This is a genomic window from Arthrobacter sp. B2I5, from assembly GCF_030816735.1.
GTDB lineage: Bacteria > Actinomycetota > Actinomycetes > Actinomycetales > Micrococcaceae > Arthrobacter.
In genome coordinates this window covers 1298140-1355810 of sequence record NZ_JAUSYF010000001.1, presented here as the reverse complement: position 1 = coordinate 1355810, position 57671 = coordinate 1298140, and the positions used below count along the sequence as shown (strand labels likewise).

Sequence of the window (57671 nt, the reverse complement as noted above, 5' to 3'; positions counted from 1 at the left end):
AGCCCCTTGCCAAGCAGGTACCGCTCGTCCTCGTGATCGTCGGCTGGGGCTCCTGGGTTTCGGCTTTCCGGTCGGGACCGCTTACGTGGGCGGAGGATCTGGTTCATGACCTCGTCAGGGACGGCACCAGGGCAGGTATCACCGTCCTGGTGCATGGGGAGCGCGAGCTTGTCACGGCCAGATTCTTTGGCGCCATTCCCAACCGATTCTTCTTTCCCGCCGGCACCAGTGAGGAAAGCCGCGCCATGTGGCCTCGGATGCCTGCGATGCCGGCCGTCACCGGCAGGGCGGCAGCCTTCGGCCCTGTCTCCGGCGGCGGTCCGGTTCTTTGCCAGTTCTATCGCAACCCGGCCCCGGACCCAGCGGAAGGTGGGAGCGGTGCCCAATATCCGGCCGCCGCATCGCCGCCCTTCCGTGTAGAACCACTCCCCGCGAAAATCACCGTGGGGCAGGTGGCAGCGTCCATGGAAGAGGCCGGGCTGCAGCACTGCGGGGTGCCATACGTTCCCGGCAAGGACCGAGCCGGCTGGGAGCGGAGTTCCGAACTCCCGAAATCGCACCGCCGGCAGAGCGACGTCTTCCTGGGGGTTGCCGGCGACGAGCCCGTTCCAGCGTCCCTGCGGTTGCCCAGCCCCGGCGTCACCGCAATTCTTGGCAACCCGGGAAGCGGCAAAACCAACACCCTGCTCGCAGTGGCGGCACTCAACCCGGCGCAACAATGGTGCACCTCTCCCATGCCGGCAGAGGCCGCGGGAGATTTCTGGAAGGACCTGCTGGTGCAGGCGGAGGGCGGCGGACTGCCGCGGAAGACCGTGCTGCTGGTGGACGACGTCGACCAGCTTGCCCCGCCGGCACTGAGGGCTCTGGAGCAGTTGAATGCCTTAGGCCACTCCCTGATGGTCACTGCTGCATACAGCCCGATGCTGTTCCAACACGTTCCGCTGGTCATGAACGCACGGGCTGCCGGCGTCGGACTTCTGCTGGGCCCACGTTCCCCAGGCGACGGCGACCTGTTCGGGGTCAGGTTTGACGTTGAGGCCAATCCCCCGCCAGGACGTGGTGTGCTCATCTCAGGCGGGCGGTCCCGCCCCCTTCAGGTCGCTTGGTCGGGGGCCCCAGCGTGAGTAAGCCCGGGACGGCGTCAAACGCAGACCGGGCTGCGCAGCACGGCACCGGCCAGCAGGTCAAAGAGCAGGGGGTGCACTTCCTGTCCGCGAGGCATGGCTGATCACCTTGTTGGAGAACAGGAGAACGATGGCGATGACGGCGGGGACCACCATGGCCAGCCCGGCAAGAACCAGTCCGCTGGTTATGGCAGGTACTCCGACGGTCAGGACGAATAACTGGGCCACCAGCGCCGCCGCCCGGGTCCACCGGTAGCCCCGGTAGAGAAAGACGGACACCGCAAACAGCCAGGCGGAAAAAGCCAGCAGGAGGCCCAAGGTGAAGACGGCGCCCCAGAACGACAGCACGGGGCTCCCGCTGAGCAGTTCATAGGCGTACCACCCGGCCGCAACCAGGAGGGCAGTGGCTTCTGCAGCCGCCACAAGCGCCACCACCTTGGCCGCCGCGGGAACGATCTCCGAGCGTCCGTCTACGGAGCGTCCAGCACCTTCGCGGGGCTCGTCAGGGGAAGCTGGGACACCTGCTGGGTTTACCGGGGGTCTTGACACACTGGCACCATACCGGACATAGTCGGACACTGGTGAGGGCGGGAGCCGCCACTGTGATGCATCGCTCAGGTTTCGACGGATATCAAGTGTTATTACCCCTTGTTTACACCGCGTTAACATGACAGGCTTGATGAAGATGACCAAGGGGGCCCAGAGGGCCCTTTTCCTTTGTAGCCACTAGTGAATAATTTCACAAAGGGCTTTTCCCAGAAATGGAGCAACTGATCAGCATGGATTGGCGTAACCGCGCAGCGTGCCTCGACAAGGACCCGGAACTGTTCTTCCCCGTCGGGAATACAGGACCGGCCCTCCTGCAGATCGAGGAAGCCAAGAGCGTCTGCCGCCGGTGCCCCGTCGTAGACACCTGCCTGCAGTGGGCCCTTGAGTCCGGCCAGGACGCCGGCGTCTGGGGCGGCATGAGCGAAGACGAGCGCCGCGCACTCAAGCGGCGCGCCGCCCGTGCACGGCGCGCCTCCTAGGTAACCCGGCAGCAACCACAGGTCTTAGCAAACGCAAGACAGAGGCCCCTTGGACAATTCCCATTGGATTGTCCAGGGGCCGCTGTCTCTTAAACTCTGCTTTGCGGCCGGGCGCGTCCCCAACCAGCCTGGTGCCGCTACTTCCCTGCCAGGCTGAGCCGGATCTTAACCTCGGTCCCACCGCCCTCGCGGCGCTCCCAGGTGATGGTCCCGCCCAGCTCGCTGGTGACGAGTGTCCGCACAATCTGAAGTCCTAGGCCCTCAACGTGCGGAGTCTGTGGAAGCCCCACTCCGTCGTCGGCAATCGTCACTGTCAGCTCTTCGCCGTCATCCCCCTCGGACCGGTCGGCAACCAGCCAGACTGTTCCCGCCCGCCCCTCAAGTCCATGCTCCACCGCGTTGGTCACCAGCTCGTTAATGACGAGGGCCAGCGGGGTGGCGAGATCGCTGGGGAGCTCACCGAATGTACCCGAGCGTTCCGTCCTGACCTGCTGCGAAGGCGAAGCCACCTCGGCCGAAAGCCGGAACTGGCGCCCTATCAGTTCGTCGAAATCAACACTTTGCGTCAGGCCCTGCGACAAGGTTTCGTGGACCAGCGCAATCGTGGCCACACGCCGCATCGCCTGCTCCAGGCCCTGCTTCGCCTCGTCGCTGACCATGCGCCGGGACTGCATCCGCAGGAGCGCAGCCACGGTCTGGAGATTGTTCTTGACGCGGTGGTGGATCTCCCGGATGGTGGCGTCCTTGGTGACCAGCTCCATCTCGCGCCGGCGCAGTTCGGAGACGTCACGGCAGAGGACCAGGGCCCCGAACCGCTGCTGTTCATCCCGCAGCGGGATGGCCCGCAGGGACAGGCTGACCCCGCGGGACTCGATCTCGCTCCGCCATGGCATGCGTCCGGTAACCACCAGCGGCAGGGTCTCATCAACCATGCGCCGGTCCTTGAGCAGGCCGGCGGTCACCTCGGCCAGAGAGCGGCCTTCAAGGGATTCGCCATCACCCAGCCGCCGGAAGGCCGAAACCCCGTTGGGGCTGGCGTACTGGACCACGCCATCGGCATCCAGCCTGATGAGGCCGTCCCCCACCCGGGGCGCGCCGCGGCGGGAACCGGTAGGCGAGGCGAAGTCCGGCCACAACCCCAGCGTGCCCATCCGCAGGAGGTCGTAGGCGCACTGGCGGTAGGTCAGCTCCAGCCGTGACGGCATCCGGGAACTGGAAAGGTCCATGTGGGTGGTGACCACCGCAAGGGTCCGGCCGTTGCGGACCATGGGAACCGCCTCCACCCGCAGCGCCATCTCGCTGTTCCAGTTCGTTTCACTGGACCGCTCAATGGACCGGGAGTTCCATGCCTTGTCCACGAGCGGCTGCAGGTCGGAGCGGATTCCCTCTCCCACAAAGTCGCTGTGGAACGCTGTGTGCGTAGTGGATGGCCGCACGTGAGCCAGGGCGATGTAGCCAAGCTCCGGGTGGGGGAACCAGAGCGCCAGGTCCGCGAAAGCCAGGTCCGCGACCATCTGCCAGTCCCCCACCAGGAGGTGCAGCCATTCGGCATCGCCCGGCCCGAAATCAGCATGTTCCCTGATGGGGTCCGTAAAGATTGCCACTGCACCTCCATTTGCGACGCCGGATTGCTAACGTCGGACGATTGACCTCAAGAGCCTCAATGCTACCGACAGTGAGGCCATGTCGTCGGCTTCCAGTGCGTTCACCTCGTCGAACATGCTCTTCGCCCTGCCCAACTGCTCGGCATTCTGCGCTTCCCAGTCCTTGAGCCGCGCGTCGGGTGAGTCGGCGGCGGACGTGGCTTCCAGCACCGCCGTCGTCATGTCCGACACTGTCGAGTACAGATCATCACGCAGGGCGGCCCGGGCCAGTGCCTGCCACCGGTCCTGGCGCGGCAGGCTGCTGATCCGCTCCAGCAGCGAGTCGGCATGGAAACGGTTGAACACCGTGTAGTAGACGGCGGCAATCTGCTCCACCGGATCCTTCCGGGTCCGGGCGATCTTGGCGATATCCAGGAGCACAAAGCTTTCGAACAGCTCGGCCCAACGCAGGGCAAGGCCTTCGGGGAGTTGCCACTCGCGGCCCTTCGCCAGCCACTCCGCCACGCGTTCCCGGTCGTCGCCGCGCAGGTAGTCCAACAGCCGGGCCCGCATCGGATCCATGAGGGGCTTGAACTCGGCCACCACGTCGGCAATGGGACGTGAAACACTCTCCTGGCTCAGCAGCCAGCGGACCGCCCGGTCCAAAAGCCGGCGGATGTCCAGGTGGACCGTGCTCCAGTGCTCCGTGGGGAACGAGGCAGGCAGGCTGTTCAGTTCGCCCACCATGGCATCCAGTTCGTATACCTCGCGCAGGGCCACGAAAGCCTTAGCGACGGCTACTTCGCTGGCCGATGTCTCCTCCATGACGCGGAAGGCGAAGGTGATTCCGCCGAGGTTGATCATGTCGTTCGCCACTACCGTGGCGATGATCTCGCGGCGCAGCGGGTGGGTGTCCAGCTCCGCGTCAAAGCGTTCGCGCAGCTGGTGGGGGAAGTATGAACGCAGCGTCTGCCGGAACCATGGGTCATCGGCAAGGTCGCTGTCGCGCAGCGCCGTTGCCAGCTCGATCTTGGCATAGGCGGCCAGCACCGAAAGCTCCGGTGACGTCAGGCCCTGCCCCTGCTGCAGCCGGTCCCGCAGCATCGCCGTGGTTGGCAACGCCTCCAGGTCCCGGTTCAAATCGGCGCTCTTCTCCAGCCAGTCCATGAGCCGCTCATAGCTCGGGCTCCACTCCGCCACCCGGGTGCGGTCATTGAGCAGCAGGATGTTCTGGTCGATGTTGTCTTCAAGGACCAGCCGGCCAACCTCATCCGTCATGGAGGCGAGGAAGTCGGCGCGCTCGGCGGCAGGCAGCTTGCCCGCAGCCACCATCCGGTCAACGAAGATCTTGATGTTCACTTCGTGGTCGGAGCAGTCCACGCCGGCGGAGTTGTCGATGGCGTCGGTGTTGAGAATGACGCCCTGCAGGGCTGCCTCGATGCGGCCGCGCTGGGTCATGCCGAGGTTTCCGCCTTCGCCCACCACCTTGACGCGCAGGTCCCGGCCGTTGACGCGGATCGCGTCGTTGGCCTTGTCACCCACGGACGCGTTGGACTCGGAGCTCGCCTTGACGTAAGTCCCGATTCCGCCGTTGTAGAGCAGGTCCGCAGGTGCCAGCAGGATGGCACGCAGCAGCTCCGGAGGGCTGAGTTCGGTGGTGTCCGCCGGGAGCCCCAGCGCGGCCTGCACCTGGGGGGACACGGGGATGGATTTGGCCTGCCGGACGAAGACTCCGCCGCCTTCGCTGATCAGGGACTTGTCGTAATCGTCCCAGGAGGACCTGGGCAGCTCGAACAGCCTCTGGCGCTCTGCAAACGAGGATTCCTCGTCGGGGTTGGGGTCCAGGAAGATGTGCCGGTGGTCGAATGCCGCGAGCAGCCGGATATGCCGGGACAGGAGCATCCCGTTGCCGAATACGTCGCCGGACATGTCCCCCACGCCCACCACGGTGAACGGCTCAGTCTGGGTATCCAGGTCCAGTTCGCTGAAGTGGCGTTTGACGGATTCCCAGGCGCCGCGCGCGGTGATGCCCATGGCCTTGTGGTCGTAACCAACCGAACCGCCGGAGGCGAATGCGTCGCCAAGCCAGAAGCCATACTCCGCGGAGAGGCTGTTGGCAATGTCGGAAAAAGTAGCCGTTCCCTTGTCCGCCGCGACCACAAGGTAAGAGTCGTCGTCGTCATGCCTGACAACGCTCGACGGCGGCACGAGGCGTTCGCCGTCGCCTTCAGTGAGGAGGTTGTCAGTAAGGTCCAGCAGTCCGCGGATGAACGTCTTGTAGCTTTCGACGCCTTCAGCCATCCAGGCCGCGCGGTCCGTGGAAGGATCGGGAAGCTGCTTGGCGAAGAACCCGCCTTTCGCGCCGGTGGGCACGATGACGGCGTTCTTGACCGTTTGCGCCTTTACCAGGCCCAGGACTTCTGTCCGGAAATCCTCCCGCCGGTCGGACCAGCGCAGCCCGCCACGGGCCACCTTGCCGAACCGGAGGTGCACACCCTCAACACGCGGGGAGTAGACCCAGATTTCGAACATGGGCCGCGGGAACGGCAGGCCTTCGATCTGCGCGGGGTTCAGCTTGAAGCTCAGGTGCGGTTTGTGCTGGTAGAAGTTGGTGCGAAGGGTGGCCTCAATGAGGTTGACGAAAGTGCGCAGCACGCGGTCGGCGTCCAGCGTTGCCACCTTCTCGATGGACGCTGCGAGCTCCTGGCGCACGGTCTCCTGGGCCTCGGACCGGTCTTCATCGCTCAGGGCGGGATCAAAGCGGGCCGCAAAGAGCGCCGTGAGGCCTCTCGTCACGTCGGCGTTTGCAAGGAGCGTGTCAGCCATGAAGCCGAAGGAGCTGCTGTTGCCCATCTGGCGCATGTAGCGGGCGTAGGCGCGAAGGACGGTGATCTGCCGCCAATGCAGGCCCTCCCTCAGCACCAGCCGGTCAAAGCTGTCCGATTCAGCAGCGCCCGTGACAGCCGCACCAAAGGATTCGGCAAGGAGCTCCCCCGTGGAGACCGGGTCCACGCCGGCCGGGTACTTCAGCCCGAGGTCGTAAAGGAAGAAGTCGCGGCGGTCTGCTGTTTCGATTTCAAAGGGCCGTTCATCCAGGACCTCGAGTCCGAGGTTATGGAAATACGGCAGGATCTGGCTCAGGCTCTTGGGCTCCAGCATGTAAAGCTTGACCCGGGCATCCTCTTCGAGGGTGGCGCCGGCGCCTTCGGGAAGGTACACGTGCACGCCGGGACGGTCCTGCCGCTCCCCCGACTTCCGCTCGGCGGCGGCCCCGTACTTCTCGAAACGCGCAATGTCCTCAAGCGCGTCCTCTACTTCGTAGTCCACGCGGTAGCTGGCAGGGAACGCTTCGGCCCAGATAGCGGCCAGTTCCTTTGCTTCGGCCGGATCCCGCCCCTCGCGCAGGACTTCGGCAATTCCCTCACTCCACGACCGTGCGGCCCGGACCAGCCGCTTTTCCAGCTCGTCGGCGTTGACATGGCTGACGTCGGCGTCCTTGGGCAGCCGGATGCGGAAGAACAGCCGGGCGAGTGCCGATTCCGTCATGCGGGCTTCGTAATCGATCGAGACCGCCTGGAACGTTTCCCGCAGTTCCTGTTCGATCCGCAGCCTGACGTTGGTGGTGTAGCGGTCGCGGGGCAGGTAGACGACGGCGGACATGAACCGGCCGTAGATGTCCGGCCTCAGGAACAGGCGGGTACGCCGCCGTTCCTGCAGCTTCTGGATTCCCAGCGCGGTGGCGGCAAGGTCGGGAATTTCGATCTGGAAGAGCTCATCACGCGGGTAGGTTTCGAGGATTCCAAGGAGATCCTTGCCCGAGTGCGAGTCCGGCGGGAACCCCGCGTTCTGCAGCACGGCGTCCACCTTCTCCCGGACGATCGGGATATCCCGGACAGAGCCGGCGTAGGCGCTGGTGGCGAAGAGTCCAATGAAGCGGCGCTCGCCGTTGACATTGCCCGCGGCGTCGAAGCTTTTGACGCCGATGTAGTCCAGGTACGCCGAGCGGTGCACAGTGGACCGTGAGTTGGCCTTGGTGATGACAAGGGCACGCTTTTCCCGCGCCTTTTTCCGGCCGGTGTCGGTGAGGTGCTGGATGTGGGGGGAGTCGGCAGCGGCGCGCAAAAGCCCGAGGCCACTGTCTTCGCGCAGTTCGAGGACGTCTTCGCCGTCCACGTTGAGCAGGTCGTATTCACGGTAGCCCAGGAAGGTGAAGTTCCCGTCGTCGAGCCACCGCAGCAGGTCCTTGGCCTGCCGCAGTTCGGCAATCTGCGCCGGATGGGCCACCTGGTCCAGGCTTTCCGCGATTTCCCGGGCCTTTTGACGCATCTTGGGCCAGTCCTCGACAGCGGCCCGCACGTCTTTCAGGACGCGGGTCAGTCCCTCAAGCAGCGACGCTTTCACGTCGTCCGGGACGCGTTGGATTTCGACGGCGATCCACGACTCCATGTGCGAGGCATTCCCGCCCTGGGCAATGAGATGGGACAGGTTTGGCATTGCAGCAGTGTCGCCGCTTGAGATGCCCAAGTGCGCGGGGACCCTGTTGACCTTGACCAGTTCGCCGGTTTCCCGGTTCCTGGTGGCCACGAAAAGAGGGTGCACCACAAGCTTGATGGCGGCGTGCTGCCGGACAAGTTCTGCATTCACCGAATCGACAAGAAACGGCATATCGTCGGTGACGACAAAGATGACGCTGCTGTCCTCTTCGTCCATGATCGAGATTTTTGCCTGCCCTGGCTGCCGTTCGGACGCTGTCCGCCTGTGCTCCCCGGCCCGGGACTCCAATACGTCCCGCGAGTAGCTTCGGGCATCCTCCTCAGCCAGGTGCTGGTAGTAGTCCCCCATGAAACCTTCAAGGCCTTCAATGGAAAGGGGCTGGTCCTCCACACTGGATCCAGACGACATCAACAACGCCTCCATCAGAGATATTCGCCGCACCTTTGCAGCTCTTATGGCGAGCCTAGTCCTTTGCTCTTCGCCTCGGTGTGGAAGAAAATACAGATGATTTCGATTTTCGCTGGTCGGGTGCACAAACCAACTCTCTGATCGAATGCCGAAGGGCCGAGTCGGGGGACGCTTCGAGCAGCAACGACCCTGCCAGGAGGGCTGCGTCTGCGGCTGCGGGGTCGTAAGGCAGGAACGCCTTGAGTCCGGACGCGGGTCCATACCTATCCCAGGCATCCCGCAGTTGGCGCTCCGGGGCCCTTCCGACGGAGGACGAACGCACCTTGTTCATGATGACGGTGGGCGATGCCTGCGGAACTGCGCCTTCCAGTTCGGCAAGTGCACGGACCAACCGGGGTACGCCCACGGGATCAGCAGCTCCCACGGCATAGACGGTGTCAGCAAGTTCCAGCGGGCGCAGCGTAGCCGCGTTCCGCCGCGGCGCCATGGTGTCAAAGCTCAGCTCCTCATCCGCCTCAAGACAAAAGCCGGTATCCACCACCACAACGTCGGCAATCTGCCGGGCCCGCTCAAGCACCAGGGCCAGGGCAGGCGCACGCAGCTCGGTCCACCGGTCGGCGCGGGTTATGCCGGTCAACACCCGGAACGTCCCGGCTGTGGTGGCGATCGTGGCGGCCACCTTACGCAGCGCGTCCGCGTCCAGCAGCCCCTGGTCGGCAAGCCTGCACGCCTGGGCCAGCCCTGCTGACTCATCCAGCAGGCCCAACACCGCCGCCACACTGGCGCCGTAGCTGTCGGCGTCGACCAGCAGGACCCCCCGCCCGTCAGCTGCCATCTCACCGGCAATGTTCACCGCAACAGTGGTCCGGCCCGGGGATCCGGCCGGACCCCAGACGACGATCAGCTCCCCGGCACCGGACCCCTCCGCGTCCAGTTCAGGCACAACGGGTTCTGTTGCCAGCGCAGCCCCGGTATCGGCCAGTGAACTGAGGCTGGCCGGACGAAGCCCGCCCGTCAACTGGGCGACGGCGTCGGCGATCCTGTCTGAAAGCTCAGCGGACTCAATCCCTGTAAGCGCCGAGGCGACACCGATCCTGCGGAGCCGGTCTGCCTCCTCCGCAATATCGGTCAGGGCGATGATAGCCACGCCAACAGCTCCCAGACGGTCCACCAGGGAAGCGCTTAGCCCCTCGGAACCCTCCGCCACCACGGCCGCCCTTGCCAGTCCGCTCTGGCAGGCGGCAAGCAGTTCGGGAAGTTCCGCGCACCGTCGAACCACTGTGACCGGGCCGTGGAGTCTTTCGAGGCCGCCTACCAGGTCCTCACGGCTCTGGCCTACGGTGACAACGGGGATGCTCACCGGGCGCCGCCCGGGTTCCACACCACGGAAATTTTCGCCTCGTTTGCCTGAGCGCCAAGCAAAGCAGGCATCTGCCTGTCCTCCACCAGCACCATCAGCACGGTGGTCTTTGACGATCCAAGGGCTGTGGAACCGGTGGTGACCTCCGCAATTTCCGCTCCGGGAAGGATCAACTTGGGCTCACTGAACCCATTCTTGGCATCCGGCTGCGCCACCCAGACATCCACCCGGGCACCGGCAACTGCCTGTGACGGCAAGGTCTGCTCGACGCTGAGGGCGACAGGCTTCCGGTCCAGCCGATCCACTTCCCCGAGGCTTGCCCTGGGGACCAGTTGGTCCTTCGCAATCCTTTGCATGGCGACAACGTCCTGGGGCAGGCCTGCCTCGACGCTGATGTAGTGCTTTTCAGTGTCGCCCAGCCGCACCTTGGCGGGGACCACGTTCTCCGGCGTCAGGCGCTCACCCACGGCTATGCCTTCCCGCGCAGCGTAGACCTCGGTGGTCCGGTCGGCACTGCCGACAAGGAAGATGACTCCGGCAACTGATACCAGGACCAGGAGGACTCCCACCAGCAGCCGGGGGTCCTTCCACGATGGACGCTTTAGCCGTGCTGCAGTGGCACTTGAATCAGGAACCATACCGTTCTCCCCCTGGATACACCGGACCTGCCCGTGCTGGCCGGACTTCCTCATTGTTACTGCAAGCCCCGGGGAACAAAAGTCAATTGTCCAAATGCGGCCAATCTGTGGATAAGAGCCACAAACTGGACCACTTGGTGGCAAAATGGATGCATGCCCAGGTTCCTCACACTCGCGGACGTCGCGGAACAGCTCCAGATCAACTCCCCTGCGGCCTATGCTCTGGTCCGCAGCGGTGAACTGAAGGCCATCCAGGTGGGCGGCCGTGGGCAATGGCGGGTTGAAGAGAAGATGCTGGAGCAGTACATCCAGGAGCGCTACGCCGAGGCCAGCCGCATGATCCAGGAGTCGCGCTCCAAAACTGTCTGACCCGTTTAGGCCGCGTCGGCTTTGTGGGACCTGATCATCGCCAGCGCCGCGAAGGGTATGGCTGAAACCTGGCCCACGCTGCGGCTCCTCCGCGGCTCGCCGGGAACCACCGTGGCCAGGTCGATGTAATCCCTGCCCACCCGGTCGATGACGCCGGCCAGCCGCACGGCCCCTGCCGCCCCGCCAATCGTTACCGAGACTTCTGCCCGGTCCCGCGCCAGGCCCCGCAGGGCGTGCGCAAGGCCTATTGACCGGCGCACTGGCGACTTCTCCGGCCGCGTCTGCCTGCCCAGACCCACGTAGCGCATTGCGGCCCCGTAAGGAATGAGCACCTGGGTCTGGACTTCATCCAGTACCAGTGCATCCGCTCCCGCATGTGTCAGTTCACCATGCACCATCTCGCCGCAGCTGAGTTGGACGCCGATCCTGTAACCCACCGCCGCACGCAGCCTGTCCTCAAGGGGCAGGCCCACCATCTCGACCCGCGTCCGCTCGTTGACCTCGGTGTCCAGCGCCAGCCGGTCTGCCTCCGCAAGCTGGCTTTCCATGTCATTGAAGAGTGCATCCCAGCGCATTCCGTCAGAGTAGGGTTCCCAGTCCCGCCCGTCAACGGCGGGATTTTTTTCTGTCCAGCGTATGGACAAATGCCTTGACGGCGGTTCAGACTGATGCAATCAGCATCAAAGTGCATCAAACGACATTAAAGGGGCACTAATGGCTCGTTCGGGGAGGATCCGGTGGTGGGATACAGGTATGGCGCTGGCCCTGCTGATGCTTGGCATCCTGCTCTGCGTCCTCGCAGTGGGCCTGTTGTCCCAGTGGCAGCAATCCACCGCGCGGCATCAAGGCGAATCGGTGGATATCCTGCTCGGCGGGGCCACGGCAGTTGCCGGCATTGGCCTTCTGCTCTGGTGGGCGGTCTCACTCCTGAGTGCCTGTGCGTCCGTTCTGCTGGATCGCCTGGGACGGCGCCGGGCCGCGGCGGCCGCGCGAAGGCTTTCGCCTGCTTTCATGCAGCGGGCAGTGGTTGCCGCACTCTCACTGCAACTCGTGACAGGTGTCGCCGCAAACGCGGGGGTGTTGAGTACGGCAGGGCCCGAGTGGACACCAACACAGGAACAGGCGGCGCCGGCCACTGCATCAGACGCGGTCTCCCGCCAACACGTGCCGCAGCCTGCCGCCAGCAACACCCCCCGTGGCGATCGGCTCCAAAACCAGCCACTTCCGAATGAAGTACCGTCAGCCGGCAGGGAAGGCCCTTCACCGGCATGGGAATCCAGCATCCCGCCAGCCGTCACCGGGCTCCGCCCGGGGATGGCAGCCGGCTCCCCCTGTGGTGGAACCGGGACTGCTGGCCGCACCGGAGGCCAGGACCACTGCCGGACCCGGGCTGGGTCGCAGTGACACCGCAGCCACTGACACGGGCGGCCAGACGATGGCGGTGACCGTACTCGCCGGCGACACGCTGTGGGACATCGTTGCTGCCTACCTGGGACCGGAGGCATCAGACGTGGACGTCGCCCTTGAATGGCCACGGTGGTATGAAGCGAACCGTGCGCTGATAGGCGGGAGCCCGGATGTACTGCTGCCGGGCCAGATACTCCGTGCGCCGGCAGTTTCGTAGCCGCTGCCACTCCCCTGCCGGCCGGGCAGGCCGCAGCACCTGCCAAACCCATCGAATCAATTTCAGGCAACAGTCAATCAAAGCAAGAGCCAGCCGAAGCTGTGGCCGGCAGAGTTACGCCGAATCCATCCAAGGGGAACACCATGACAGCATTGACACCCATCCGGGCCGCTGAAGGGCTGGCCGCAGAGGCCAGGCAGGCAGGGACTGACCCCGTCAAGCCCCGGCCAGTGCCAGCGGCAATCCCTGGCGTCCCGTCTTCCGGCGTAAACCCTCCGTCCCTGCAGCCGGTCAGTGAGGCTGCAGAAGTCAGGGCCATTACCCGGGGGACGGTTCAGGCATCCATGGAAGTCCTGGCCGGAATCCGTCCCATCCACCAGTTGGCGCGGCGCCTGGATCCGCGCTGCCTGGCATCGCTGCAGCACCGCGCGGCCCTGATCAGGCGCGAACTCACCAGGACGGGCAATCCCGCCCTGGCCAGGCTGCACAGGAATTCAACCGTCCGCTCCGTACGCGTCTGTGAGGTAGCTGATGGAATCTATGAGGCCAGTGCCGTGGTGGTGGATGACGTGCGGGCCCGCGCCGTCGCTGTCCGGCTTGAGCGCAGCAAGCAGGTGTGGCGCATAGTCGAACTTGTCATCGGCTGACTGTCCCCTTGAAAAAGACCGGGCGAATTGAAAGTTTGAACGGGCAGTGATTCGGAGCGGACAACATGCCAACAGCCGGCGACATGCAAAAGGGCAGGGACGCATCCGCCCCTGCCCTGTTTGCCGCCGCCGGCGGGTACCTGCGGCTGTTCTGCTAGCGCTTCTTCTTTTTCGCGGGGCGTTTGGCCGCATCCTGGGCAGCTGCCTTGGCAGGGTTGCCGGAGCGTCCGCCTCCTGACCGGGTCTCCACCCGGGTCTGGGTTCCACCGCTTTCACTGGGAGCCGTGTACTGCAGCTGCGCCGGCTTCTCGGGAGCTTCAAGACCTGCGGCGTGGACCTGCGGGTCAACATGCTCGGTGTGCCCGCCGGCAGCATCCTGTACTACGACATCTTGGGCAGGGGTTACTTCCACCTCAAGGTTGTAGAGGAACCCGACGCTTTCCTCGCGGATGGCCTCCATCATGCTTTGGAACATGGCGAAACCCTCGCGCTGGTATTCCACCAGCGGATCACGCTGTGCCATGGCGCGCAGGCCGATGCCTTCCTTAAGGTAATCCATTTCGTAAAGGTGTTCCTGCCATTTGCGGCCAATGACGGAAAGGACCACCCTGCGCTCGAGTTCACGCATACTTTCGGAACCGATGACCTCCTCGCGGGCTTGGTACACCAGGCGGGCGTCAGAGAGAATTTCTTCCTTCAGCAGTTCAACCGTGACCCTGGACTTGCCGCCGGCTTCCTCAATGATGTCCTCAGGCGTGACGCTGACCGGGTAGAGCGTCTTGAGGTTCGTCCACAGCTGATGGAAGTCCCAGTCGTCGCCGTTGCCTTCCGCGGTTGCAGCGTCGATCAGGGCCACAATGGTGTCTTCGATGAAGAACTGCACCTTCTCGTGCAGGTCGTCGCCCTCCAGGATGCGGCGGCGGTCGCTGTAGATCGCTTCGCGCTGGCGGTTGAGGACGTCGTCGTACTTCAGCACGTTCTTGCGCTGCTCGGCGTTCCGGCCTTCCACCTGCCCCTGTGCGGAGGCGATGGCACGGGAGACAAGTTTGGATTCCAGTGCGACGTCATCCGGGACCGAGCTGTTCATGAGCCGTTCTGCGGCTCCGGAGTTGAAGAGCCGCATGAGGTCATCGGTCAGCGAGAGGTAGAACCGGGACTCGCCGGGGTCGCCCTGGCGGCCGGAACGTCCGCGGAGCTGGTTGTCGATACGGCGTGATTCGTGCCGTTCCGTGCCCAGGACGTAGAGTCCTCCGAGGTCCAGGACTTCCTCGTGTTCATCCTTTACGGACTGCTTGGCAGCTTCAAACGCTGCAGGCCAGGCTGCTTCGTATTCTTCCGAGTTCTCCTCAGGGTCCAGCCCGCGCCTGGCGAGCTCGGCGACTGCGGTGAACTCGGCGTTGCCGCCCAGCATGATGTCCGTGCCGCGGCCTGCCATATTGGTGGCCACGGTGACGGCGCCCTTCCGGCCGGCCTGGGCAACAATCGCAGCTTCCCGGGCGTGGTTCTTGGCGTTCAGGACCTCGTGCCGGATGCCTTCCTTGGCCAGCAGCTTGGACAGGTACTCGCTCTTCTCCACGCTGGTGGTACCGACCAGGACGGGCTGGCCTTTTTCGTGCCGTTCGGCGATGTCCCGCACCACGGCGTCGAACTTTACAACCTCGTTCTTGAACACAAGGTCCGACTGGTCGATCCGCTGCATGTCGCGGTTGGTGGGGATGGCCACCACGCCCAGCTTGTAGGTGCTCATGAACTCGGCTGCCTCGGTCTCGGCGGTGCCGGTCATGCCGGAAAGCTTGTCGTACATGCGGAAATAGTTCTGCAGGGTGACGGTGGCCAGGGTCTGGTTTTCCGCCTTGATCTCGACGCCTTCCTTGGCCTCGATTGCCTGGTGCATGCCTTCGTTGTAGCGGCGCCCGGCCAGGATGCGGCCGGTGTGCTCGTCAACGATCAGGACTTCGCCGTCCAGGATGACGTAGTCCTTGTCCCGCTTGAACAGCTCCTTGGCCTTGATGGCGTTGTTCAGGAACCCGATCAGCGGGGTGTTTGCGGATTCGTACAGGTTGGAGATGCCAAGGTAGTCCTCGACCTTTTCGATTCCGCTCTCCAGTACGCCAACGGTGCGCTTCTTTTCGTCGACTTCGTAGTCCTTCTCGGGCTGCAGCCGGAGCACCACCTTGGCGAATTCGCTGTACCAGCGGTTGGTGTCCCCCTGGGCAGGGCCGGAGATGATCAACGGCGTACGGGCCTCATCGATCAGGATGGAGTCCACTTCGTCGACGATGGCGAAATTGTGCCCGCGCTGGACCAGTTCGTTCCGGTCCCATGCCATGTTGTCGCGCAGGTAATCGAACCCGAACTCGTTGTTGGTTCCATAGGTGATGTCGGCTGCGTACTGCTGGCGGCGCACTGCCGGGTCCTGGTTGGCGAGGATGACACCGCTGGTCAGGCCGAGGAAGCGGTACACGCGGCCCATGAGTTCGGACTGGTATTCGGCCAGGTAATCGTTGACGGTGACCACGTGGACGCCCTTGCCCGTGAGGGCGTTCAGGTAGGCGGGAGCGGTCGCCACCAGGGTCTTGCCTTCACCGGTCTTCATTTCAGCGATGTTCCCCAGGTGCAGGGCAGCGCCACCCATCAACTGAACGTCGAAGTGGCGCAATCCCAGTGTCCGCGAGGACGCTTCCCGCACGGCGGCAAATGCTTCCGGAAGCAGGTCGTCGAGCTTTTCGCCATCCTGGTGGCGTTCACGGAGACGGTCCGTCTCCTCTCGCAGCTCGGCGTCGGTAAAGGTCTTGAAGGAGTCTTCGAGGGCGTTGATGGAATCGGCATAATTCCTCAGCTGCCGGAGTGTTTTCTTGTCACCCGTGCGGAGAATTTTTTCGATAAGTGATGCCACGTGAAGATGCTCCCAGTCTGATGCCGCCGAATTCTGGCGTGTTCAGTCTACGGGAGAGACACGCGGCCGGTGCCCCTTTTCCCTGAGAGCGGATACTCCTTACAAGCGTGGCAGTTCCTGTGCCAGCCGGGCAGCGAGGTCTCCCGCCGGTCCCACTTCCACATCAGGCAGGCCAAGCCACGGACCCATCAGCATCAGTTCGGCAGCGAGTTCGACGGCGGTGTCCGCCGGTGCGTCCGGCTCGGCGAAGGCGGATCTCACCAGCAGCCGGCCGGCCGCCCGGTCCGCTTTTAGGTCAACCCTGGCCACGATCCTGTCCCGGAGCAGGAAGGGCAGGACGTAGTAGCCAAAACGTCGTTTGGGCTCCGGAGTGTAGATCTCGATCCGGTAATGGAAGCCGAACAGTTCCAGGAGGCGCCGGCGTTCAAAGACCAGGGAATCGAATGGGCTCAGCAGCGCGCGGCCGGTGGCCCGCCGCGGCAGGGCCGCCTCCGCATGCCGGTAGACCTCCCGCCCCCAGCCCGCCACGCTGACAGGCTCCAGCCTGCCTTGCTCCACCAGGTGCGCAACGGCCACCGCCGTTGCCTTGACAGGAGTCCGGAAGTAGTCGGCGAAGCAGCGGATGCTTCCGATCCCATGTGCCCGGGCAGCCGCTTCGGTCAGCCGCTGCAGCGCAGCTGTTGGATCCGTTTCCCCTGCCGCTGCGGCCCGAAATGGGAGGACTTTGGAGGTCAGCGTGTACCTGCGCTCGAATTGCCCCGTCCTGGAGGCAGCCGATACCAGCCCTTCTTCGAACAGGTGTTCCAGGACCCGTTTCACTGCATTCCAGTTCCACCCCCAGTTAATGGTCTGTTTTTCCTCGACATGGCCAATATGGGCGGTCAGTTCGGAGGCCGTCATGGGCCGTGACCTGGCCAGGACCGCCAGGATCCTGGCTGCAACGTCATCGCGGAGCTCCGGGTCCAGCCGCGAGGCGCCAACCCAGGACCGCTTCTGCCATGGAAGCAGATCCGGATAATGCTCCGGCCGGATGTAGCTCGCCTCGTGTGCCCAGTACTCCACCATGCGCCGGGGATGTTTGGCGGACATGCGCTGCAGTATGTCCCGGTCGTAATTGCCCAGGCGGGAGTAGAAGGGCAGGAAGTGGCTGCGGACCAGGACATTCACGGAATCGATCTGGACGAGTTGGAGCCTGGCAAAAGTACGGCCCACCGCCCGTGCTGTCACGGGGCCGGTGGGCCGTCCTTTATGGAGTCCCTGTGCTGCCAGTGCGATCCGCCGTGCCTGGTCAAGGCTCAGCGTTGCCGACAATTCAGTCCTCTCTGATGATGGTTTTGTCCATCCTAAGCGTTGGCGGCGTCGTCGGAGCGGTAAGCGAGGATCTTTTCCTCCACGACGGTGTCTCCCGGCTCGCATTCATGGTCCAGGGTGATGACCCCGTAGGTCCAGCCGCGCCGGCGGTACACGACGGAGGGCGTGTTGGTCGCCTTGTCCACGAAAAGGTAGAAGTCGTGGCCGACAAGCTCCATGTTGTCTACGGCGTCGTCGAGGGAGAGGGAAGCAGCGGGAAAGACCTTGCGCCGGATCAGTACCGGCGACTTCCCAGCCGGGATGTCGTTGTCCACATCGTACGGGGATTTGTCTTCGGGGGCTGCCACCGCTTCGTTCCGGTGGTTGGCCTCAAGATACAGCGGTTCGTGGGCGCTGGCGGGCTCGAGTGAGGCGGTGGCCTCACGAACAGCCTTGGGAGTGTGGCGGCCATGGTGGACCTTCTTGCGGTCCTTGGCCCGCCGGAGCCGCTCAAGCAGTTTGTTGTACGCGAGGTCAAAGGCGGCAAACTTGTCTGCGGCGCTCGCTTCGGCGCGGATTACGGGTCCGCGGCCCAGGACTGTCACTTCTACTGTCAGCTGGTCGCCGGTCTGCCGGGCATTGGTCTCCTTGGAGACTTTCGCGTCGACGCGCTGGACCTTGTCACCCAGCGATTCGATTTTCGCGATTTTTTCCCCGGCATATTCGCGGAACCGGTCTGAAACTGTCAGATTTCGTCCGCTGATCATAAACTCCATGGTGCCCTCCAAATGACTTCGGTGACACGACGGCGGCGCTTCCCTGGGCCGGGCTGTCTGACAGTCGAGCCCCTCTCCGAGCCGCCATCGAAAGGTACATTCTGTTCTTGGTACCCACCACCGACGTTAGTTCATAGCCACCCGTTATTCATCCTTTCCCGGTTTATTTTTTTCTAAGTCATGGCGGCTTCCGGACGGGCCGGGGGCCATGGCGTCTGGCTCCGTGGTGTCGGGTGGGCGTGTCGCGGCCAGCACGACGGCGCCCCTCACGTTGGCGCCGGCAAGGTGCAGTGCCCGGGCTGCTTCACCGACCGTGGCGCCGGTTGTCAGGACGTCGTCGACGATAATGCAGGGCCGCCCCGCGACCAGTGCGCGGGCTCCGCGCCTGAGGCGCATGGACCCCCGGACGCGCCGCGAGCGGGCTCCCCTCCCCAATCCCTTTTGGCCGCCCGCACCCTTCCTGCCGCCCGATCCGTGAGTGCCCAGCAGGGGGCCGGGCGCGGCGGTTTTGGCCAGTACGTCCGCGACGCCGATGCCTGGAAGCTGCCGAACCGCCTCTTTCAGGAGCAGGTGGACCGGACTGAACCCCCGGTTGACGTAGGCCGCTGTGCTGGTGGGGACGGGAATCAGCAGGAAACCATTGCCGCCCGGAACTGCCGCCCTGGCTGCTCCGGCGAGCGCCCGGCCAAGGCTCCTGCCGAGCTGATGCTGGCCGTGCCGCTTGAACGACAGCAGTCCCTGCGCCAACTCGTCCCGGTACACCCCTGCTGCCACAACGGGAAGCATGATGGCCCCGCCGACATCCATGAGGGCGGGGGCTCCGCTTTCGGCCCGGAACGGCTGCCTGGTCAGCTGGCGGATGCGGCCGGCGCAGGATGGGCACAAGGTGCTGTCTTCGGCCCCGCAGCACACACAGTCCACCGGGACTGCCAAAGCGAGCAGATCCGCCAGGGCGCCGGCCAGCCAATCGATGAGGCGCAGGAGACCGGCCTCGTGTTCACCCCGGTGCAGCGCCGCCCAGGGCGGGGGTGGTTGAAGGTCCGGGTCCGTTCTCCGGTTGTCCTGATGCCCGGAAGCGGCTGTGCCGATCCTGCGGAATGCGCCATTCACGGTCCCACTGTGGTCCCATGCCGGTCCCGGGAGGAGGCCCGGGCGTGGCCATGTGGATAAAGCGAGGCCATCAGGATGGCGGAAGCATTGTCCGCCGCAGTCCCCGGCAGAAACGTCAGCCAGGGAACGCCGGGTCGATGGGGCCCTTGATTTGCGGGGACCAGCCGTTGCCCAGGCGCTGGAAGATCCCCTCCCCGGACTGGACGTAGATGTCATCGACGCCATTTCCCGCGCTCATGGCCACGAGCCCCGGCCACGGGGCAAGCTGTTGCGGCTGTCCGGACGTGAGGGACAGCAGTTCAGGCGTGACATTGGAACCCGCAGCACCCTTCATGACGGCAACCGTGGTGCCATTTACCCAAACGCCTTGGTCGGGATCCGTGGCGGTTACGAGGGTTATGGGTGCGGTCAGTTCCCGCGGCGTGCCGTCGGCGGCACGGATGACGCCCGTCACCTGCACCTTGGACTTGCCGTTTTGTTCAGATATGACCAGGGCGCGCACGCCGTCGCGCGAGACTCGGAATTCCTTGACGGTCCGGCCGGCAAGCCAGGAAGGTGCCAGCGTCACGGTGGGGACCGCGGCGCCCTCTGCTACGCCGGCGGGACGGAAAGCCACTACTTCGGTGGCTCCAGTGGCGCCGGGTCCGGCCGTCCACACCCAGTCGTTGATGCTGAAGGTTGGCCGGCTGAGGGTACTCCGGGTGGTCAGGGCGCGGGCCGGCTGGCCGGGGCTGATGCTGTAGAGCGTGGTGCGGCCGTCGTTGAGGAAGGCGGCCGTTTGCGACACCGGGGATTCCGCCGGATAGCGGGGGTTGAGCGCGGACACGGGCTGCATGTCGGGCAGCGGCGAGACACGGTTGTTTTCGTACCGCACCAGTTCGTTGCCGCTGATGGCGATCTGGCGTGACGGCACGGTCTTGTCCAGCACCGGTGGAAGAACTGACCCGTTGTCCTCCACACGGACGAGGTCCTGGTTGGCGCGCAGCTCAACGTTGACAACGTCGGGCTGGCTGCGGAATGTCAGGGTCAGCTGCATCTGCATGCGGAGGCGGTCCTCCGCGGATGTTTCCGTCAGTTCCTTTGCGGTCAGGTCCACCTGGGCCGCCCCTGACACCACCGGCACGGATTCGCGGGCCAGCTTGATCCCGGAGGGGAAGGCGCTGGCGACGGCGCCGCGCAGGTATGGGGCGGGCCCGGCCAGCAGCGCGCTGGTCATGGCTTTGACGGTCTTGTTCTTCAGGAACCAGCGGACGTCGGGAATGGCGTAGGTGAAGGTGGGGTCGTAGAAGTAGATGGGGTAGGCACCGTAGATCACCTTGAACGTTTCTTCGGCAATGGCGGTCCCGTCCGGAATCGCCGAGATCCGCCATTCTCCATCCACCTGGGTCACCGTTACCGGAATGCGTTCCACGGTTCCGGCCGGCGACTGGGTGGCTATGCCGTCGGCGTCCACCGTGTAGGAGACATCAAGCTCGTAGTTGAAGACGTTTTCAGTTTCTGTGGGGACAACACGAGCCTCCCGGTATACCAGCGCGCGTTTGTCCGGTTTCCAGGACACGGCCGACGCCTGGGTCAGGTATTGGCGGGCCACCGCATAGTCGTCCTCGTAGCCGCTGCCTGCCCGGTAGAAATAGTCAATGATGGTCTCCGGCGACGCGCCCTGCTGGGGCGCTGCCGGGAGGAACACCGGCGCGCTGACGTTGCCGGCGCTGCTTTCGCTGCTTTTTCCCACCGGCCCGGAGGTGGGGATCCGTGCGCAGCCTGACATGAGGACGATCAGCAGGGCCAGCAGTGCCGCCGGGTACTTCGCCTGGCGTCCATTGGCCCTCATGGTTTCTCCTCAGGTGCCCGCGAGGGAGCAGGCCGGGCCGCTCCCGTCTGCAGCACCAGCATGTTTTTGTGGTCCTGTTCCAAGGGAACGCTCCCCGGCCCACCGGGATTGGTGACGTCCCTCGGTTCCAGCTGCAGTGGCGACTCGGTAATGACTTCGTCCTGCCGCAAGGGAAGGGTCAGGCGGAAGTTGGCGCCGTCGCCCTTCCTTCCCCAGGCCTGCAGCCAGCCGTGGTGCAGCTTCGTGTCCTCCATGGCGATGGACAATCCCAACCCGCTTCCCCCTGTGGTGCGCGCCCGGGCAGGATCCGCGCGCCAGAACCTGTCGAAGACCCGCGCAGCCTGCGCCGGGTCCATTCCGATGCCGTGGTCCCTTACCGTAACTCCCACGGCAGTTTGGTTCACCGCGACGGTGACGGTCACCGGTTTGCCCTCACCGTGCTCCACTGCGTTCAGGATCAGGTTGCGCAGGATCCTGTCGATCCGCCGGGCGTCCATTTCCACAATCACGGCGTCCCCGGGAGCGGAGTAGATGATCTCCGACCCGTATTCGGCAGCCACCGGAGCAGCGCCCTCGATAACGTGTGCGATGACCTGGAGGAGGTCCTCCGGTTCAGCATCCAGCACTGCCACACCGGCATCGAAGCGGCTGATTTCCAGGAGGTCCGAGAGGAGGGACTGGAAACGCTCCACCTGGTTGTACAGCAGTTCGGCGGACCGCTTGTTGATGGGGTCGAAGTCGTCCCGGGCGTCGTACAGGACCTCTGCCGCCATGCGGACAGTGGTCAGCGGCGTCCGCAGCTCGTGCGAAACATCGGACACAAAACGCTGCTGCATCTGCGAGAGCGTTGCCAGCTGGGTGATCTGCTCCTGCAGGCTGGCGGCCATGTGGTTGAAGGAGGCGCCAAGCCGGGCCACCTCGTCCTCGCCCCTGACCACCATGCGCTCCTGCAGCTGCCCGGCCGCCAGTTTCTCCGACACCATCGCGGCGTGGCTGACCGGGCTCACCACGTTGCGGGTGACGTACCAGGCGACGGCGCCGATCAGGAGGACCAGTACCGCGCCGCCGGCCCAAAGGACGCTTTGGATCTCATTGAGCGTCTGCTGCGCTGTGTTCAGGTCGTAAATCAGGTAAAGCTCGTAAACGGTGCCGTTAAAGGTCACCTTGTTCCCCACGGCAATCCCCGGCCGGTCCTCGGTGCCCACGGGGATGACCGTGGAGGCCCAGTACTGGTCCTTCCCCGACTGCTGGACGGCCTTGCGCAGCTCCGGCGGAATTACGCTGACGGTCAATTGGTCTGAAGCCCGCGACTCAACCCAACGGTTCCGGGGCTTGGTTTGCTCCGGCATCGCTTCAAAGACATAGCGGCGCTGGATCACGGAGCCCCGGCCCTCCACCGCGTTCAGGGTGTCGTAGACCAGGGTGATGACGCTGGACTGGTCGGTGACCTGGGCGCCGTCGAACGTCTCCTGGACCTGCTTGACGTTGTAACGGGTCTCAGACTCAGCCTGCGTCAGCCGCTCCTGGAACAGGTTGTTGGCGATCTGGTTGGACAGATAGGCACCCACCACGGCGAACGAAAGCACAGCCAGCATCAGTGTGGTGAGGACAGTGCGGAACTGCAGTGACCGGCGCCAGCGCCGCTGCAGGGCCCGCCCAAGGTACCTCAGCCCGGGCAGGAAGCGACGGACTCCCGTCCGGACGAGCCTGGCCACCCGCAGCGCCACGATCAGGGCGCGCCGCTGCCAGATCCTTGCCCGGAAGGCCACATGCCGGAGTCCGGGGGCGGCGGCTTCAGTGGCTTCCGGCGCGCCCTGGCCGCCGCCGTCCTGCTTTACGGCTTCCGGGGAGTCCGGGGTTGCGCGCTGATCCGGTTGCCCGTCCTGCGCGGCGGGATCAGACCCCTGCTTTGTAGCCGACACCACGCACCGTCAATACGACTTCCGGGGCTTCCGGGTCCTGCTCGATCTTGGACCGCAGGCGCTGGACATGGACGTTGACCAGGCGGGTGTCGGCGGCGTGGCGGTAGCCCCAGACCTGCTCCAGCAGCAGTTCGCGGGTGAAGACCTGCCAGGGCTTGCGTGCCAGTGCCACCAGGAGATCGAACTCCAGCGGCGTCAGGGAGATTCGCTCATTGCCCCGGCTGACGGTGTGCCCGGCAACGTCGATGGTGATGTCCGCGATCCGAAGCGTTTCGGGGGCCTTCTGGTCCCCCGGGCGAAGGCGTGCACGCACCCGTGCCACCAGCTCGGCGGGCTTGAAGGGTTTTGGCACGTAGTCATCGGCGCCGGATTCCAGTCCGCGGACGACGTCGGAGGTATCAGACTTGGCGGTCAGCATGACGATGGGCACGTCCGACTCGGCACGGATCTGGCGGCAGACCTCGATGCCATCCATACCGGGAAGCATGAGGTCGAGCAGGACCAGGTCCGGGCGCGAGGAGCGGAACACGTCCAGGGCCTGGGCGCCGTCAGCGCAAAAGACCGGCTCGAAGCCGTCATTACGGAGGACAATTCCAATCATCTCGGCCAGCGCTTCGTCATCATCTACCACCAGAATGCGTGCCTTCATAGCTATATATTCCCTTATCGGGATGGGTTTGTCCTGTTGAGCGGCTTCCGGCATGGCGGGACACTAGGCCGTCCGACGCCGGAACTATAGTCTTGGGGTCATGCTCCGCGTGGCCGGTGCGCCCCTTTTGGGGCCTGTTGGCCGGGCACGGGCAGGCGGACCGGTATTGGGGGAGGAATCAGTGTCACCACAGGAGTCGGGGCCCGGGGAGCCGATGGAGGATCCGGCAGGCGCTGGACAGGACGACGGCGGGCCGGCGGCTCCAAGCGGCCGTCAGCCGGTGCCGTCCGCCTGGGAGCAGCCGTGGGCACCGCCCGCAGGGCGGCCAGGAATTCCGGGGCAGGAACCAGAGGCCAGGCAGCAACCGCCCGGATGGCAACAATCCGGACAGCACCCAAACCTGAACACTCCCTACCCGGGAAACCCTTACCGCGGCTCCTCCCCCTACGGCAGCCAAGCGACCGGCGGCCAGTATTACGGTGGCTCCCCCTCCGGTGGGCAGTCCCATGGCAGCCCGGGATACAACGGCCAGCCCCACAGCGGATCCTATGGCGGGCCGCGCTACGACGGCGCCCCGTATCCAGGCGGTTCCTACGGAGGCTGGCCATCGCAACAGCCCCGGTACACCGCTCCGCCCAAGCCCGGGATCATCCCGTTGCGTCCGTTGATGTTCGGAGAGATCCTGGACGGCTCATTCCAGGCCATCAGGCGCAATGCCAAGGCCATGCTCGGCGCCGGCCTCCTGGCGCAGTCCCTGTCGGCAATCCTCGCGGCGGTGCTTACAGGATTCCTTGCCACGTCATCAGGGTCCATGGAAGCCTGGGCGGAGACCGCAAGCAACGCCGACATCGCGTCCGTCGGGATCGGGCTGATGGCTACCTTTGCCCTGCTGTCCATCCTGTCCGTGTTCATGTCCGTTGTGCTCCAGGGCGCCATGGTGGTCCCGGTGGCCCGGTCCGTCCTGAACCGGCCCACCGGCTTCCGCCACATGTTGTCGCTGGTGCGTTCACGGATCGCGGCGCTGGTCAGGCTGGCGGCGGTGCTGGTGGCAGCGGCCATAGCCGCGATGGTGCTTTTCTTCGTCGTCATCGTGCTCCTGTTCTCCAATGTCCGTGGCGCGGGCGCACTGCTGGTCATCCCGCTGATGATGGCTTTCGTTGCCGTGTTCCTCTGGGTGGCGATCAAGCTCATGGTGGCGCCTGCCGCCGTCGTCATCGAAGAACTGGGCGCATTTGCCGGGCTTCGCCGCTCGTGGCAACTGACCCGCGCCAACTGGTGGCGGATCCTTGGCATCACCCTGGTGGTGGGCGTCCTGGTGGCTGTCATTACGCAGGTGATCCTGATCCCCGCAAGCCTGCTGCCCTCGGTCCTGTCGGGGGTCGTCTCGCCACACGGCGGACCGGGACAGGACGCAACGCTGTCCGTAGCCATCAGCATCATCACCGCGGTGGTGGGTGCCCTGGTGGGAGCGGTGGGCTACGCCTTCCAGACGTCTGTCATGGCATTGCTCTATATGGACCTGCGGATGCGCAAGGACGGTCTGGACATCGCGCTCCTGCGCGAACTGGAAACCGGGTCGGATCCTGGCAGCATCCCGGGCCGGAATGCCCAGGGCGGAAGCACCCCGTACCCCGGATACGGGACGGCGCCGGGAGCATGGCCCTATGGCCGCTGAACCACCCGTGCTTCCCGACGCCGGGGAGGCACGGCGCTGGGCAGCGGAGGAACTGGCCAGACAGGAGTACCGTGACGCCGCCCCATCCTGGCTGGACAGCCTGTGGAGGAACTTCCTGGATTGGCTGCAGTCCCTCGACGGTTCCCCGGGGGACGCTGCGCCGGTGCCCAGCCCGGTCATCGCCCTGGTCGTTGCCGCCATCATCGCGGCTGCCGTCATCCTGGCCCGTCCCCGGCTGAACGCGCGGGTGCGGCAGGCCAAGGACGTTTTTGAAAGGGAAACCGCCCTGGCCGCCGCGGACTACCGGAAGCGCGCGGAAGCCGCTGCCGCGGGCGGAAAGTGGGGGGACGCCGTCGTCGACCGTTTCCGTGCAGTGGTCCGCAGCGCCGAAGACCGGACCATCCTTGATCCCCAGCCAGGCAGGACCGCTGACGAAGCCGCCCGGGCTTTGTCCGCACCCTTCCAGACCGAATCCGTGCGCCTGGCACGGGCAGCGGCCACTTTCGACGGAATCCGCTATGGAAACAGGGCGGCGGGCAGCCGCGACTACCAGGAGATAGTGGAGCTTGACACCATCCTGGACGCCATGAAGCCCGCCCCCGCCAGCGCCGGCGCGCTGCCATGACCGGGCTTCCCACCGCCGGCGAAAAGCGCCGGGATACTGATGCTGCCACCGGGTCCACGCCTGGTGCCCGCACAACCCAGGGTTGGCTGCGGCGGCACCGTGGCGTAAGCGCAGCGGGAGTGGTGGTGGCCGCGGCGCTGGCGCTGGTCGTAGGTGCGCAACTCGCGCCCAAGGGTGACACCGGTCCCCTCTCGGTCCACAATGCGGGGCCAAACGGTGCCAAGGCCCTGGGGCAGATCCTGGGCCGGCACGGGGTTTCCGTCCACAGCCCGGACCGGTTCGAGTCAGCGCTGCAGGACCTGCGCAACGGTTCCGCCCCCACGCTCCTGCTTTACGACAGGAACGGCATCCTGGATGTGCAGCAGTTGACCCTCCTGAAAGCGGAGGCGGAGCACGTGGTGGTGGTTTCCCCCCGTTTGGAGACCCTGACTGCGCTTGACACCGGCATCCGCCAAGCAGGCGTTGTCCCCGATGCCTTCCAGGTCCTTGACCCCGGCTGTTCCCATCCTGATGCCCAGGCGGCAGGGCAGGTCACAGGACAAGTCACCGGACAAGTCGCCGGACAGGGAGCATTTGTGTACGACGGCGCCGTGTCCTGCTTCCGGGCAGCAGGAACCGCCGGGATGCTCGCCGTCAGCGGCGATGGCCGGCTGGCCGTGCTGGGCAGCACGGCAGTCCTGGGAAACGAAAGACTGGCCGAACTGGGAAACGCGGCGCTCGCAATCAGGCTGCTCGGTTCCTCGCCGGACCTGGTCTGGTACCTGCCCTCGATTGCGGATGCGGCAGTCAGCGAAGCCGGGGAAACCCTCGATGACCTTGCCCCGGACTGGGCCCGCTTCCTGGGCCCCTGGCTGCTCCTGGTCGCGGCAACTGCCGTCGCGTGGCGGGGGCGCCGCCATGGCCCCCTGGTTTTCGAGCCGTTGCCGGTAGTGGTCAAGGCCGTTGAGACGGCGGAGGGACGCGCCCGGCTGTACCAGGACTCCCGCGCGCTTGACCAGGCCCGCGACAACCTTCGGGCCGGGCTGCTGGTGCGGCTATCCGGGAAGCTGCGGATGGGCCCGGCCGCCACCGCCGAGGAGATAGTCTCCGCGGCGGCCCGGCTCCTGCACCGGGATCCCGCCGAAATCCGAGCACTGATCAATGAACACCCCACCAGCGAGGCCCGGCTGGTTGCCTGGTCGCAGGCACTGGACAAACTCGAGAAAGAGGTCAAGATCCGATGAGCGAACAGAGCAGTGGCCAGCAGGTCCTTAACCAGATGGACGACGACGGCGCACGGCAGGCGCTGCTTGCTGTCCGGCGGGAGGTGGCCAAGGCAGTGGTGGGACAGGACGCCACCGTCACCGGCCTCCTGATCGCCCTGCTTTCCCAGGGCCATGTGCTGCTGGAAGGCGTCCCCGGGGTTGCGAAGACCCTGCTGGTCCGGGCATTGTCCTCAGCGCTGAGCCTGGACACCAAGCGCGTGCAGTTCACCCCCGACCTCATGCCGGGCGATGTCACCGGCTCGCTGGTCTACGACTCGCACACCTCCGAATTCAGCTTCCGGGAGGGACCGGTCTTCACCAACCTCCTGCTGGCGGACGAGATCAACCGGACCCCTCCGAAGACGCAGGCCTCGCTCCTGGAAGCCATGGAAGAGCGGCAGGTGTCCGTGGACGGCGTGTCCCGGCGGCTGCCGGCGCCCTTCCTGGTGGCGGCCACCCAGAATCCCGTGGAGTACGAGGGGACTTATCCCCTGCCGGAGGCACAGCTGGACCGGTTCCTGCTCAAGCTCACCATGCCGCTGCCCGGGCGCGGGGACGAGATCGAAGTCATCCGCCGCCACGCGGCGGGGTTCGATCCACGGGATCTGGCAGCAGCCGGCGTCCGGGCGGTGGCAGGTGCGGAGGACCTGGAACGTGCGCGGGAGGCAGTGGCCCGGGTGGCGGTGGAACCGGAAATTATCGGCTACATCGTTGATCTGGTGCGCGCCACCCGTTCAGCTCCCTCATTCCAGCTTGGCGTCTCACCCCGCGGGGCCACTGCCCTGCTCAACACTTCAAGGGCGTGGGCCTGGCTCTCCGGCCGGCCGTTCGTCACCCCGGACGATGTCAAGGCGCTGGCCCTGCCCTGCCTGCGGCACCGGGTGGCGCTGCAGCCCGAAGCGCAGATGGACGGGGTCAGGGTGGACGACGTCCTGGGCAGCATCCTCGCTTCCGTCCCCGTTCCGCGCTGATGGCCATCTCCGGTCGCTTCGTGGCGGTGGTGCTGCTGGGCCTGGTACCGGTACTGCTGTTCCCGGTATGGCTGACCACTGTAGCCACGGTCGCCCTGCTCACCGCGTTGTTGAGCGCCGAGCTGCTTTTCGCAGCTTCCCTGCGGCAGGTCACTGTGACGCGTGCCGAACCGGAGAACGTCACGCTCAACAATGCGGTGGAAGCGGTGTTCACGGTCCGCAACAGCGGCACCAGGCGGCTTCGCGGAACGTTCAGGGACGGGTGGCAACCGTCCGCCGGCGCCCTGAACCCCGTCCAGGACATGGACGTCCCGGCCGGCGAGGGCAGGCGGTTCGCAGTGCAACTCCGGCCGGTCCGCCGGGGTGACCTCGCCGCGCCGCATGTGACGTTTCGTTCATTTGGCCCGCTGGGGCTGGCAGCCCGCCAGCGGACCATCGAATGTCCGGGCTCCGTGCGGGTGCTGCCGCCCTTCCATTCCCGTCGCCACCTGCCGTCGAAGCTGCGGAAGCTGCGCGAACTCGACGGGAAGGCCGCCGTCCAGATCCGCGGAGCCGGCACCGAGTTCGATTCCCTGCGGGATTACGTCCGCGGCGACGACGTGCGCTCCATCGACTGGCGCGCCACCGCCCGGCGCTCCTCCGTCGTGGTCCGGACCTGGCGCCCGGAACGGGACCGCCGCGTGGTGATGGTCCTGGATACATCCCGTACCGCCGCAGCCAGGATCGCGGACGAAACCCGCCTGGATACCGGGATCGAGGCTGCGCTTCTTCTGGGGGTCCTGGCCGAACGGGGTGGCGACCGGGTGGACTTTGTGGCATTCGACCGCAGGACCAGGGCGCGGGCCGGCTCTGCCGGGCAGGGCACTATGCTGGGCCGGCTGGTCCAGGCCATGGCACCCCTTGAGGCGGAGCTGATCGAGATGGATTGGCCTGCGGTCCCCGCGGAGGTCCGCGCGGTTTCGGCCCACCGGTCCCTCGTGGTGCTGCTGACGTCGCTGGACAGCGGGGCGCCGGAAGAGGGCCTGCTGCCCGCAGCGGAGCGGCTGGCAAGCCAGCATGCCGTAGTGGTGGCAGCCGTCCGCGATCCCCAGCTGGGCGCCATGCTCCGCGACCGCATCGACGCCACGGCGGTGTTCCGCGCGGCTGCGGCGGAGCGGGCCCTCCTCCAGCGGGCGGCGGTGACGGCCGAGCTGCGCCGCTACGGCGTGGAAGTAGTGGATGCCGAGCCACACGACCTGCCGCCAAGGCTTGCAGACATGTACATCAGGCTCAAGGCTGCCGGTAGATTGTGAAACCACAAGGCAGTCACTCCCGAGCCAACAGGAGGTCCACTTCATGAACATCCCGATCTACCAGCAGGCCCTGGGCGGGGAATTCTCCCGGCTGCAGCCGGAACTCCAGGAGTACTTCTCGCTGGTCCCGGGATCCGGACAGTACGGCGTCGGGGAAGGAACGTTCGACGTCGTGGGCTGCCGCCAGCGGTGGCTGCGCCCTTTGCTGCGGCCCACCGGGGGTGAAGAGGCCTTTTTCCCTGAGTACGGGGAGAACGTCCCGTTCCGGATCGAGAACCACGCACACCAGGATCCGTTCGGCCGATCCAGCCTTACCGCCCGCCGCGAGATCCGCTTCCCGGAACGCACGCGGCTTTTCCAGGACACCACCAGCGTCACCAACCGCGGTGGCAGCACCCAACTGGTGGACTACGTTGGGCGCTACCGGCGCCTGGTGACCGACCTGAACTTGAGCGTGACTGCCGAGGGAAGGCTGCGCGGCGTGTCAGAGGCGTCGCGGCTCTTCCTGGGCCCGCTCCGGGTGCCGCTTCCGGCAGCCCTGGACGCCAAAGCGTACGCCGAACAGTGGTGGGATCCTGCTGAGGGCAGCAACGGGCGGCACCGCATCCAGGTGAAGGTCATCCAGCCCCAAATCGGCCTGGTCCTGGTGTACGCCGGGGCCTTTGATTACCGGCTCCGCACCTATACCGGCGGCAGTTCCGCCCAAAGCTACCTGCCCCGCTACGCCCAGCCGGACCGCTGGGAGAACAGGGTGTAGCCCTATCCCAGCGCCTGCTGGTTCAGGCCGTCGGCTACCTGGGTGAGCCTGCCCAGGACGGCCGTGGCATGTGCCGGTGAGTGCTCTGCCAGGCCGGCTGCCGGGGTCACCCGGATGGCGCCGAGCAGCGACGGTGGAAGACCCAGTTGGCGCCATGGACGCCATACCGATTCCACGCAGTCGGCAACCCGGGGCAGCGAACCGCCGGCAGGCACGTCCAGCGCACCCGCCCAGAACTGTTTGCCTGCCTCCACCGCGGCGGCCACGTGCTCCCACTGCCGGTTGGTCAATGCCTTAAGCGGCAGCGCAATGCCGTCCGCACCGGCGGCCAGAACCAGCTCGATCGGTGCTTCGATTTCAGGGCAGGACACGACAACTTCTGCTGCACCGGCAGAGCGCAGGGCGTCCAGGACCAGACGCCAGGACTCGCGTGCTTCTGATGCCGGCACAGCGCGGAGGGTGCGGTATCCGCTGGACGTGGGTATGGTTCCGGCCAGCACGGCGGCGATGTCGGGCTCGTCCACCTGCACCACCAGGCGGGCACCCGGGACAGCGGCAGCCACCCGGCGAAGGTAACCCCCCACTCCGGCGGCAAGCGACGCGGCAACATCCCGGCGGGCCCCATGGTCCAGCAGCGCCCGCTCCCCGTTGTGCAAATGCAGGCCGGCGGCAAGGCTGAGCGGCCCCACCAGCTGCACCTTCAGTTCACCGGCGGACACGTCCTCGGCTCCGGCCACGTCGGCGAGGACGTTCAGGTCGGTGGACAGTGCCGACGCTGCACGCTGCATGTCCTTGCCGGGGCGGTCAACCAGCCGCCATCCGTAGGGCTGGACGTCCACTGCCAGCTCTTCCAGCAGCGAGGCGGTGCGGCCCACGGTGTCGGAACCCACGCCGCGGTGGGGCAGTTCGGCGAGGAATGGCAGGTGCGGACTGCCCAGTTCGCCACGGATGATCCGGGCGGCCTCGAGCGGGTCATCCCCGGGCCATGGACCCAGGCCGGTGGCCGTCACTTCCTTGGCTGCGGCTTCCTTGGCAGGCGCCAGGGCCGGACGCCGGTCAGGCTCCGGTTGGTGCTGTTCCCGCCTCACGCCAGTGCGGAGGTCTGCGGCTGCTGGCCGGACGAAGCCTGGTGGTCTTCGGCGATGGCCTCGTGATGGCGGATCACCTCGCCGATGATGAAGTTGAGGAACTTCTCCGCGAATGCCGGGTCGAGGTGGGCGTCCTCGGCGAGGCGGCGCAGCCTCGCGATCTGGGCCGCTTCCCGTCCTGGATCACCGGCCGGCAGGCGGTGCGTTGCCTTCAGGAAGCCCACTTTTTGCGTGGCCTTGAAGCGCTCGGCGAGGAGGTACACCAGGGTGGCATCGATGTTGTCGATGCTGGAACGGATGGACAGCAGTTCAGCCATCACCGAATCGTCCACGTGGCCTGCCAGCGAGCTGGCGGATGGATCAAAATCGTCGGAGCCGGGAGAGGTGGGGTTGTGCTGCGTCATGGTTCCAGTCTATGGGAGCCGATGGAATCGACGCGGGTGTGAAGCGCCGGTGCCGGCCATTCGCCGGCCCCGGCGCTTCACACTTCACCCATCTCCTCCGGGGTCAGATGCCCAGGAGCGCCCGGTGCTCTTCCCGCCGTTTAGCCTGTTCGCCCGGGTCCGGCACGGGCAGGGAGGCGATCAGCCGGCGCGTGTAGTCATGCTGGGGGTTCCCCATGACCTGGCTGCCGATCCCCTGCTCCACCAGCTTGCCCTTGTACAGGACGCCGACCCAGGAGGACAGGATGTCCACCACCGCCAGGTCGTGGCTGATGAACAGGCAGCCGAACCCAAACTCCTCCTGGATGTCCCGGAACAGCTCCAGGACCTTTGCCTGGACCGAAACGTCCAGGGCCGACGTCGGCTCATCCGCTATCAGCAGCCGGGGGTTCAGGCTCAACGCCCGCGCCAGTGATGCGCGCTGCCGTTGCCCGCCTGACAGTTCGTGCGGGTACCGGCCCGCGTACGACGCCGGCAGCTGGACGGATTCCAGCAGCTCACCAACACGTTTGCGCGCCTGGGCCTCGCTTGGCCGGGTATGGATGAGCATGGGCTCGGCGATGCACTCGCCAATGGTCAGCTGCGGGTTGAATGACGCGGCCGGGTCCTGGAACACGAAGCCAATATCCTTGCGGAACGGCTTGAAGGTGCGCTCCCGCAGGTTGAGCATCTCGTAGCCCAGCACCTTGAGGCTGCCGCCGGTGGTCCGGTTGAGCCCGGCAATGGCGCGCCCAATGGTCGTCTTGCCGGAGCCGGATTCACCCACCAGTCCAAACACCTCGCCCCTGGACAGGGTGAAGCTGACCCCGTCCACGGCTTTGAAGGCGGGTGTGCCCAGCCGTCCCGGATACTCGATCTCCAGGTTGTCGGCAGCCACCAGGATTTCCTCGTCTTGATGGGGCCGTTCGGTGAGGCCCTCCGACGCCGAGTTGCGGCCCAGGTGCGGCACCGCAGCAAGGAGCTTGCGGGTGTAGTCCTGGCGGGGTTCAGCGAACAAGGTCTTCGCCGGGGCCTCCTCCACAATGTCGCCTTGGTACATCACCACCACGCGGTCCGCCAGGTCCGCCACCACGCCCATGTTGTGGGTGATCAGCACGATCGATGTTCCATACTTGTCGCGCAGGTCCCGCAGCAGCTGCAGGATCTCGGCCTGGACTGTGACGTCCAGGGCTGTGGTGGGTTCGTCGGCCACAATGAGTCCAGGATTCAGGGCCAGCGCTGCGGCGATCACCACGCGCTGCTTTTGGCCGCCTGAAAACTGGTGCGGGTAGTAGTTGACGCGGTGCTCGGGATCAGGGATCCCCACTTTTCGGAGCGCGTCGATGGCCCGTGCTTTCGCATCCTTTTTTGAAACGCGCCTTGCGCCCTCACTGGCCGCATGGGCGCGGATGCCTTCGGCGATTTGCCAGCCCACCGTGAATACCGGGTTCAGCGCCGTGGACGGTTCCTGGAACACCATGGCCACATCCCGGCCGCGGATCTGGCGGAGCTTCGCGGCGCTCACGCTGATGACGTCGGCGCCGTTGATCAGCACCGTGCCGGAGCTGCTCGCGGTTTCGGGCAGCAAGCCCAAGATCGTTTTGGCGGTCACCGTTTTACCGGAGCCGGACTCGCCCACGATGGCCAGGACCTCGCCTTTCCTGACGTCGAGGCTCACGTCCTTGACTGCCGGGACATCACCAACGTCGGTGGCGAATGTGACCTTGAGGTGGTCGATGTCAAGTACCCGCCGGCCGTCGTCAGTGCCGTGGTTGGGCAAAGGATCGATGTTGATAGTCATGACGTCCTCACTTCTGCGCCGAGTGCCCCGGTGGCCACGGGCGCCGGTGAACTGCCGCCACCGGTCCGCCTGCGGCCGCGGAGGCGCGGATCGTTCAAGTCGTTGATGCTTTCCCCTACCAGAGTCAGCCCCAGGACTGTCCAGACGATGGCGATGCCCGGGAACAGGCCGGTCCACCAGATGCCTGACGTGGTATCGGCGAGCGCCTTGTTCAGGTCAAAGCCCCATTCCGCAGCCGAACTTGGCTCGATGCCGAAGCCGAGGAAGCCAAGTCCTGCCAGGGTCAGGATGGCTTCGGACGCGTTGAGGGTGAAGATCAGCGGCAGTGTCCGGGTGGCGTTGCGGTAGATGTGCCTGGTCATGATGCGGATGTTCGACGCACCCACCACCTTGGCCGATTCGACGAAGGGTTCGGCCTTAAGGCGGATGGTCTCGGCACGGATCACCCTGAAGTACTGCGGGATGAAGACCACCGTGATGGAGATGGCGGCGGCCAGGATCCCGCCCAGCAGGCTGGACTGGCCGCCGCTGATGACGATTGCCATGACGATTGCAACCAGCAGTGAGGGGAAGGCGTAAATCGCATCCGCCACCACTACCAGGATCCGGTCCAGCCATCCGCCGATGTAGCCGCTCACCAGGCCCAGGATGACGCCGGCGAAGATGGAGAGAACCACGGCCACGATGATGACCAGCAGCGCTGTTTGCGTGCCCCAGATCACGCGCGACAGGACGTCGTACCCGCCCACGGTGGTGCCGAGGAGGTGCTTGCCGCCGGGTGCCTGCTGGGTGGGGAAGCTCCCGTCGGCATCCGACAGTTGCGAGAAGCCATAGGGCGCCAGCAGCGGTGCCGCCAGTGCCGTGAGCAGGAAGATGCCGGTAAGGACCAGCCCCACCACCAGCATGAAACGCTGCAGGCCGACGCTTTTGTTGAAGTGGGAAACCACGGGCAGCCGCCGGAAAAAGGGGGCCCGCGGGTTGGCGACGGGTTCCAGGGGTGTCTCTGCAGTCATGTCAGTACCTCACGCGGGGGTCGATCAGCGCGGCAATGATGTCCACGATGAAGTTGGTGACGGCGACGATGACGGCCAGCAGCACCACGATGCCCTGGACGGCCACGAAGTCGCGCGCCGTGAGGTAGTTGGCCAGCTGGAACCCGAGGCCCTTCCACTCGAAGGTGGTTTCAGTCAGTACTGCGCCGCCGAGCAGCACGGCGACCTGCAGGCCCATCACGGTGATAATCGGGATCAGCGCCGGTTTGTAGGCGTGCTTGGTGACAAGGCGGAACTCGCTGACACCGCGTGAGCGGCCCGCCTCGATGTAGTCCTTGCCCAGGGTGCCGATGACGTTGGTCCGGACCAGGCGCAGGAAGACGCCCGCTGTCAGGAAGCCCAACGCCACCGCCGGAAGGACAGCGTGGGACATGACGTCACTGAACGCGGCCATGTTTCCGCTGCGCAGGGCATCCAGCCAGTAGATGCCCGTGGGGGCCTCCAGCGCGGTCAGAGACAATTCGGTCCTGGTGCCCGCGCGGCCGGCGACCGGCAGCCAGCCCAGCCACACGGAGAACACCAGCTTGAGCAGCATGCCCGCGAAGAAGACCGGGGTGGCGTAGAACAGGATGGCCAGGATCCGAAGCACTGCGTCCGGCAGGTGGTCGCGCCGGTGCGCGGCGATCATGCCCAGCGGAATCCCCACCAGCAAGGCAACGATGAGCGCGTTGACGGCCAGCTCCAGTGTGGCGGATCCGTAGGTAGTGAGCATCTCGGTGACCTTGCGGTTGTCCGAGAGGGTGGTGCCGAAGTTGCCTGTAACAAGCTGGCCCAGGTATTCGAAGTACTGCACAAGCAAGGGCCGGTCGTAGCCGGCGGCGTGGATCCGTTCCTGCAATTGATCCGGAGGAAGCCTGCCGCCCATGGCGGCGGTGATGGGGTCGCCGGTGATCCGCATAAGGAAGAACACCATGGTGACCAGGATGAGGATGGTGGGGAAGATCAGCAGGAAACGGACCAGGATGTACTGGCCCAGTCCTCCGCCTCCCTGTTTTTTCCTGGGTGGTAGGAGTGCGTCCGCGTCAGTGGGCGGCGCGTCAATCAAAGTTGTCATCGGTACCTGGATTCGTGGTGACCGGGAGCCAGCAGTCCCCTCGGTGCTGGCTGATGACCGGCAAAAGGCGGGACACCGTTGCGGCGTCCCGCCTCCGGCCCGTCAGAGCCCGATGGGGGTGGAGTGCTTACCTGGACAGGACGCCAAGGCGTGTCTTGAAGGAGGGATCAAGGGTCTTCTCGACGCCCTTGATGTCCTTCCCGGCCACCAGCAGCTGGGAGCCCTGGAGGAGCGGCAGGGTGGAAAGGTCCTTCGCCACCGCAGACTGGACGTCGCCAAGCAGTTTCTGGCGTTCGGTCTTGTCAGGCGTGGTGAGCTGCTTCTGCACCAGGTCCGTGACGGTCGGGTTCTCGTAGTGGTTCTTCAGGAAGTTGCCGGGGATGAAGAACGGCGTGAGGTAGTTGTCCGCGTCGGAGTAGTCCGGGAACCAGCCCAGCTGGTAGACCGGGTAAGCGTCTGCGGTCCTGGCCTTGGAGTACGTCACCCATTCCGTGGACTGCAGGTCCACGGTGAACAGGCCTGACTTCTCCAGCTGTTCCTTGACCATGGCGTATTCGTCACCGGAGGACTTGCCGTAGTGGTCCGGGTTGTACTGCAGCTTCAGGTTGACCGGACCGGTGACTCCGGCGTCTGCCAGGACCTTCTTGGCCTTGTCCAGGCTCGGTTTGCCGCTGCCGTCCCCGTACATCTCCTTCATCGGCTGGGTTGCGCCGGGCAGGCCGTCCGGGACCACCGAGTATGCGGGCACGTAGGTCCCCTTGTAGACCTGGTCGGAGATCGCCTGGCGGTCCACGATGTCAGCCATGGCCTGTCGCACTGCAAGGGCCTTGGCGGGGTTGGCTTCGGGCGTCTTGGCGCCGAAGGGCATGGTGTCGAAGTTGAAGACGATGTACCGGAGCTCGCCACCCGGGCCCTTGTAGACCTTGACCTTGGAGTCCTTCTCCAGGTCAGCGGCGTCGGTTGCTGTCAGGCTGCGGCCGGCAACATCGATATTGCCGCCCTGGACGTCCAGCTTCAGGTTGTTGGAGTCGGCGTAGTACTTAATGACGGCGCTGTCATTCGATGGCTTGCCCAGCAGGCCGCTGTAGTCCGGATTGCTCTTGAGGCTGACGAGTTCGTTCTTCTTGTAGGAATCGATGGTGTAGGGGCCGGCGAAGGGCTTGCCGGAAACAATGTCCTCATCGCTCATCACTTTGTCGGCGGGGAAGACTTCCTCGTCGATGATCGGCCCCGTGTTGGTGCCCAGGACGCTGGGGAACACCTGGTCGTTGCCTGCCTTAAGGGTGAACACCACCGTGGTGTCATCCTTGGCCTCGACGGACTTGAGGTTGGACAGCAGGGACGAGGGTCCGTTGGGGTCGTTGATCTTCACCACGCGGTCGTAGGAAAACTTCACGTCCGAGGCAGTCAGTGCGTGGCCGTTGGCAAACTTCAGGTTGGGTTTCAGCTTGACGGTGAACTCTGTGGGGGTGGTGAAGGAGGCCGATTCCGCGATGTCCGGGCTGACCTCGGCCGCACCGGGCTTGGAGTTCATCAGGAAGGGGTACACCTGGTTCATCACCAGGAATGAACCTGCGTCATAGGAGCCGGCGGGGTCGAGGGTTACGACCTTGTCCGTTGTGCCGAATGTGATGGCGCCGCCGCCGGCGCTGCCGCCGGTGGACGTTCCGCCGCCTCCGCCGCCCGATGGCCCGGTGCAGGCTGTCAGGGCCAGGGCGGAGATGCCTGCCAGCGCGATGGCGCGGTGCAGGGCCGTTGTGCTCTTGATCATCTGTGAACTTTCTGTCCGATGAGTACGTGCGTGCCGGGCGCATGGCTTATGTGCCCCTGCTCCGGCGCGCAGTGCTGATCCCTAGATTCAATCAGAGAGTCAGCCCTCAGGACGGCCAATTCTGTGAGTTGAAACACAAAATTTATTTCTTTGGTACCCCTGCCCACTGAGCGGACAGCGGGCGCAGGCACCCCGGCCCAACAGAGCCCGCTGCACGCCAAAGCACCGCCCCGGTGATGGCCGGGACGGTGCTTTGGATGGTACGGGTTAGAGCGCGGCGCGCTGGAGCGAGCGGGCGGCGTCGATGGTGGCCTGGCCCAGTACCCGGCTGCCCTGGTAAAGCACCACTGTCTGGCCGGGGGCCACCCCCCGCAGGGGCGTCGCCAGCCGGACCACCAACTGGCGTCCTGCTTCACCGTCGGTGGCGGACTCCACCCAGGCAGTGGCCGGGACCGGATCCCCATGGGCGCGGACCTGCGCATGGCACTCGAATTCAGCTCCCGTTTCCACTTCGGCGATGGGAAGCCCTGCCCAGGAAACCTTGATGCCGCGGATCTCGTCGATCGCCAGGAGCGCTTCGGGCCCCACCACCACCTTGTTTTCCTTGGGCCGGATTTCCAGGACGAACCGCGGCTTGCCGTCGGCGGCAGGAGTTCCAAGCTTGAGGCCACGCCGCTGGCCGACGGTGAATGCATTGGCGCCGGGGTGCTCCCCCACCTTCGCGCCCGTCTCATCCACGATGTCGCCGCTGGTCATGTCGATCTTTTCGGCAAGCCAACCGGCCGTATCGCCGTCGGGAATGAAGCAGATGTCATGGCTGTCCGGCTTGTTGGCCACGGACAGGCCGCGCCGTTCCGCTTCTGCGCGCACCTCCGCCTTGGATGGGGTGTCCGCCAGCGGGAACATGGAGTGCTTGAGCTGTTCATGCGTGAGGACGCCAAGGACATAGCTCTGGTCCTTGGCCCAGTCCGCGGCGCGGTGCAGTTCCCGGTTGCCGTCGGCGTCTTCGATCACCTTGGCGTAGTGGCCGGTGCACACGGCGTCAAAGCCCAGGGCAATGGCCTTCTCCAGCAGGGCGGCGAACTTGATGCGTTCGTTGCAGCGCATGCAGGGGTTGGGCGTCCTGCCGGCTGCGTACTCATCGATGAAGTCCTGGACGACGTCTTCCTTGAAGCGCTCCGAGAAATCCCACACGTAGTAAGGGATACCCAGCACGTCGCAGGCACGCCAGGCGTCCCGGGAGTCCTCGATGGTGCAGCAGCCGCGGCTGCCCGTGCGCAGGGTGCCGGGCATGCGCGAAAGGGCAAGGTGGACGCCGACGACGTCGTGCCCGGCCTCCACCGCGCGGGCGGCGGCAACAGCGGAGTCCACTCCGCCGCTCATGGCTGCTAGTACTCGCATGCTGGCTTTCTGTTGAGGGATGGTGTCTTCCGCTTCCGGGCCGGACCCGCTGGCGGGAAACGATCTTCGCCTATCTATTCTACGGCGGCAGGCAAATCAGTGATCCGCGTACAGCCGAACCACACATGGGGAACTACCCGGCCATGCCGGTTCACGCGCCGCGCAGCGCCTGCCGCGCCACGGTTCCCGCGGTCTGGATCGAGGACTCGTGGCCGGCCATGCCGGCCTGGCGTGCCCGCGCATAAGCCTCCGGCAGCGCCTTAAGCAGGGCATCGACGTCGGCCTCGGTGGAAGCGTGCCCCAGGCTGAACCGCTGGGCTCCGCGCGCTGTCTCCTCGTCCAGGCCCATGGCCAGCAGCACATGGGATGGCCGCGGCACGCCGGCTGTGCAGGCCGAGCCGGTGGACGATTCGACGCCGGCCAGGTCAAGGAGGAACAGCAGCGAGTCCCCCTCACAGCCCGGGAAGGTGAAATGCGCATTGCCCGGCAGCCGGCCGGCCCCGGTTGCACCGCGAAGGACCGCTTCAGGGGCGCATCCGCGGACGCCCTCGATCAGGCGGTCACGAAGTGCGGCGATCCGCGCGGCCTCAGTCTGCAATCCGGCCGTAACAGCCTCTGCGGCGGCAGCGAAGGCAGCGATCGAGGCCGTGTCCAGGGTGCCGGAGCGGACGTCACGTTCCTGCCCGCCGCCGTGCTGCACCGGTGTCAGTTTGACCGCCCGGCCCAGCAGGAGTGCGCCCACTCCCACCGGGCCGCCGATCTTGTGCCCGGAGATGGACATGGCGTCCAGGCCGGAATCCTTGAAGTGCACCGGCACCGAGCCGAAAGCCTGGACGGCGTCAGAGTGCACCGGGACCCCGGCGGCATGGGCCAACTCAACGACGCGGCGGATGGGCTGGATGGTGCCCACCTCGTTGTTGGCCCACATCACGGTCACCAGGGCCACGGCCCCCGGATCCCGGGACAGCTCGGCCTCGAGGGCGTCGAGGTCCAGGAGACCATCGCTGTCCACCGGCAGCCAGGCCACCTCAGCGCCTTCGTGGCGTTCAAGCCATTCCACGGTGTCCAGCACCGCGTGATGTTCGACGGCGGAGCAGAGGATGCGGCGCCGCTTTGGGTCTTCTGCCACGCGGGACCAGTACATGCCCTTCACTGCGAGGTTGTCCGATTCCGTGCCCCCGGAGGTGAAAATGACCTCCGAGGGATGGGCTCCTGCGGCCGCGGCAATGATCTCGCGCGCATCCTCGACGGCACGGCGGGCCCTGCGTCCCGAGCCATGCAGCGACGACGGATTGCCCGTGCGCGCCAGTTCACGCGTCAGGGCGGCGAGCGCCGCAGCCGAAAGCGGAGTAGTGGCGGCATGGTCGAGGTACGCGGGCATCCCCCAATTCTATCGCGGCCTGCCGCTGCATCCGCGGCGGGATCGTCAGTCCCCGCCGGTGATCCTTGCGCAGCACTGACCAGGTCCGGCAGCCGGGGCAACACGCTCTTCCGCACTGCCGCAGCCCACCGCGGCCCCGCGCAGGAATGCGCCGTTCATGTCGCAAACCACTGCCGTATGAGAACGCGAGAGCCGGTGGAACGGGCAGTTGGGAAGCAGGTAGCCGCCTTCACCGTCCTGCTCTGGCTGGTAGCCGGCTTCGGCCAGGAATTCCTCCAGGCCGCCGGCTGCTTCTGCCAGCTCCCGGCCTTTCCGGAAGGCGGCCGCACGGAGCGATTCACCGACGGGGGCGCCGCCGGCCTGGGAGGCTTCGATCGCCGCCGCCATGAGTTCCCCGGCGAGGTCATAGTTCCGGTCCGGCACTGACGCGCCGACCTCGCTTCCCACCGGCCGGTACATCTTGGCGGGGCGGCCGGACCCCGGCCCTGCCCTCCCGGCCGGCTTGCGGAACTCCACGGCCAGCAAGCCGTCCTGCACCAGCCTGTCCAGATGGAAGGAGACGGTACTCCGGGGCATGCCTGCAGCCTCAGCCACTTCGTCCCGCCCCATCGGTCCTGGCGCTGCAGCTACCAGTTCGAAAAGCTGCAGCCTCTTGGCATCTGTCAGCGAAGCCACGGCAGCAATCCTGTCAGCCCACGGAAGTCGGTACATGATGTCCACCAATCAAAATCCAAAGTCAGGATCTATTGATTATAGAACCTTCCCTTTCTAAAATTGGCATACCTACTTTTAGAAGGAGAGCACCATGAAAGCAACATCGACAGTGCAGGCCCGGAACGCAGCAACAGCCATGCCGGCGGCCAGGCAGGCGTTCCTGCTGCTGCGCACTGTCTTTACCGTCGCACCGATCCTTTTCGGTTTGGACAAGTTCACCAACATCCTCACTGACTGGACCATGTACCTGGCGCCCCAGGCCACCGCCGTCGTACCACTGGCACCCCAGACCTTCATGTACATCGTGGGCGTTGTGGAGATCATCGCCGGCATCGTCGTGGCTGTCCGGCCGAAATACGGCTCGCTGCTGGTGGCGGCCTGGCTGGCAGGGATCATCATCAACCTGCTGCTGCTCGGGAGTTTCTACGACGTGGCCCTGCGGGACTTCGGTCTGCTGGTTGGCGCGCTGGCCCTTAACCGCCTGTCGATGGAAAACAGCCGAACCGCTGCGTGAATCAGCCTCCGTTTGGCGCTGTCCCTGACAGCGCCAAACGTTAGCTGAACAAAGACCCGCCGGCAGCTGAGCCCTCCAGCCGCCGGCGGTTTTGCGCGCGCCATGCGCAGCCTCAAGCGGACGGCGGCAGCAGCGGCAGGTAGCGGACCACGTCACCGCGCGCGGAAGCAAGCGTTGCCGGGTCCGGGCAGGACACCGATATATAGGCAGAGGATTGCGCGGCCCCGAAGACCCTTGCCAGCACGGCAGTGGACCGTCCGCCGGGAGCTGACTGTTCAAGGGCCAGCACTTCCACGTTCTTCCCGGGAGCATCGGGGGTACCGCCCCACTGCAACGTTTGTGTCTTGAGGTACGAGGGCTGGATGGTGGGGTCCAGGTACTGGAACAGGGCGAGGGAAGATTCCCGGTCCCCACCGCGTACCAGCGGAGCCTGGCCCGTGCTGACCCTCGCGGCAACAAGGCACCCATCCGTTTTGGCGAACTGGCTGGTCCTTCTCCACTCCGTTGCACCCTCTGTGGCCGCCGTCCGGCCGCGCAGCACGAGTCTAGACGGCATCCCCCGGGAACCCGGAAGCCCCGGGCGTTCGTTGTTACGGCAGACTGCCATCCGTGCCAGCTGGGCTGTGCTGGCTAAACTGGGCGGGCACTTTGCTTCCCCTGCGGAGATTTGAAGAAGCCGCGCATCAAGAAAAGGAACATCTTGACCGAGAGCAGCAGCTCCCACTACCAGGTCCTTCGCGTGGCCGTCACCGCCACCGAAAAGGAAATCAAGGTGGCTTACCGGCGCGCTGCCAGGACGGCCCACCCGGACCACGGGGGCGACGCCGCAACCTTCCGCCGCGTGACCGCTGCCTACGAGACCCTCATCGATCCACAGCGCCGTAAAGCCTACGACCGCACCTATGGCGCCGGTCCGGTACGCGGCATGCCGTCCGACGACGGAGCCCACTTTGATGCGCCCCCCGCCGGAAGCCGGGCATCTGCCACCGTCCGCAGGCCGGACAACGGCAGGAACACTGCGGGAGACCCGCCGGTCTACGTTCCGCCGTACGGGGAAGGCAGCTCCGAAGTCCCGCTTATTCCCCTTGCCCAGGCACGCCAACAGGTGCACGGCATGCCGAGGAAACGGGGGATCTTTGGGGCCGAAGCACGCATCCAGCGCGAAATGCGGACCGTGCAGCTGCTGACCCGGCAGGTGTTGCCTAACATTCCGGCGGCCCGGCTCATCAACGGCCTTCAGTCGCCGGCGGACAACAATCACATCGACCATGCGGTCCTGTCCGGCTACCGGCTGGCCCTGGTGAACTCCATGCTCCTGCCCAAGGGCGCCTACGCCTGGGACGGCCGGACCCTCAACAACGGCGGCCGGGCGGTGGCGCCGCCACAGCTCGCCCGGGTGGTGTGGGCCATGCAGGACATCTTTCCTGAACTCAACGTCACTGGCTGGACTGTGGTGCACAGCCCGGACGGCAACCTCCATGAACCCGTGATCGACCACCACCGGCGCCCCGCTGGCGCGCTGGAGACTGTGCAAATCGTCAACGCGGCGGGCATGGTGCGCGGCCTCAAGGAATTCCTGACATCAGGCCCGGCCCCCAACACGGTGAACGTCCCGGTCCTTGCCAGGCTGCTGCGAGGCATGCACTGAGCCTGGATGGCTAGGATGGGGAGGTGTTCCGCATCCTATTCCATGCCCCAGAAATCCCCGGCAATACCGGAAACGCCATCCGCCTTGCCGCAATCACCGGCGCAGAGCTGCACCTCGTGGAACCCCTGGGCTTCGACTTCTCCGACGCAAAACTCCGCCGGGCGGGCCTCGACTACCATGACCTCGCCGTCGTCACGGTGCACAAGTCGATCGACGACGCCTGGCGGCACCTTCAGCCCGAACGCGTCTACGCCTTCACGTCGGACGGCACCACCGGCTACACGGACGTCGCCTACCAGCCCGGGGACGTGCTGATGTTTGGCTGCGAATCGGTGGGACTCCCGGAAGAGCTGAAGAACGATCCCCACGTGACGGCCACCGTGCGCCTGCCCATGCTGCCGGCCCTCCGTTCACTGAACCTCGCCAACGCCGCCTCGATCGCCGTCTACGAGGCCTGGCGCCAACAGGGCTTTGCCGGAGCCAGGCTCTAGGAAGCCCCCACCCGGATCGATTACCCCTGCCGAACAATTTCTTCACCCGCTGTCCCATCCGCCCCCGCTCCGGCATCGAATGACTCTTGACGAACATTCGAGCGGAGCAAGGAGCGGCAGGTGACTCTACTGGAGGCAGGATCCCGGCAGACGGGCCGCAGCCGGAACGGCACTGCTGAGGATTCGCCGCCCGGAGACTTATGCTTGGACTTAATGGAAACTCCCAACGCGCCAAATTCTGAGGGCTCCGCCGCGGTGACTGACCCACCTGCAGACCTCAGCCAACGCCTCTCGGTCCTGCTGGCGGGCATTGCCCGCGGGGACCAGGCGGCTTTTGCCGAGTTTTACCAGCTGACCTCCCGCAGGGTCTTCGGCATGGCACGGCGGGTCCTGATCGATCCCGAACTCAGCGAGGACACCACGCAGGAAGTCTTCCTGCAGGTCTGGCAAAACGCGGCGAAGTTTGATCCGCAGGCAGGGAGCCCGCTCTCCTGGCTGATGACCATCTCCCACCGGCGGGCTGTGGACAAGGTGCGGTCGTCACAGTCCTCCACCGACAGGGAAGCCAAGTACGGGGCCAGTACCCAGGACATCGACCACGACAGCGTGTCCGACGAAGTGGGCAGCCGGCTGGAAGCTGAGGCGGTGGTGCGCTGCCTGGGGACGCTGACCGAAACACAGCAGGAATCCGTGCGCCTGGCCTACTACGGCGGCCTCACCTACCGGGAGGTTGCGGAACGGCTGAATGCGGCGGTGCCCACCATCAAGTCCCGCATCCGCGATGGACTGATCCGATTGAAGACCTGTTTGGGGGTGAGTTGAGATGAGCGGAATGGATGAAGCCCGCAACGGCGGTTCGGGTTCCTTCGGCGACACTGTCGCCATGGACCTGGCCTCAGGCCGCGCCGTGGACCTGGCCGAGCTTTACGCCCTCGATGCTGTCACGGAGCAGGAACGCGGCGCCATTGACCTCTATATCTCCACGGCCCCGGAAGCGGAACGCCGAGCCTTCCTCGAGCGCGTCCGGCAGTCCCGGGAGACGCTGGCCCGCACCTTCCGCGCGGAGGAGGCGCCGCCGTCGGACCTGTTTGACCGGATCGTCGCGCAGCTGCCTGCCCAGCTCCCCGGGCAGGACAGACTGCCTGGCGGAGGCGCGCCGGCACCAGCCGGAAGCAGCGCTCCAACTCCTCTTCACGTCGCCCCTGGCGGGCCGGACGCACGTGACGAGCTGGCGCAGGCCCGCAAGCGGCGGGAGGAACGGCGCGGCCCGTCCGGCGCCCGGCGCTGGCTCATCGGTGTGGCGGCGGCAGCAGCCATCGCCCTGGGCGGTGTGGGCGTGGGCGCCTACATGGCCGACCAGAACGACCCCGTCAACCAGGTGGCCAGGGCCGGGGACCTGCGCGAGGCTTCCGTGAACGTTATAGGCGGCGGCAAGGCCACCCTCCTGATATCAGCGTCGGAGGACGCTGCCGTGGTGAAGATGAGCGGCGTGCCCGCTCCCCCGGCCGGCAAGGTGTACCAGATGTGGCTGATCCCCAAGGACGGCTCCGCGCCGGTGTCGCAGGGGCTGATGGACGAACAGGCCCTGTCCAAGCCGGCAGTGGTCCAGGGAATCCACTCGGCTGCCTCACTGGGGATCACCGTTGAACCGGCCGGCGGGTCCAAGGCGCCCACGCTGCCTACTGTGGCGGCAGCCCCGCTGGGAGCCTGACCCGGCAGCAAAACGCGCACCAAGCGGCCAGCAAGCGAAAGAAGCGCCCCCGGAACCTTCCCATGGAAGGAACCGGGGGCGCTTCGCTGCCTCAGAAACCTGCGATTGTCCCGGGCCCGTTGACCGCCACCACGTGGAAGGCTTCCGCGCTGCGCCCGTCCGGCAGCCCGGCCCGGGCGGCGTTGAGCCGCATCCCTTTCCGGACGGTGGCTTCCATGGCGTCCACGTCAGGATGCTGGCTGACATGGACGTGGATGGCGGCCAGTTTCGCATCCACCTGGGCGGTGACGTCCACGAAGTGGTTTTCCCGTTCCTCCGGTCCGGCGTACAGCCACAGCCATGGCAGCTTGTAGGCCGCCAGGCCTGCTTCGGCCAGCTCCGGGTACGCGAAGGGGTTCTCAAGCGCCGGATACACGGCGCGGGTCACGGCTTCCCCCACGGCCAGGTGGTCGGGGTGGCTCTTTTGGATCCGCTGCCAGTTCCGTTCAGGATGCATGGCCAGGACGACGTCGGGACGAAGTTCGCGGATCAGCCGCACCACCGCTTTCATCACCTCGTGCGAGGGCTCGAGGTACCCGTCCCGCTGGTGGAGGTAGTGGATGTCGGTAACGCCCACCAGTTCCGCGGCGCGGCGCTGCTCGGCGTCGCGCATGGCGATGATGTCCGCGCGGTGGGCGGGGTCGAAGCCGCCGGCGTCGCCATCGGTCATGATGCAGTAGCTGACCTCCACGCCTGCCGCCGTCCACCCGGCGATGGTGCCGGCGGCGCCGAAGTCGATGTCGTCAGGGTGGGCCGCAAAACAGAGCACCCGCCCAACCGGGTGCATTTCCGGGTTGAACGGGCTCCCTGCCTGCCCGTGGGAGGCAGTCAACGATTCAGCCTTTTCGCTTCTTGATCTCGGCCGCGGCCTGGGGAAGGACATCGAATACGTCACCGATGATGCCAAAGTCCGCAATTTCGAAGACCGGAGACTCGGCGTCCTTGTTGACTGCGACGATGACCTGGGATGTCTGCATGCCGGCTTTCTGCTGGATGGCGCCGGAGATGCCTGCGGAGATGTACAGCTGCGGGGAAACTGTCTTGCCCGTCTGCCCCACCTGGGCGTCGTGGCTGATCCAGCCCGCATCCGTTGCTGCACGGGAGGCGCCCACGGCGGCACCGAGGGCATCGGCCAGCTCCTCCACCGGACCGAAGTCGCCGTCCATGCCGCGTCCGCCGGCAACCACAATCCGTGCATCCGTCAGGTCTGGCCGGCCGCTGGCCACTTTCTGCTCGCGGGCCGTGATCCGGGCCGCGGCAACCACGGCGGGGACCTCAACAGTCGCCGTTTCGGGGGCGGTGGGCGAAGGAGCAGGTTCCGGGATGACGTTGTTGGCCTTCAGGGTCAGCACGGAAACCGGGGTGGTGGCCCTGCAGGCGGTGCTGTAGGAGCCGGCCAGGACGGACTTGTGGGCAGTGCCGTCGGGGTCCACGGCGACGACGTCGGTGATCACTCCTGCGTTCAACCGGATCCCCACGCGTGCGGCGATCTCCTTGCCTTCCGGCGAGTTGTCCAGCAGCACAATGCCGGCGCCGTTGGCCTCTGCCGCGGCGGCCACGTAGGCGGCCTTGGGTGCAACCAGGAAGTCATCCAGGTCCTGGGCGGACGGGCGCAGGATATTTTCCACGCCGTACTCGGCGAAGGCGGCGGCGACGCCGTCGGAAAGATCCCCGTTGAGCGCCACGGTGCTTCCGCCCAGGGAGCGCGCCAGGGTCAGCAGCTCAAGGCTGCTCTTCTTGAGCGATGCGCCCGGGTTGTCGATGAATACGAGTACTTTTGCCATGTCGATGTCCCTCTTAGAGCAGCTTCTGGGCGGCCAGGAAGTCAACCAGCTTGATGCCGGCGTCGCCCTCGTCGGTGATGATGGTGCCTGCAGTCCGGGGCGGCCGCTGTTCGGCGCTGGCCACGCTGGTCCAGGAACCGGCGAAGCCCACCTGGGCGGGGTCGACGCCGATGTCGGCCAGGGACAGAGTGGTGATGCTCTTGCGCTTGGCGGCGATGATTCCCTTGAAGTTGGGGTACCGGGGCTCGTTGATCTGGTCCGTCACGGATACGACGGCAGGCAGCGGCGCCTCGACGGTCTCCGAGGACGTGTCGGCGTCGCGGCGGGCCGTCAGCCGGCCGCCGTCGACCTCCAGCGTGGAGGCAAAGGTGACCTGGGGCAGCCCGAGCCGTTCGGCCAGCTGTGCCGGGACCAGGGACGTTTCACCGTCGGTGGAGGCCATGCCGGTGAGGACCAGGTCCACGCCGCCCAGGTGCCGGACCGCTGCGGCGAGTGCCAGCGAGGTGGCCGCGGCGTCCGAACCGGCCAGCGCGTCGTCGGTCACGTGGACACCCTCTGTGGCGCCCATCTGGAGGGCCTTCTTGACGGCGTTGACAGCTCCGGAGGGGCCCATGCTGAGGGCGATGACCTGGTTGCCCGCCTTGCTTCCGCCCCTGGCCTCGGTCAGCTGCAGCGCTGCCTCGAGGGCGTATTCGTCAAGCTCGGACAGAATGCTTTCGTCGCGGTCCACGGTGTTGCCCGCACCGCTCAGGTGGCGGTCGAACTGGGCGTCCGGTACATGTTTGACCAGGACTACGATCTTCAATGTCTCTTCCACTGTGTTTACAGCAGCCTTCCATGCTTGTGGACAGCCAGCCGGGTGGGTCATGGCCGCGGAATGCCCGGCAGGCGGGTAGCTCCTAGCTAACCATATCGGCGTGCCCCCGCGCCCTCTTCCGTTAACGCCTGTGTCAGGGCGTGGCCGGGACGCAGCATGACGACGGCGGCGCCCCTTTGGGTGGGAACGCCGCCGTCGTTATTGCTGCAGGGTGGTGCTGCCGGACGTCAGCTGGCCGCCGCACCCAGGCTGACGTCGAACGTCTGCTCCTTGCCGCTGCGCTGGACCGTGATCTTCACGGTGGAGCCTGCCGGCTGTTCGCGGACGGCGGCCGTCAACTGGTTCGGTTCGCCGATGGTGAGGTCGTTGAACTTGGTGATGACGTCACCAACCTTGATTCCGGCCTTTCCGGCCGCCGAGTTGGGGTCAACGGTGGCGACGTCGGCCCCCACCGAGAATTCGGAGGATGCGCCGGATGTGGTCTTGGCTTTGACGCTGACGCCCAGCTGGCCGTGCGAGGCCTTGCCGGTGTCGATGATTTCCTGGGCCACGCGCTTGGCGTTGTTGATGGGGATGCTGAAGCCGACGCCGATGTTGCCGCTCTGCGAGGAGGACGTCCCGGATCCCGCGGAGGCGATGGCGACATTGACTCCGATGATCTCGCCCTTGCTGTTCACCAGGGCGCCGCCGGAGTTGCCGGGGTTGATGGCCGCGTCAGTCTGGATGACGTTGATGGCGATGGAGCCCTCGCCCGAGCTTTGCTGGCTCTGGCCGCCCCCCGGAGGCGCGAACTGGAAGCCCTGGTCGCCGCCCTGGCTGTTGTCACCGCCCTCCGGTGCTGCAGACGATGCGACGCTGATGGTCCGGTTGAGGGTGGAGACGATGCCGTCCGTAACGGTTCCGGTCAGGCCGAGCGGGGATCCGATGGCGATGGCGGTATCCCCCACGTTGAGCTTGCCGGAATCGCCAAGGGTGGCAGGGGTGAGGCTTGAGGTGTCGTCCACCTTGATAACGGCGAGGTCGGACAGGGGGTCGGTTCCCACGAGCTTTGCCGGCAGGACCTTTCCGTCGCTGGTCCGGATTTCGAGGGTGGCGTTGGCGGTCTGGCCATCGAGGGTTACCACGTGCGTGTTGGTCAGGATGTGCCCCTGGTCGTCAAGGACGATGCCCGAACCGGTGCCCCCTGAACTGCCGCTGGTGGCACTGATGGTGACGACGCTGGGCGAGGCCTTTACGGCTGCTGCGGTAATGGCGTTGACGTCGTCCTTGTTGTTGACGATGACGGTCCCGGGCTGGCTGTTGCCGGTGACGGTCGACGTGCTGGACCCGGTGTTGCCGAACAATTCGCCGGCACCGACCGTGGCCACGCCGCCGCCGACGAGGCCTGCTGCGAGGATGCTGGCCACGAGGGTCCCGACGCCGAAGCTGGCCTTACGCCGGGGCGCGTCCTTGGGGTTGGGTGCCAGGCCGATGCTCCCGTTGGGTGTGCCGCGGCCTTCACCGTGCAGGGGCTGGCCGTTCTGCTGCTGGCCGTAGTATCCGGACTGGCCGTAGAACGGCTGCCGCTGCGGGTACACCGGCCGCGGGGCACCCGGTAACTCCTGGGTGTGGTTTTCACGCGGCTGCGGCTGGTCCAGCCGCTCTGTGTGGTTCTGGTAGGCCGCGTGGTTCTGCTGCTCCCCGCTGCTGTTCCCATACTGAGGGGCCGCCTGGCGGTCTCCGGGCTGCTGCTGGTCCTGCCGCTGCGGATCCTGCTGCTGCCACGGGTTCCTGCTGCCCCCGTGCCTGTCCTCCGGGACCGGTCCTGGGGTTTGATTCTCAGTCATGGGACTTCCTTTCATCCTCGTCTGCCATTAACTATGTACCGTCCCGCTGGAACAAGCTCGGATGTTTGCTGGGAGCTTCCTGAACGCCAGGGTGCCGGCCGCCCGGCTGGGCGGCGTTTCGCTGGGGGCATATTCGGCCGCATGGACTGGCTGTGGGGTGCACCATAGAATCAAGATGAATTGCCACAGCGACCTGCGGCTTCACACCAAGCGTGGGGGCGCTGCTGGATTCGACGACTGATTCGTCCCGAATCGGTGTCAGGCGTGCTGAAGGGTTGCACATGCGGTCAAAGTTCAAACGTATCCTCGCCGTGATCGGCCTTGCCGGATTGCTGGCGGTACCCGCCGGCGCCGCGTGGGCCGAAGACCCGGTCACCTTGGATCCTGTAACGAAGATCGTCGACTCAGCCGGCGTTCTGGGCGGCGACAAATCCAAGGTGGAAGATGCCATCAAGAAGCTTGGCACCGAGCGAGCCATGGTTCTCCACGTGGTTACCGTCAAGAAGTTTGAGAATCCCACTGACCGCGAAGCATGGACGGACGCGGTAGCGAAGAAGGCCAATCTGGGGTCAAATGCACTTATCTTCGCCGTCGCGACGGACACTCGGCAGTACATTCTCAACAAGGGCGGCACTAAGATCACGAACGCCCAATTGGAAAACATCAAGACAACCGCCATCGGTCCCCAGTTGGCGTCCGGCAATTATGCTCAAGCAGCAATAGACGCCGCCTCTGCCATCGGTGATGCTGCACAAGGTGGGTCCGGCAAGCTTCCTTCTGATAACGGCGCCGGAGCCGGCGTCCTGGTAGGTGCGGGTGTGGTGGTGGCCGGAGGCGGCGCGTACCTCTACTACCGGAACCGACGGAAGAAGGCTGCCGGCCAGGACGCATCCAGCGGCAGCTATGGGCCCCAGGGCGCCGAGCTGGACCCGCTGGCGTCACTCAGCGTTGAGGAACTCCGCCGGAAGAGCGGTTCCCTGCTGATCGAGGCGGATGACGCCATTAAGACCAGCGAGCAGGAACTAGGCTTCGCCCAGGCGCAGTACGGCGATTCCGCCGTCGGAAATTTCACCAAGGCACTGGCCGAGGCCAAAGCCCACATGACGGAGTCCTTCAAGCTGCAGCAGCAGCTCGACGACCATATTCCGGACACGGAGGAGCAGCAACGGACCTGGCTGGGCGAGATCATCCGCCGCTCCGAGGCCGCCCTGGCATCCCTCCAGGAGCAGAAGGCTGACTTCGATTCCCTGCGTGAGCTGGAGAAGAACGCACCTCAGGCCCTTGCCGCGGTCAACGCCGGAGCCCGCGAAGCGGACGCCAAGATCGCCAGTGCGGAGCAGTCCCTGGCCACCACGCGGTCCAAGTACGCGGACAGTGCACTGACCCAGGTCTCGGACAACATCGTCCAGGCCAAGGAACGCCTCGCCTTCGTGCAGAACGCGTCCGAAACCGCGCAGCAGAAGCTCGGTGAGGGCGAGAGCAGCCTCGCAGCAGTGGCCGTGCGCGCAGCCGAAGAAAGCCTGCACCAGACCAACGTCCTCCTGGACGCCATCGCCAAGGTGGCCACCAACCTCGACGACGCGCGCAACGGCCTGGAAGCGGCCGTGGTGGATACGTCCCAGGACCTGGCCCAGGCAAAGGCCATGATCCAGTCCGGCGCCCACGCCGAGCTGGCCGGGCCGGTGGCCGCGGTGGAGGCCGCACTGGCCCAGGTAAAGAGCGAAATCCAGGGCGGAAAGATCGACCCCATCTCCACCCTGCAGCGGGTCGAAACCGCCCACCAGTCCCTGGACCAGGCCCTGACCGGGATCCGGGACCAGCAGGAGCAGGCGCGGCGCGCGCAGGCATCGCTGCAGCAAACCATCATGTCCGCCCAGGCGCAGATCAGCGCCACGTCCGACTACATCACGGCGCGCCGCGGCGGGGTGGGCACCGAGGCGCGCACCAGGCTGGCTGAGTCGCAGCGCAACCTCGACTACGCGCTGTCCATTGCCCGCACGGACCCTGTCACCGCGCTTACCTACGCACAGCAGGCGCATGCCCTCGCAGCGCAGGCGGCACAGCTGGCCCAGGCCGACGTCGAGCATTTCGACGGCTACGCCAACCAGGGCTACGGCCGGGGCGGCATGTTCGGCGGCGGAGGCGGCGGTGGACTGGGCGGCGCCATCCTGGGCGGCATCCTGATCAACTCCATCCTCAACGGTGGCCACGGTGGCTGGGGCGGCGGTGGAGGCTGGGGCGACGGCGGCGGAGGCGGTGGCTTCGGCGGGGACGGCGGCTTCGGCGGCGATATGGGCGGCTGGGGCGGAGATTCCGGGGGCGGCGGAGACTTTTAGTCGCTATACGAGCTAGACGCTCGCCGGCAGCGGTGGGTGGATGGAAGCACGACACCACTGTTCACGGACGTCAGTGGTCAACAAAGAGCAGGACGAAAGGCAAACACCATGGTTAAGCAGTCCATTTTCGGCCGGATCGCACAGCTGGCAAAGGCGAACATCAACTCTTTGCTGGACAACGCCGAGGATCCGCAGAAGATGCTGGACCAGATGGTCCGCGACTACACCAACAACATCGCCGAAGCAGAGTCTGCGGTGGCGCAGACCATCGGCAATCTCCGTATGCTGGAAGACGACTACAACGAGGACGTCAAGAACGCGCGCGACTGGGGAAACAAGGCACTGGCCGCCTCCCGCAAGGCTGACGAGTTCCGCGCAGCCGGCGACGTTGCCGACGCCGAGAAGTTCGACAACCTGGCAAAGGTGGCCCTGCAGCGGCAGATGTCAGCTGAGAACGAAGCCAAGGGTGCGGAGCCGAGCATCGCCTCCCAGCGCGAGGTGGTGGACAAGCTGAAGACCGGCCTGGACCAGATGAAGAACAAGCTCAACCAGCTGACCAGCAAGCGCAACGAACTGGTGGCCCGGTCAAAGACGGCAGCGGCGCAGTCCCAGGTGCACGACGCCATCAAGAGCATCGACATCATGGATCCCACCAGCGAAGTGGGCCGCTTCGAGGAAAAGATCCGCCGCGAAGAGGCCAAGGTCCGCGGACAGGAGGAACTTGCAGCGTCCAGCCTGGACGCGCAGTTCAACCAGCTGGAGGACCTGGGCGAGCAGACCGAGATCGAGGCCCGGCTCGCTGCGTTGAAGTCCGGCGGTGCCAAGCCTGCCCTCGGTGCCGCCAGTGCCGCACAGTCCGAGTCGACCGTTGAGGAAGCCGACTTCGACAAGCTCTAAAGCCAGCTGGCTTCCACAGGCAAACCAGGCGATGGCCGGGACCGCGGTCCCGGCCATCGCCATGTCCACAGTGTGTAGCGTGGTGGCATGACCTCCCTTCACGAGACCGCATTGGTCTGGCTCCGCGACGACCTTCGCCTGGATGACAATCCGGCTCTGACTGCCGCAGCCGCCCTGGGCCTGCCGCTGACGGTGGTCTACGTCCTGGATGAAGAATCTGCCGGCATCAGGCCGCTGGGAGGCGCAACCCGCTGGTGGCTGCACCATTCGCTGCAGGCCTTGTCCTCCGCCCTTGAGGCCCGCGGTTCGCGTCTGGTCCTTCGCCGTGGGCCGGCCGGGCAGGTGATCAAGGAAGTGGCGGCGCAGACCGGAGCTGCACACCTCTTCTGGAACCGGCGCTATGGCCAGCCCGAGCGAAACATAGACGCCGCCCTTAAGGCGTGGGCCGGGGAAAGCGGCCTGGAGGCGTCAAGCTTCCAGGCAAACCTCCTGTTCGAGCCTTGGACGGTCAGGACCGGCTCCGGAGGCCCCTACAAGGTGTTCACGCCGTTCTGGCGCGCATGCCTTGCCGGCCAGGAGGTCCGGGACCCCCTCGAGCCTCCCGCCGTGATCCCGGGACCTCCGCAACCAGGCCGCCTCCAGGCGGGTGACGACCTCGACAACTGGCGGTTGCTCCCCTCCTCCCCTGACTGGAGCGGCGGCCTCGCCGCCACCTGGACCCCCGGGGAGGAAGGCGCGCACCACCGGTTGGACGACTTCCTGGACGGACCCGCCGGGGAGTACGGAACCGGGCGGAACCTGCCAGGCACCGAGGGAACCAGCCGCCTGTCACCCCACCTGAGATTCGGCGAGATCAGTCCGTTCCGGGTGTGGCACGGGATCCGCCGCCGCTATCCGCAAAAGGTGCCTGCCGACGTCGGGATTTTCCGCTCCGAGCTTGGCTGGCGCGAATTCTGCTGGCAGCTGCTGTACAACAACCCGGAACTGGCCACCCGCAACTACCGGCCCGAATTCGACCGGTTCGCCTGGCAGCAGCCGGGCAGGAGTGAGCTCGAGGCGTGGCAGCAGGGCCGTACGGGCTACCCCCTGGTGGATGCCGGGATGCGCCAGCTCTGGCAGACCGGCTGGATGCACAACCGCGTGCGGATGGCTGCGGCCTCGTTCCTGGTCAAGAATCTACTGACTGACTGGCGGGTCGGAGAGGAATGGTTCTGGAACACCTTGGTGGACGCCGACGCCGCCAGCAACCCGGCTAACTGGCAGTGGGTGGCCGGCTCGGGCGCGGATGCGTCGCCGTATTACCGGATCTTCAATCCGGTCACCCAAAGCAAGAAATTCGACGCCGGCGGCCGGTTTCTGCGCGAGTTCGTCCCGGAGCTCGCCGACCTGGACAACAAATCCATCCACGAGCCCTGGAAGACGGGGGTTCCGGACTATCCCGAACCCCTTGTTGAGCTGCCGGAGTCCCGGGAACGCGCGCTGGCGGCCTACCAGCAGCTCAAGGACGGCTGAGCTGGCCTTAGCGGCTGACCTTGCCCATTAGGGAGGCGATGGGCCGCAGGAAGATGGGGCGGGCCAGGAACCAGGCGGCCACCATGACGGCCACGGAGGCCAGGAACACCCAGAAGCCGAACCAGCCGTCGTCGTCCCTGACCCCGTACATGTGGTTCAGGTTCCGCAGCGCACCGGTGGCGAGCACCAGGAAGACGTGGACCACAATGAAGGCCACGAAGTAGACCATCACCGGGAAGTGGACGGCCCGCGCCCACTCGATGGGGTAGGCCTTGTTCAGGCCCGCCGCCTTCTTTGGCCAGGCGGAGGACATCCGCAGGCCCGTGATGAACGCCAGCGGCGCAGCGATGAAGACGGTCACGAAGTAGGCCAACAGCTGCAGCGCGTTGTAGTTGATCCAGCCGTCTTCCGTAGGCCAGTCCAGCGAGGCGTACTGCAGCGCGGCCGACAACGCATTGGGGAAGATGTCCCAGCTGGTGGGGACGATGCGCATCCATTGCCCGGTGGCGAACAGCAGCACGGCGAAGACGAGCCCGTTCAGGATCCAGAGGGCATCCAGCGTCAGGTGGAACCACAGTTCGAGGGTGATCTTGGTGGGCGCGTTCCTGGTGCGGATCAGGCCCTTATTGTTCCTGGTCCAGTGCCCGCTGGGCCGCGTGGTGGTGCGAACCTGCCACCCTGTGCGGATGATCAGGAGCAGGAAGAAGGCGTTGAGGAAGTGCTGCCACGCAAGCCAGGCGGGAAAACCCACCGGGGCGTTGTCCGGCAGTTCGGACTGGCCTGGGTAGTCCGCGAGAAAGGACGCGACGGCGGGCAGTCCCACGAGCAGCCGGGCCACCAGGACCACCAGGACCAGCGCCGCGAGGACTGCGGGAACCACCCAGTAAAGCCGGGACCGCTTGCCCGTCGCGGCGCCGGGTTTCTTCGTGGGTGTGGCCATCGAACTACATACCTCTCAGGAATGACTGGGACAGCCCGCAGATCGCGGGGCCCTTCGAAAGAGAATACTAGGAACTGTGCGCATCCAAGGAAAAGAAAGGCCCTGACCGGCGTAACTGCCGGTCAGGGCCTTCATAAGTTGCGGGGACAGGATTTGAACCTGTGACCTCTGGGTTATGAGCCCAGCGAGCTACCGAACTGCTCCACCCCGCGTCGCTTGATCAACACTACCCTACTTTCGCGGCCGCCCTGACCACGGTCCACCAGGCCCCTTTGGGACCCGAGCACCGGAGAGGTTGGCCGCGGCAGTGGCTTCAGGGAAAGCAAAAGGCCCGGACATTGTTTCCAATGTCCGGGCCTTTCCTCAGTTGCGGGGACAGGATTTGAACCTGTGACCTCTGGGTTATGAGCCCAGCGAGCTACCGAACTGCTCCACCCCGCGTCGCAAGAACTACTTTACCGGGAGGTGAACCGCAGGCCAAATCGAAGCGGCGTGACGTCCGTTACGCCGGCCCGGCACCCTGGTCCCCGTTGGGGCTTCCGGTGCCGGGCCGCCGTCGTACTACTGGCCCGCTGATGCGGACGGCGTGGCCGAAGGTGAGCTGGAAGCTGCGGGGGCCGGGCTGGCCTCCGGAGCGGTCACCGGGATCTTGGCTTCGGCGTCCATCGCCTTCTTCAGCGCTGCCGCGATCTTCTTCTGCGCTTCGCCGTAGGCAGCGAAGTCACCTGCCGCGAGCGCCGTCTGTCCGGACTGGATGGCCGCGTTCGCCTCATCCAGGGCCGCCTTCAGCTGGGCCTTGGCGTCCGCCTCTGCCGGCGTGGCAGGCGCGGCCGGGCCGGCCGGCGTCTGCCCGTTGTTGGCGGAGTCACCCGCGGCCGCGCCGGAGTCCCCGCCGAAGAGCTGCTTGAGGGCCGCGTCCAGCGTCGGGGCGAAGCCCACCTTGTCGCCGAACGCCACCAGCACGCGCTGCAGTGTGGGGTAAGACGTCTCACCCGTGGACTTGAGGTAAACCGGCTGGACGTAGAGGATGCCGCCGCCGACGGGCAGGGTGAGCAGGTTGCCGTTCAGCACGTCCGATGCACCCTGGCGCAGCAGGTTAAGCGCCTGCGAAACCGTGGGGTCGGAGTTGAACTTGTTCTGCGCCTGCCCAGGACCGGGGACCTGTGTTTCCGGGGGGATCTGCAGCAGCCGCAGTTTGCCGTAGCCTTCCGCCTTCACCCCGGCCTGGTTCCCCGCGTCCGAATCCGCGGCGAGGAAGCCGTACAGGACGTTGCGGGCGTTTCCGTTCACGATCTGCGGGATGAAGGAGGACGTCAGCTGGAACGCCGGCTTCTCCTGGTCCGGCATCTGCAGCGACATATAGAACGGCGGCTGCTTGACGTCGGTATCCACCGTTGGATCGGCGGGGACGCTCCATGCATCGTTGTTCTTGTAGAAGCTGGTGGGATCGGTCACGTGGTACTGCCCCAGGAGCTCACGCTGGACCTTGAACAGGTCCTCCGGGTAGCGGACGTGGCTCATGACTGCCCCGGACATCTCCGAGTATGGCTTCAGGGATGACGGGAAGACCTTCTGCCAGGCCTTGAGGACCGGGTCCGTGTCGTCCCAGGCATAGAGGGTGACCGAGCCGTCGTAGGCATCCACAGTGGCCTTGACCGAGTTGCGGATGTAATTCACCGTGCTGTTGGGCAGGGCCACGGCACGGCCGGAGCTGGTCTGCGAATCAGTGGTGGCATCCGACAGCTGCTTCTGCTGGGAGTACGGGTAGTACTGGCTGGTGGTGTAACCGTCCACGATCCACTTGACCCGGCCGTCCACCACTGCCGGGTAGGCGCCGCCGTCAACCGTCAGGTACGGCGCCACCTTCTGGACCCGCTCACGGGGGTTGCGGTCGTACAGGATCTGCGACTCCGGGTTCACGCCGTCCGAAAGCAGCAGGTCCGAAGACTGGAACTTGATGGCGTAAAGGATCTTGTTGAAGAAGGAGCCAACATTGGGCCCGGCGTTGCCCTTGAACGTGTACTGGGTTTCGCCTTCCCCTTCCTTTCCGGAAGGACGGTCCTGCTCACGCGGCGCGGCGCCGTCGGGGGCACCGACGATCGAGTATTCCGGTGAAGTCTCGCCGAAGTAGATGCGCGGTTCGTAGGTTGTGTCGTTCC

Annotated in this window: 48 protein-coding genes and 2 tRNA genes (2 of these 50 only partly in view); 19 read left to right on the top strand and 31 right to left on the bottom strand. The window is 65.7% G+C overall.

Features of this window, described 5'->3' with window-relative positions; genetic code table 11:
* Positions 1 to 1124: the 3' portion of an FtsK/SpoIIIE domain-containing protein gene (locus tag QFZ60_RS06460; protein ID WP_307089129.1), read on the top strand. The gene continues 2965 nt to the left of window position 1, outside the view; 1124 of the gene's 4089 nt are visible here — the last part of the coding sequence; its start codon lies off the left edge, out of view; its stop codon occupies positions 1122 to 1124.
* Positions 1125 to 1184: 60 nt separating this feature from the next.
* Here QFZ60_RS06460 and QFZ60_RS06455 read toward each other — a convergent pair whose 3' ends face one another.
* The gene (locus tag QFZ60_RS06455) at positions 1185 to 1673 is read right to left on the bottom strand and encodes a hypothetical protein (protein WP_373427664.1); all 489 of its coding nucleotides are present in this window, start codon (positions 1671 to 1673) and stop codon (positions 1185 to 1187) included.
* 230 nt (positions 1674 to 1903) lie between these two features.
* Between QFZ60_RS06455 and QFZ60_RS06450 the strand changes: the two genes are divergently transcribed.
* On the top strand, positions 1904 to 2152 hold the full coding sequence (locus QFZ60_RS06450; RefSeq protein WP_003804966.1) for a WhiB family transcriptional regulator: 249 nt from the start codon (positions 1904 to 1906) through the stop codon (positions 2150 to 2152).
* 137 nt (positions 2153 to 2289) lie between these two features.
* Here the strand turns inward: QFZ60_RS06450 and QFZ60_RS06445 are convergent, their stop codons facing one another.
* The 4 genes from QFZ60_RS06445 to QFZ60_RS06430 are packed head-to-tail and all read right to left on the bottom strand — an operon-like array spanning position 2290 to position 10635.
* Positions 2290 to 3756 (bottom strand): sensor histidine kinase, encoded by a 1467-nt coding sequence (locus tag QFZ60_RS06445; RefSeq protein ID WP_018768501.1) that lies wholly within the window; start codon positions 3754 to 3756, stop codon positions 2290 to 2292.
* A 27-nt stretch (positions 3757 to 3783) separates the two neighbouring features.
* Positions 3784 to 8637, bottom strand: a complete 4854-nt coding sequence (locus QFZ60_RS06440; protein WP_307089127.1) for an NAD-glutamate dehydrogenase — start codon at positions 8635 to 8637, stop codon at positions 3784 to 3786.
* Between the two features lie 55 nt (positions 8638 to 8692).
* The gene (locus QFZ60_RS06435) at positions 8693 to 9997 is read right to left on the bottom strand and encodes a chromosome partitioning protein (RefSeq protein ID WP_307089125.1); all 1305 of its coding nucleotides are present in this window, start codon (positions 9995 to 9997) and stop codon (positions 8693 to 8695) included.
* Complete coding sequence (locus QFZ60_RS06430) at positions 9994 to 10635, bottom strand: hypothetical protein (RefSeq protein ID WP_307089124.1); 642 nt, start codon at positions 10633 to 10635, stop codon at positions 9994 to 9996. The genes QFZ60_RS06435 and QFZ60_RS06430 overlap by 4 nt, the downstream gene beginning before the upstream one ends.
* Positions 10636 to 10788: 153 nt before the next feature.
* Here QFZ60_RS06430 and QFZ60_RS06425 point away from each other — a divergent pair, with 153 nt between their 5' ends.
* Positions 10789 to 11004 carry a helix-turn-helix domain-containing protein gene (locus QFZ60_RS06425; protein WP_142117008.1) on the top strand — a complete coding sequence of 72 codons (216 nt, stop codon included), beginning with the start codon at positions 10789 to 10791 and terminating at the stop codon, positions 11002 to 11004.
* 5 nt (positions 11005 to 11009) lie between these two features.
* Here the strand turns inward: QFZ60_RS06425 and QFZ60_RS06420 are convergent, their stop codons facing one another.
* Positions 11010 to 11579, bottom strand: coding sequence for a hypothetical protein (locus QFZ60_RS06420; RefSeq protein WP_307089121.1), 570 nt, complete (start codon positions 11577 to 11579; stop codon positions 11010 to 11012).
* Between the two features lie 758 nt (positions 11580 to 12337).
* Between QFZ60_RS06420 and QFZ60_RS06415 the strand changes: the two genes are divergently transcribed.
* Both QFZ60_RS06415 and QFZ60_RS06410 read left to right on the top strand, forming a co-directional pair.
* Positions 12338 to 12628 carry a LysM peptidoglycan-binding domain-containing protein gene (locus QFZ60_RS06415; protein ID WP_307089119.1) on the top strand — a complete coding sequence of 97 codons (291 nt, stop codon included), beginning with the start codon at positions 12338 to 12340 and terminating at the stop codon, positions 12626 to 12628.
* Between the two features lie 143 nt (positions 12629 to 12771).
* Complete coding sequence (locus tag QFZ60_RS06410) at positions 12772 to 13275, top strand: Rv3235 family protein (RefSeq protein ID WP_307089116.1); 504 nt, start codon at positions 12772 to 12774, stop codon at positions 13273 to 13275.
* A 154-nt stretch (positions 13276 to 13429) separates the two neighbouring features.
* Here QFZ60_RS06410 and secA read toward each other — a convergent pair whose 3' ends face one another.
* The 7 genes from secA to mtrA all read right to left on the bottom strand — a co-directional run bounded on the left by secA (position 13430) and on the right by mtrA (position 23749).
* Entirely contained in the window at positions 13430 to 16171 is a 2742-nt protein-coding gene (gene secA / locus QFZ60_RS06405; RefSeq protein WP_307089113.1) for a preprotein translocase subunit SecA, read from the bottom strand.
* Between the two features lie 99 nt (positions 16172 to 16270).
* Entirely contained in the window at positions 16271 to 17482 is a 1212-nt protein-coding gene (locus QFZ60_RS06400) for a winged helix-turn-helix domain-containing protein (protein ID WP_307089112.1), read from the bottom strand.
* A gap of 32 nt (positions 17483 to 17514) precedes the next feature.
* Positions 17515 to 18237, bottom strand: a complete 723-nt coding sequence (gene hpf, locus QFZ60_RS06395) for a ribosome hibernation-promoting factor, HPF/YfiA family (RefSeq protein ID WP_307089110.1) — start codon at positions 18235 to 18237, stop codon at positions 17515 to 17517.
* Between the two features lie 144 nt (positions 18238 to 18381).
* Positions 18382 to 19347, bottom strand: coding sequence for a ComF family protein (locus QFZ60_RS06390; protein ID WP_307089108.1), 966 nt, complete (start codon positions 19345 to 19347; stop codon positions 18382 to 18384).
* Positions 19348 to 19462: 115 nt separating this feature from the next.
* Positions 19463 to 21178, bottom strand: coding sequence for an LpqB family beta-propeller domain-containing protein (locus QFZ60_RS06385; protein ID WP_307089107.1), 1716 nt, complete (start codon positions 21176 to 21178; stop codon positions 19463 to 19465).
* Entirely contained in the window at positions 21175 to 22947 is a 1773-nt protein-coding gene (gene mtrB, locus QFZ60_RS06380) for an MtrAB system histidine kinase MtrB (RefSeq protein ID WP_307093228.1), read from the bottom strand. The genes QFZ60_RS06385 and mtrB overlap by 4 nt, the downstream gene beginning before the upstream one ends.
* Positions 22948 to 23074: 127 nt before the next feature.
* Positions 23075 to 23749, bottom strand: a complete 675-nt coding sequence (mtrA, locus tag QFZ60_RS06375; RefSeq protein WP_056334824.1) for an MtrAB system response regulator MtrA — start codon at positions 23747 to 23749, stop codon at positions 23075 to 23077.
* Positions 23750 to 24416: 667 nt separating this feature from the next.
* Here mtrA and QFZ60_RS06370 point away from each other — a divergent pair.
* Genes QFZ60_RS06370 through QFZ60_RS06345 form a run of 6 tightly spaced genes read left to right on the top strand, consistent with a single transcriptional unit; the run spans position 24417 to position 30313 of the window.
* Complete coding sequence (locus QFZ60_RS06370; protein WP_307089106.1) at positions 24417 to 25424, top strand: hypothetical protein; 1008 nt, start codon at positions 24417 to 24419, stop codon at positions 25422 to 25424.
* On the top strand, positions 25414 to 26049 hold the full coding sequence (locus tag QFZ60_RS06365; protein ID WP_307089105.1) for a DUF4129 domain-containing protein: 636 nt from the start codon (positions 25414 to 25416) through the stop codon (positions 26047 to 26049). Before QFZ60_RS06370 ends, QFZ60_RS06365 begins: the two co-directional genes overlap by 11 nt.
* Positions 26046 to 27272, top strand: a complete 1227-nt coding sequence (locus QFZ60_RS06360) for a DUF4350 domain-containing protein (protein ID WP_307089103.1) — start codon at positions 26046 to 26048, stop codon at positions 27270 to 27272. The genes QFZ60_RS06365 and QFZ60_RS06360 overlap by 4 nt, the downstream gene beginning before the upstream one ends.
* Positions 27269 to 28264, top strand: coding sequence for a MoxR family ATPase (locus tag QFZ60_RS06355; protein WP_307089101.1), 996 nt, complete (start codon positions 27269 to 27271; stop codon positions 28262 to 28264). Before QFZ60_RS06360 ends, QFZ60_RS06355 begins: the two co-directional genes overlap by 4 nt.
* Positions 28264 to 29556: a DUF58 domain-containing protein gene (locus QFZ60_RS06350; protein ID WP_307089100.1), complete on the top strand. Its 1293-nt coding sequence runs from the start codon at positions 28264 to 28266 to the stop codon at positions 29554 to 29556. Before QFZ60_RS06355 ends, QFZ60_RS06350 begins: the two co-directional genes overlap by 1 nt.
* Before the next feature lie 43 nt (positions 29557 to 29599).
* The gene (locus QFZ60_RS06345) at positions 29600 to 30313 is read left to right on the top strand and encodes a DUF4166 domain-containing protein (protein ID WP_307089098.1); all 714 of its coding nucleotides are present in this window, start codon (positions 29600 to 29602) and stop codon (positions 30311 to 30313) included.
* A 2-nt stretch (positions 30314 to 30315) separates the two neighbouring features.
* Here the strand turns inward: QFZ60_RS06345 and QFZ60_RS06340 are convergent, their stop codons facing one another.
* The 9 genes from QFZ60_RS06340 to QFZ60_RS06300 form a co-directional block, all read right to left on the bottom strand.
* Positions 30316 to 31356, bottom strand: a complete 1041-nt coding sequence (locus tag QFZ60_RS06340; RefSeq protein ID WP_373427712.1) for a hypothetical protein — start codon at positions 31354 to 31356, stop codon at positions 30316 to 30318.
* A 41-nt stretch (positions 31357 to 31397) separates the two neighbouring features.
* On the bottom strand, positions 31398 to 31805 hold the full coding sequence (locus tag QFZ60_RS06335) for a chorismate mutase (protein WP_056334802.1): 408 nt from the start codon (positions 31803 to 31805) through the stop codon (positions 31398 to 31400).
* A gap of 103 nt (positions 31806 to 31908) precedes the next feature.
* On the bottom strand, positions 31909 to 33624 hold the full coding sequence (locus QFZ60_RS06330) for an ABC transporter ATP-binding protein (RefSeq protein ID WP_307089096.1): 1716 nt from the start codon (positions 33622 to 33624) through the stop codon (positions 31909 to 31911).
* Positions 33621 to 34637 carry an ABC transporter permease gene (locus QFZ60_RS06325; RefSeq protein WP_307089095.1) on the bottom strand — a complete coding sequence of 339 codons (1017 nt, stop codon included), beginning with the start codon at positions 34635 to 34637 and terminating at the stop codon, positions 33621 to 33623. The genes QFZ60_RS06330 and QFZ60_RS06325 overlap by 4 nt, the downstream gene beginning before the upstream one ends.
* Position 34638: 1 nt before the next feature.
* Positions 34639 to 35730 (bottom strand): ABC transporter permease, encoded by a 1092-nt coding sequence (locus tag QFZ60_RS06320; protein WP_142117025.1) that lies wholly within the window; start codon positions 35728 to 35730, stop codon positions 34639 to 34641.
* A gap of 127 nt (positions 35731 to 35857) precedes the next feature.
* Positions 35858 to 37501 (bottom strand): ABC transporter substrate-binding protein, encoded by a 1644-nt coding sequence (locus tag QFZ60_RS06315; RefSeq protein ID WP_142117026.1) that lies wholly within the window; start codon positions 37499 to 37501, stop codon positions 35858 to 35860.
* 267 nt (positions 37502 to 37768) lie between these two features.
* Complete coding sequence (mnmA, locus tag QFZ60_RS06310; RefSeq protein WP_307089091.1) at positions 37769 to 38902, bottom strand: tRNA 2-thiouridine(34) synthase MnmA; 1134 nt, start codon at positions 38900 to 38902, stop codon at positions 37769 to 37771.
* Between the two features lie 151 nt (positions 38903 to 39053).
* Positions 39054 to 40283, bottom strand: a complete 1230-nt coding sequence (locus QFZ60_RS06305; RefSeq protein ID WP_307089089.1) for a cysteine desulfurase family protein — start codon at positions 40281 to 40283, stop codon at positions 39054 to 39056.
* Between the two features lie 45 nt (positions 40284 to 40328).
* On the bottom strand, positions 40329 to 40958 hold the full coding sequence (locus QFZ60_RS06300; RefSeq protein WP_307089087.1) for a metalloregulator ArsR/SmtB family transcription factor: 630 nt from the start codon (positions 40956 to 40958) through the stop codon (positions 40329 to 40331).
* 130 nt (positions 40959 to 41088) lie between these two features.
* On the opposite strand from QFZ60_RS06300, the gene QFZ60_RS06295 reads away from it, so the two are divergent.
* The gene (locus tag QFZ60_RS06295) at positions 41089 to 41511 is read left to right on the top strand and encodes a hypothetical protein (RefSeq protein ID WP_307089085.1); all 423 of its coding nucleotides are present in this window, start codon (positions 41089 to 41091) and stop codon (positions 41509 to 41511) included.
* A gap of 112 nt (positions 41512 to 41623) precedes the next feature.
* On the opposite strand, the gene QFZ60_RS06290 is transcribed toward QFZ60_RS06295, so the two are convergent.
* Positions 41624 to 42067, bottom strand: coding sequence for a hypothetical protein (locus tag QFZ60_RS06290; RefSeq protein WP_307089083.1), 444 nt, complete (start codon positions 42065 to 42067; stop codon positions 41624 to 41626).
* 144 nt (positions 42068 to 42211) lie between these two features.
* On the opposite strand from QFZ60_RS06290, the gene QFZ60_RS06285 reads away from it, so the two are divergent.
* From QFZ60_RS06285 to QFZ60_RS06270, 4 genes are all read left to right on the top strand, one after another.
* A complete protein-coding gene (locus QFZ60_RS06285; protein ID WP_307089082.1) occupies positions 42212 to 43159 on the top strand; it encodes a J domain-containing protein in 948 nt (315 codons plus the stop codon).
* A 23-nt stretch (positions 43160 to 43182) separates the two neighbouring features.
* A complete protein-coding gene (locus QFZ60_RS06280; RefSeq protein WP_307089080.1) occupies positions 43183 to 43650 on the top strand; it encodes a tRNA (cytidine(34)-2'-O)-methyltransferase in 468 nt (155 codons plus the stop codon).
* 213 nt (positions 43651 to 43863) lie between these two features.
* Positions 43864 to 44472 carry a sigma-70 family RNA polymerase sigma factor gene (locus QFZ60_RS06275; protein ID WP_142031745.1) on the top strand — a complete coding sequence of 203 codons (609 nt, stop codon included), beginning with the start codon at positions 43864 to 43866 and terminating at the stop codon, positions 44470 to 44472.
* A gap of 10 nt (positions 44473 to 44482) precedes the next feature.
* Positions 44483 to 45361: an anti-sigma factor gene (locus tag QFZ60_RS06270; protein WP_307093226.1), complete on the top strand. Its 879-nt coding sequence runs from the start codon at positions 44483 to 44485 to the stop codon at positions 45359 to 45361.
* A gap of 91 nt (positions 45362 to 45452) precedes the next feature.
* On the opposite strand, the gene QFZ60_RS06265 is transcribed toward QFZ60_RS06270, so the two are convergent.
* From QFZ60_RS06265 to QFZ60_RS06250, 4 genes are all read right to left on the bottom strand, one after another.
* Positions 45453 to 46232, bottom strand: a complete 780-nt coding sequence (locus QFZ60_RS06265; protein ID WP_373427663.1) for a PIG-L deacetylase family protein — start codon at positions 46230 to 46232, stop codon at positions 45453 to 45455.
* A 4-nt stretch (positions 46233 to 46236) separates the two neighbouring features.
* On the bottom strand, positions 46237 to 47184 hold the full coding sequence (locus QFZ60_RS06260) for an electron transfer flavoprotein subunit alpha/FixB family protein (RefSeq protein WP_307089077.1): 948 nt from the start codon (positions 47182 to 47184) through the stop codon (positions 46237 to 46239).
* A gap of 13 nt (positions 47185 to 47197) precedes the next feature.
* Positions 47198 to 47989, bottom strand: coding sequence for an electron transfer flavoprotein subunit beta/FixA family protein (locus QFZ60_RS06255; RefSeq protein WP_307089075.1), 792 nt, complete (start codon positions 47987 to 47989; stop codon positions 47198 to 47200).
* Positions 47990 to 48228: 239 nt separating this feature from the next.
* Entirely contained in the window at positions 48229 to 49827 is a 1599-nt protein-coding gene (locus QFZ60_RS06250) for a S1C family serine protease (RefSeq protein WP_307089073.1), read from the bottom strand.
* Between the two features lie 281 nt (positions 49828 to 50108).
* On the opposite strand from QFZ60_RS06250, the gene QFZ60_RS06245 reads away from it, so the two are divergent.
* The 3 genes from QFZ60_RS06245 to QFZ60_RS06235 all read left to right on the top strand — a co-directional run bounded on the left by QFZ60_RS06245 (position 50109) and on the right by QFZ60_RS06235 (position 54572).
* Positions 50109 to 52163, top strand: a complete 2055-nt coding sequence (locus QFZ60_RS06245) for a TPM domain-containing protein (RefSeq protein WP_307089070.1) — start codon at positions 50109 to 50111, stop codon at positions 52161 to 52163.
* A 108-nt stretch (positions 52164 to 52271) separates the two neighbouring features.
* Entirely contained in the window at positions 52272 to 53060 is a 789-nt protein-coding gene (locus QFZ60_RS06240; RefSeq protein WP_307089068.1) for a PspA/IM30 family protein, read from the top strand.
* An 87-nt stretch (positions 53061 to 53147) separates the two neighbouring features.
* Entirely contained in the window at positions 53148 to 54572 is a 1425-nt protein-coding gene (locus QFZ60_RS06235; protein WP_307089066.1) for a deoxyribodipyrimidine photo-lyase, read from the top strand.
* 7 nt (positions 54573 to 54579) lie between these two features.
* Here QFZ60_RS06235 and QFZ60_RS06230 read toward each other — a convergent pair whose 3' ends face one another.
* The 4 genes from QFZ60_RS06230 to QFZ60_RS06215 form a co-directional block, all read right to left on the bottom strand.
* Positions 54580 to 55512, bottom strand: a complete 933-nt coding sequence (locus tag QFZ60_RS06230) for a cytochrome b/b6 domain-containing protein (protein WP_307089064.1) — start codon at positions 55510 to 55512, stop codon at positions 54580 to 54582.
* A 138-nt stretch (positions 55513 to 55650) separates the two neighbouring features.
* Positions 55651 to 55724, bottom strand: a tRNA-Met gene (locus QFZ60_RS06225).
* Positions 55725 to 55879: 155 nt separating this feature from the next.
* Positions 55880 to 55953, bottom strand: a tRNA-Met gene (locus QFZ60_RS06220).
* 120 nt (positions 55954 to 56073) lie between these two features.
* On the bottom strand, positions 56074 to 57671 hold the 3' portion of the coding sequence (locus QFZ60_RS06215) for a UPF0182 family protein (RefSeq protein ID WP_307093222.1). It continues 1381 nt past the right edge of the window; only the last 1598 of its 2979 coding nucleotides appear in the window; the start codon falls outside the window, past its right edge; it ends in the stop codon at positions 56074 to 56076.

What these genes read in the sequence shown, in the direction of transcription:
- QFZ60_RS06450 (WP_003804966.1), top strand. Translation starts at nt 1,904, where the DNA reads ATGGATTGGCGTAACCGCGCAGCGTGCCTCGACAAGGACCCGGAACTG.
- QFZ60_RS06440 (WP_307089127.1), bottom strand. Translation starts at nt 8,637, where the DNA reads ATGTCGTCTGGATCCAGTGTGGAGGACCAGCCCCTTTCCATTGAAGGC.
- QFZ60_RS06430 (WP_307089124.1), bottom strand. Translation starts at nt 10,635, where the DNA reads ATGGTTCCTGATTCAAGTGCCACTGCAGCACGGCTAAAGCGTCCATCG.
- QFZ60_RS06425 (WP_142117008.1), top strand. Translation starts at nt 10,789, where the DNA reads ATGCCCAGGTTCCTCACACTCGCGGACGTCGCGGAACAGCTCCAGATC.
- QFZ60_RS06420 (WP_307089121.1), bottom strand. Translation starts at nt 11,579, where the DNA reads ATGCGCTGGGATGCACTCTTCAATGACATGGAAAGCCAGCTTGCGGAG.
- QFZ60_RS06410 (WP_307089116.1), top strand. Translation starts at nt 12,772, where the DNA reads ATGACAGCATTGACACCCATCCGGGCCGCTGAAGGGCTGGCCGCAGAG.
- hpf (WP_307089110.1), bottom strand. Translation starts at nt 18,237, where the DNA reads ATGGAGTTTATGATCAGCGGACGAAATCTGACAGTTTCAGACCGGTTC.
- QFZ60_RS06385 (WP_307089107.1), bottom strand. Translation starts at nt 21,178, where the DNA reads ATGAGGGCCAATGGACGCCAGGCGAAGTACCCGGCGGCACTGCTGGCC.
- mtrA (WP_056334824.1), bottom strand. Translation starts at nt 23,749, where the DNA reads ATGAAGGCACGCATTCTGGTGGTAGATGATGACGAAGCGCTGGCCGAG.
- QFZ60_RS06370 (WP_307089106.1), top strand. Translation starts at nt 24,417, where the DNA reads ATGTTCGGAGAGATCCTGGACGGCTCATTCCAGGCCATCAGGCGCAAT.
- QFZ60_RS06365 (WP_307089105.1), top strand. Translation starts at nt 25,414, where the DNA reads ATGGCCGCTGAACCACCCGTGCTTCCCGACGCCGGGGAGGCACGGCGC.
- QFZ60_RS06360 (WP_307089103.1), top strand. Translation starts at nt 26,046, where the DNA reads ATGACCGGGCTTCCCACCGCCGGCGAAAAGCGCCGGGATACTGATGCT.
- QFZ60_RS06355 (WP_307089101.1), top strand. Translation starts at nt 27,269, where the DNA reads ATGAGCGAACAGAGCAGTGGCCAGCAGGTCCTTAACCAGATGGACGAC.
- QFZ60_RS06350 (WP_307089100.1), top strand. Translation starts at nt 28,264, where the DNA reads ATGGCCATCTCCGGTCGCTTCGTGGCGGTGGTGCTGCTGGGCCTGGTA.
- QFZ60_RS06345 (WP_307089098.1), top strand. Translation starts at nt 29,600, where the DNA reads ATGAACATCCCGATCTACCAGCAGGCCCTGGGCGGGGAATTCTCCCGG.
- QFZ60_RS06335 (WP_056334802.1), bottom strand. Translation starts at nt 31,805, where the DNA reads ATGACGCAGCACAACCCCACCTCTCCCGGCTCCGACGATTTTGATCCA.
- QFZ60_RS06330 (WP_307089096.1), bottom strand. Translation starts at nt 33,624, where the DNA reads ATGACTATCAACATCGATCCTTTGCCCAACCACGGCACTGACGACGGC.
- QFZ60_RS06325 (WP_307089095.1), bottom strand. Translation starts at nt 34,637, where the DNA reads ATGACTGCAGAGACACCCCTGGAACCCGTCGCCAACCCGCGGGCCCCC.
- QFZ60_RS06320 (WP_142117025.1), bottom strand. Translation starts at nt 35,730, where the DNA reads ATGACAACTTTGATTGACGCGCCGCCCACTGACGCGGACGCACTCCTA.
- QFZ60_RS06315 (WP_142117026.1), bottom strand. Translation starts at nt 37,501, where the DNA reads ATGATCAAGAGCACAACGGCCCTGCACCGCGCCATCGCGCTGGCAGGC.
- mnmA (WP_307089091.1), bottom strand. Translation starts at nt 38,902, where the DNA reads ATGCGAGTACTAGCAGCCATGAGCGGCGGAGTGGACTCCGCTGTTGCC.
- QFZ60_RS06305 (WP_307089089.1), bottom strand. Translation starts at nt 40,283, where the DNA reads ATGCCCGCGTACCTCGACCATGCCGCCACTACTCCGCTTTCGGCTGCG.
- QFZ60_RS06295 (WP_307089085.1), top strand. Translation starts at nt 41,089, where the DNA reads ATGAAAGCAACATCGACAGTGCAGGCCCGGAACGCAGCAACAGCCATG.
- QFZ60_RS06290 (WP_307089083.1), bottom strand. Translation starts at nt 42,067, where the DNA reads ATGCCGTCTAGACTCGTGCTGCGCGGCCGGACGGCGGCCACAGAGGGT.
- QFZ60_RS06275 (WP_142031745.1), top strand. Translation starts at nt 43,864, where the DNA reads ATGGAAACTCCCAACGCGCCAAATTCTGAGGGCTCCGCCGCGGTGACT.
- QFZ60_RS06270 (WP_307093226.1), top strand. Translation starts at nt 44,483, where the DNA reads ATGGATGAAGCCCGCAACGGCGGTTCGGGTTCCTTCGGCGACACTGTC.
- QFZ60_RS06260 (WP_307089077.1), bottom strand. Translation starts at nt 47,184, where the DNA reads ATGGCAAAAGTACTCGTATTCATCGACAACCCGGGCGCATCGCTCAAG.
- QFZ60_RS06250 (WP_307089073.1), bottom strand. Translation starts at nt 49,827, where the DNA reads ATGACTGAGAATCAAACCCCAGGACCGGTCCCGGAGGACAGGCACGGG.
- QFZ60_RS06245 (WP_307089070.1), top strand. Translation starts at nt 50,109, where the DNA reads ATGCGGTCAAAGTTCAAACGTATCCTCGCCGTGATCGGCCTTGCCGGA.
- QFZ60_RS06240 (WP_307089068.1), top strand. Translation starts at nt 52,272, where the DNA reads ATGGTTAAGCAGTCCATTTTCGGCCGGATCGCACAGCTGGCAAAGGCG.
- QFZ60_RS06235 (WP_307089066.1), top strand. Translation starts at nt 53,148, where the DNA reads ATGACCTCCCTTCACGAGACCGCATTGGTCTGGCTCCGCGACGACCTT.
- QFZ60_RS06230 (WP_307089064.1), bottom strand. Translation starts at nt 55,512, where the DNA reads ATGGCCACACCCACGAAGAAACCCGGCGCCGCGACGGGCAAGCGGTCC.